This window comes from Mediterraneibacter agrestimuris (genome assembly GCF_943193195.1).
In the GTDB taxonomy this organism is placed as follows: domain Bacteria; phylum Bacillota; class Clostridia; order Lachnospirales; family Lachnospiraceae; genus Schaedlerella; species Schaedlerella agrestimuris.
The window spans coordinates 1-57671 of sequence record NZ_CALPDG010000021.1; the positions used below are offsets into that span (position 1 = coordinate 1).

At 43.3% G+C, this 57671-nt stretch carries 50 protein-coding genes and 3 pseudogenes (1 of these 53 running past the window's edge); 11 read left to right on the forward strand and 42 right to left on the reverse strand.

The features are described 5' to 3' along the window. Nucleotides 1–113 precede the first annotated feature (113 nt). The 15 genes from groL to NFS18_RS11085 all read right to left on the reverse strand — a co-directional run bounded on the left by groL (nucleotide 114) and on the right by NFS18_RS11085 (nucleotide 16380). On the reverse strand, nucleotides 114–1736 hold the full coding sequence (groL, locus tag NFS18_RS11015) for a chaperonin GroEL (protein ID WP_251390087.1): 1623 nt from the start codon (nucleotides 1734–1736) through the stop codon (nucleotides 114–116). Between the two features lie 63 nt (nucleotides 1737–1799). Beyond that, nucleotides 1800–2087: a co-chaperone GroES gene (gene groES, locus NFS18_RS11020; protein ID WP_251390088.1), complete on the reverse strand. Its 288-nt coding sequence runs from the start codon at nucleotides 2085–2087 to the stop codon at nucleotides 1800–1802. Between the two features lie 183 nt (nucleotides 2088–2270). Continuing rightward, on the reverse strand, nucleotides 2271–2591 hold the full coding sequence (locus tag NFS18_RS11025) for a hypothetical protein (RefSeq protein WP_251390089.1): 321 nt from the start codon (nucleotides 2589–2591) through the stop codon (nucleotides 2271–2273). Nucleotides 2592–2627: 36 nt separating this feature from the next. Continuing rightward, nucleotides 2628–3407, reverse strand: a complete 780-nt coding sequence (gene codY / locus NFS18_RS11030) for a GTP-sensing pleiotropic transcriptional regulator CodY (protein ID WP_251390090.1) — start codon at nucleotides 3405–3407, stop codon at nucleotides 2628–2630. 160 nt (nucleotides 3408–3567) lie between these two features. Next, a complete protein-coding gene (gene topA, locus NFS18_RS11035) occupies nucleotides 3568–5631 on the reverse strand; it encodes a type I DNA topoisomerase (RefSeq protein ID WP_251390091.1) in 2064 nt (687 codons plus the stop codon). A 36-nt stretch (nucleotides 5632–5667) separates the two neighbouring features. Beyond that, the gene (gene dprA, locus NFS18_RS11040) at nucleotides 5668–6774 is read right to left on the reverse strand and encodes a DNA-processing protein DprA (RefSeq protein ID WP_251390092.1); all 1107 of its coding nucleotides are present in this window, start codon (nucleotides 6772–6774) and stop codon (nucleotides 5668–5670) included. 9 nt (nucleotides 6775–6783) lie between these two features. After that, nucleotides 6784–8337 carry a YifB family Mg chelatase-like AAA ATPase gene (locus NFS18_RS11045; protein WP_251390093.1) on the reverse strand — a complete coding sequence of 518 codons (1554 nt, stop codon included), beginning with the start codon at nucleotides 8335–8337 and terminating at the stop codon, nucleotides 6784–6786. Nucleotides 8338–8669: 332 nt separating this feature from the next. Then, a complete protein-coding gene (locus NFS18_RS11050) occupies nucleotides 8670–9788 on the reverse strand; it encodes a sulfate/molybdate ABC transporter ATP-binding protein (RefSeq protein ID WP_251390094.1) in 1119 nt (372 codons plus the stop codon). Between the two features lie 64 nt (nucleotides 9789–9852). Next, nucleotides 9853–10557 (reverse strand): molybdate ABC transporter permease subunit, encoded by a 705-nt coding sequence (modB, locus tag NFS18_RS11055; RefSeq protein WP_251390095.1) that lies wholly within the window; start codon nucleotides 10555–10557, stop codon nucleotides 9853–9855. 123 nt (nucleotides 10558–10680) lie between these two features. After that, nucleotides 10681–11565 carry a molybdate ABC transporter substrate-binding protein gene (gene modA, locus NFS18_RS11060; protein WP_251390096.1) on the reverse strand — a complete coding sequence of 295 codons (885 nt, stop codon included), beginning with the start codon at nucleotides 11563–11565 and terminating at the stop codon, nucleotides 10681–10683. A gap of 66 nt (nucleotides 11566–11631) precedes the next feature. Beyond that, entirely contained in the window at nucleotides 11632–12162 is a 531-nt protein-coding gene (locus NFS18_RS11065) for a MogA/MoaB family molybdenum cofactor biosynthesis protein (RefSeq protein WP_331477659.1), read from the reverse strand. A gap of 2 nt (nucleotides 12163–12164) precedes the next feature. Continuing rightward, complete coding sequence (gene moaA, locus NFS18_RS11070) at nucleotides 12165–13202, reverse strand: GTP 3',8-cyclase MoaA (protein WP_251390097.1); 1038 nt, start codon at nucleotides 13200–13202, stop codon at nucleotides 12165–12167. Between the two features lie 34 nt (nucleotides 13203–13236). After that, nucleotides 13237–14256, reverse strand: coding sequence for a molybdopterin-binding protein (locus NFS18_RS11075; RefSeq protein ID WP_251390098.1), 1020 nt, complete (start codon nucleotides 14254–14256; stop codon nucleotides 13237–13239). 99 nt (nucleotides 14257–14355) lie between these two features. Further along, complete coding sequence (locus NFS18_RS11080; protein WP_251390099.1) at nucleotides 14356–15336, reverse strand: NTP transferase domain-containing protein; 981 nt, start codon at nucleotides 15334–15336, stop codon at nucleotides 14356–14358. A gap of 33 nt (nucleotides 15337–15369) precedes the next feature. Beyond that, nucleotides 15370–16380, reverse strand: coding sequence for an XdhC family protein (locus tag NFS18_RS11085; RefSeq protein WP_251390100.1), 1011 nt, complete (start codon nucleotides 16378–16380; stop codon nucleotides 15370–15372). Between the two features lie 254 nt (nucleotides 16381–16634). On the opposite strand from NFS18_RS11085, the pseudogene NFS18_RS11090 reads away from it, so the two are divergent. Continuing rightward, a pseudogene (locus tag NFS18_RS11090) lies at nucleotides 16635–16922 on the forward strand (sigma-70 family RNA polymerase sigma factor); the annotation flags it as partial. A 163-nt stretch (nucleotides 16923–17085) separates the two neighbouring features. After that, on the forward strand, nucleotides 17086–17397 hold the full coding sequence (locus NFS18_RS11095; protein WP_251390101.1) for a helix-turn-helix domain-containing protein: 312 nt from the start codon (nucleotides 17086–17088) through the stop codon (nucleotides 17395–17397). On the opposite strand, the gene NFS18_RS11100 is transcribed toward NFS18_RS11095, so the two are convergent. After that, nucleotides 17394–17618, reverse strand: a complete 225-nt coding sequence (locus tag NFS18_RS11100) for a hypothetical protein (protein WP_251390102.1) — start codon at nucleotides 17616–17618, stop codon at nucleotides 17394–17396. The genes NFS18_RS11095 and NFS18_RS11100 overlap by 4 nt on opposite strands. 297 nt (nucleotides 17619–17915) lie before the next feature. Here NFS18_RS11100 and NFS18_RS11105 point away from each other — a divergent pair, with 297 nt between their 5' ends. From NFS18_RS11105 to NFS18_RS11120, 4 genes and pseudogenes are all read left to right on the forward strand, one after another. After that, nucleotides 17916–18131, forward strand: a complete 216-nt coding sequence (locus NFS18_RS11105) for a hypothetical protein (RefSeq protein WP_251390103.1) — start codon at nucleotides 17916–17918, stop codon at nucleotides 18129–18131. Nucleotides 18132–18382: 251 nt separating this feature from the next. Further along, nucleotides 18383–19678, forward strand: coding sequence for an ATP-binding protein (locus tag NFS18_RS11110; RefSeq protein ID WP_251390161.1), 1296 nt, complete (start codon nucleotides 18383–18385; stop codon nucleotides 19676–19678). A 375-nt stretch (nucleotides 19679–20053) separates the two neighbouring features. Next, nucleotides 20054–21763 (forward strand): recombinase family protein, encoded by a 1710-nt coding sequence (locus NFS18_RS11115; protein ID WP_251390104.1) that lies wholly within the window; start codon nucleotides 20054–20056, stop codon nucleotides 21761–21763. Further along, nucleotides 21753–22112, forward strand: a pseudogene (locus tag NFS18_RS11120) (sigma-70 family RNA polymerase sigma factor); the annotation flags it as partial. The gene NFS18_RS11115 and the pseudogene NFS18_RS11120, both read left to right, overlap by 11 nt. Here NFS18_RS11120 and NFS18_RS11125 read toward each other — a convergent pair. From NFS18_RS11125 to mtaB, 10 genes are all read right to left on the reverse strand, one after another. Further along, nucleotides 22109–23425 (reverse strand): Na+/H+ antiporter NhaC family protein, encoded by a 1317-nt coding sequence (locus NFS18_RS11125; protein WP_251390105.1) that lies wholly within the window; start codon nucleotides 23423–23425, stop codon nucleotides 22109–22111. The pseudogene NFS18_RS11120 and the gene NFS18_RS11125 overlap by 4 nt on opposite strands. Before the next feature lie 178 nt (nucleotides 23426–23603). Further along, nucleotides 23604–23963 carry a PqqD family protein gene (locus NFS18_RS11130; protein ID WP_251390106.1) on the reverse strand — a complete coding sequence of 120 codons (360 nt, stop codon included), beginning with the start codon at nucleotides 23961–23963 and terminating at the stop codon, nucleotides 23604–23606. A 2-nt stretch (nucleotides 23964–23965) separates the two neighbouring features. Continuing rightward, nucleotides 23966–25882: an OPT family oligopeptide transporter gene (locus NFS18_RS11135; protein ID WP_251390107.1), complete on the reverse strand. Its 1917-nt coding sequence runs from the start codon at nucleotides 25880–25882 to the stop codon at nucleotides 23966–23968. Between the two features lie 91 nt (nucleotides 25883–25973). Beyond that, a complete protein-coding gene (locus NFS18_RS11140; RefSeq protein WP_251390108.1) occupies nucleotides 25974–27203 on the reverse strand; it encodes a peptidase U32 family protein in 1230 nt (409 codons plus the stop codon). A 60-nt stretch (nucleotides 27204–27263) separates the two neighbouring features. Then, nucleotides 27264–27905, reverse strand: a complete 642-nt coding sequence (locus NFS18_RS11145; protein WP_251390109.1) for an O-methyltransferase — start codon at nucleotides 27903–27905, stop codon at nucleotides 27264–27266. A gap of 19 nt (nucleotides 27906–27924) precedes the next feature. After that, nucleotides 27925–29595: a ribonuclease J gene (locus tag NFS18_RS11150; RefSeq protein WP_251390110.1), complete on the reverse strand. Its 1671-nt coding sequence runs from the start codon at nucleotides 29593–29595 to the stop codon at nucleotides 27925–27927. A 101-nt stretch (nucleotides 29596–29696) separates the two neighbouring features. Further along, nucleotides 29697–29957: a DUF1292 domain-containing protein gene (locus NFS18_RS11155; RefSeq protein ID WP_251390112.1), complete on the reverse strand. Its 261-nt coding sequence runs from the start codon at nucleotides 29955–29957 to the stop codon at nucleotides 29697–29699. Nucleotides 29958–29982: 25 nt separating this feature from the next. After that, nucleotides 29983–30399: a Holliday junction resolvase RuvX gene (gene ruvX, locus NFS18_RS11160; RefSeq protein WP_251390114.1), complete on the reverse strand. Its 417-nt coding sequence runs from the start codon at nucleotides 30397–30399 to the stop codon at nucleotides 29983–29985. Between the two features lie 19 nt (nucleotides 30400–30418). Next, on the reverse strand, nucleotides 30419–30682 hold the full coding sequence (locus NFS18_RS11165; RefSeq protein WP_251390116.1) for an IreB family regulatory phosphoprotein: 264 nt from the start codon (nucleotides 30680–30682) through the stop codon (nucleotides 30419–30421). Nucleotides 30683–30842: 160 nt separating this feature from the next. After that, nucleotides 30843–32207 carry a tRNA (N(6)-L-threonylcarbamoyladenosine(37)-C(2))-methylthiotransferase MtaB gene (gene mtaB / locus NFS18_RS11170; protein WP_251390118.1) on the reverse strand — a complete coding sequence of 455 codons (1365 nt, stop codon included), beginning with the start codon at nucleotides 32205–32207 and terminating at the stop codon, nucleotides 30843–30845. 115 nt (nucleotides 32208–32322) lie between these two features. Here mtaB and NFS18_RS11175 point away from each other — a divergent pair, with 115 nt between their 5' ends. Continuing rightward, nucleotides 32323–32556, forward strand: coding sequence for an HPr family phosphocarrier protein (locus NFS18_RS11175; protein WP_251390120.1), 234 nt, complete (start codon nucleotides 32323–32325; stop codon nucleotides 32554–32556). Between the two features lie 92 nt (nucleotides 32557–32648). Here NFS18_RS11175 and thiI read toward each other — a convergent pair whose 3' ends face one another. The 5 genes and pseudogenes from thiI to moaC all read right to left on the reverse strand — a co-directional run. Further along, nucleotides 32649–33830: a tRNA uracil 4-sulfurtransferase ThiI gene (gene thiI, locus NFS18_RS11180; protein WP_251390122.1), complete on the reverse strand. Its 1182-nt coding sequence runs from the start codon at nucleotides 33828–33830 to the stop codon at nucleotides 32649–32651. Nucleotides 33831–33880: 50 nt separating this feature from the next. Then, on the reverse strand, nucleotides 33881–35038 hold the full coding sequence (locus NFS18_RS11185; protein WP_251390124.1) for a cysteine desulfurase family protein: 1158 nt from the start codon (nucleotides 35036–35038) through the stop codon (nucleotides 33881–33883). Between the two features lie 88 nt (nucleotides 35039–35126). Further along, on the reverse strand, nucleotides 35127–35933 hold the full coding sequence (locus NFS18_RS11190) for a 16S rRNA (uracil(1498)-N(3))-methyltransferase (RefSeq protein WP_251390126.1): 807 nt from the start codon (nucleotides 35931–35933) through the stop codon (nucleotides 35127–35129). Between the two features lie 14 nt (nucleotides 35934–35947). Next, nucleotides 35948–36913: a 50S ribosomal protein L11 methyltransferase gene (gene prmA / locus NFS18_RS11195; RefSeq protein ID WP_251390128.1), complete on the reverse strand. Its 966-nt coding sequence runs from the start codon at nucleotides 36911–36913 to the stop codon at nucleotides 35948–35950. A 243-nt stretch (nucleotides 36914–37156) separates the two neighbouring features. Next, nucleotides 37157–37633, reverse strand: a pseudogene (gene moaC, locus NFS18_RS11200) (cyclic pyranopterin monophosphate synthase MoaC); the annotation flags it as partial. A 265-nt stretch (nucleotides 37634–37898) separates the two neighbouring features. Here moaC and NFS18_RS11205 point away from each other — a divergent pair. Next, nucleotides 37899–39314 carry an S-layer homology domain-containing protein gene (locus NFS18_RS11205; RefSeq protein ID WP_251390130.1) on the forward strand — a complete coding sequence of 472 codons (1416 nt, stop codon included), beginning with the start codon at nucleotides 37899–37901 and terminating at the stop codon, nucleotides 39312–39314. Here the strand turns inward: NFS18_RS11205 and NFS18_RS11210 are convergent. From NFS18_RS11210 to NFS18_RS11230, 5 genes are all read right to left on the reverse strand, one after another. Beyond that, on the reverse strand, nucleotides 39304–40608 hold the full coding sequence (locus tag NFS18_RS11210; protein ID WP_251390132.1) for an alanine/glycine:cation symporter family protein: 1305 nt from the start codon (nucleotides 40606–40608) through the stop codon (nucleotides 39304–39306). The genes NFS18_RS11205 and NFS18_RS11210 overlap by 11 nt on opposite strands. Before the next feature lie 223 nt (nucleotides 40609–40831). Continuing rightward, nucleotides 40832–42682, reverse strand: a complete 1851-nt coding sequence (locus tag NFS18_RS11215; protein ID WP_251390134.1) for an ABC transporter ATP-binding protein — start codon at nucleotides 42680–42682, stop codon at nucleotides 40832–40834. Beyond that, complete coding sequence (locus tag NFS18_RS11220; RefSeq protein ID WP_251390136.1) at nucleotides 42675–45104, reverse strand: ABC transporter ATP-binding protein; 2430 nt, start codon at nucleotides 45102–45104, stop codon at nucleotides 42675–42677. The genes NFS18_RS11215 and NFS18_RS11220 overlap by 8 nt, the downstream gene beginning before the upstream one ends. A 38-nt stretch (nucleotides 45105–45142) precedes the next feature. Beyond that, entirely contained in the window at nucleotides 45143–45649 is a 507-nt protein-coding gene (locus NFS18_RS11225; protein WP_251390138.1) for a MarR family winged helix-turn-helix transcriptional regulator, read from the reverse strand. Between the two features lie 213 nt (nucleotides 45650–45862). Beyond that, complete coding sequence (locus tag NFS18_RS11230) at nucleotides 45863–47032, reverse strand: DUF4317 domain-containing protein (protein ID WP_251390140.1); 1170 nt, start codon at nucleotides 47030–47032, stop codon at nucleotides 45863–45865. Between the two features lie 207 nt (nucleotides 47033–47239). Here NFS18_RS11230 and NFS18_RS11235 point away from each other — a divergent pair, with 207 nt between their 5' ends. Continuing rightward, complete coding sequence (locus tag NFS18_RS11235) at nucleotides 47240–48550, forward strand: MATE family efflux transporter (RefSeq protein WP_251390142.1); 1311 nt, start codon at nucleotides 47240–47242, stop codon at nucleotides 48548–48550. Nucleotides 48551–48559: 9 nt separating this feature from the next. Here NFS18_RS11235 and NFS18_RS11240 read toward each other — a convergent pair whose 3' ends face one another. Further along, the gene (locus NFS18_RS11240; protein ID WP_408631556.1) at nucleotides 48560–50050 is read right to left on the reverse strand and encodes an FAD-dependent oxidoreductase; all 1491 of its coding nucleotides are present in this window, start codon (nucleotides 50048–50050) and stop codon (nucleotides 48560–48562) included. 265 nt (nucleotides 50051–50315) lie between these two features. Between NFS18_RS11240 and rd the strand changes: the two genes are divergently transcribed. Then, complete coding sequence (gene rd / locus NFS18_RS11245; protein WP_251390144.1) at nucleotides 50316–50477, forward strand: rubredoxin; 162 nt, start codon at nucleotides 50316–50318, stop codon at nucleotides 50475–50477. A gap of 105 nt (nucleotides 50478–50582) precedes the next feature. On the opposite strand, the gene pflA is transcribed toward rd, so the two are convergent. Both pflA and pflB read right to left on the reverse strand, forming a co-directional pair. Further along, entirely contained in the window at nucleotides 50583–51326 is a 744-nt protein-coding gene (gene pflA / locus NFS18_RS11250; protein ID WP_251390146.1) for a pyruvate formate-lyase-activating protein, read from the reverse strand. 3 nt (nucleotides 51327–51329) lie between these two features. Continuing rightward, the gene (gene pflB, locus NFS18_RS11255) at nucleotides 51330–53582 is read right to left on the reverse strand and encodes a formate C-acetyltransferase (RefSeq protein WP_251390148.1); all 2253 of its coding nucleotides are present in this window, start codon (nucleotides 53580–53582) and stop codon (nucleotides 51330–51332) included. A 262-nt stretch (nucleotides 53583–53844) separates the two neighbouring features. Between pflB and NFS18_RS11260 the strand changes: the two genes are divergently transcribed. Further along, nucleotides 53845–54333: a GNAT family N-acetyltransferase gene (locus tag NFS18_RS11260; protein ID WP_251390150.1), complete on the forward strand. Its 489-nt coding sequence runs from the start codon at nucleotides 53845–53847 to the stop codon at nucleotides 54331–54333. A 190-nt stretch (nucleotides 54334–54523) separates the two neighbouring features. On the opposite strand, the gene NFS18_RS11265 is transcribed toward NFS18_RS11260, so the two are convergent. The 3 genes in view from NFS18_RS11265 to NFS18_RS11275 are tightly spaced (each overlapping or abutting the next) and all read right to left on the reverse strand, a layout consistent with a single transcriptional unit that may run on beyond the window. Beyond that, entirely contained in the window at nucleotides 54524–56806 is a 2283-nt protein-coding gene (locus NFS18_RS11265) for a xanthine dehydrogenase family protein molybdopterin-binding subunit (RefSeq protein WP_251390152.1), read from the reverse strand. Continuing rightward, nucleotides 56803–57291 carry a (2Fe-2S)-binding protein gene (locus NFS18_RS11270; RefSeq protein WP_251390154.1) on the reverse strand — a complete coding sequence of 163 codons (489 nt, stop codon included), beginning with the start codon at nucleotides 57289–57291 and terminating at the stop codon, nucleotides 56803–56805. Before NFS18_RS11270 ends, NFS18_RS11265 begins: the two co-directional genes overlap by 4 nt. Next, a protein-coding gene (locus NFS18_RS11275; RefSeq protein WP_251390156.1) for an FAD binding domain-containing protein crosses the window boundary here: on the reverse strand, nucleotides 57292–57671 show its 3' end. Its footprint extends 424 nt past the window's final position; only the last 380 of its 804 coding nucleotides appear in the window; its start codon lies off the right edge, out of view — the gene reads right to left on this strand; its stop codon occupies nucleotides 57292–57294.

Here is a 57671-nt window from a genome sequence, read left to right on the forward strand (position 1 = left end):
GACAAAAGAAAAAATAGATTTTATCGAAAAGTGGTGCTGGAGTTCTTCTCCAGCACCAACTTTGTCTACAGTCTGAAGGCTGTACTTTTCGTACAGCCTCATAAAAGACATTTTTACATCATGCCCATTCCTGCTCCGCCTGCAGGCATTGCCGGTGTATCTTCTTTAATTGTTGCTACAACAGACTCTGTTGTCAAAAGTGTAGATGCTACACTTGTTGCATTCTGAAGCGCACTTCTTGTTACCTTTGCCGGATCCAGAATACCTTCTTTTACCATATCCACATATTCTTCTTTGTATGCATCAAATCCATATCCATTCTCAGACTCTCTGACTTTGTTAATAATAACTGCACCTTCTAATCCAGCATTTGTTACAATGTGGTACAGGGGAGCTTCCAGTGCCTTCAAAATGATATTTGCTCCTGTCTTCTCGTCACCTTCCAGTGTCTCTGCCAATTTTGCAACCTCTTTGGATGCATGGATATATGCAGAACCACCTCCGGAGATGATTCCCTCTTCTACAGCAGCTCTTGTTGCATTCAGCGCATCTTCCATACGAAGTTTTGCTTCTTTCATCTCTGTCTCGGTAGCTGCGCCAACGCGGATAACTGCTACACCGCCAGCCAGTTTTGCAAGTCTCTCCTGTAATTTCTCTTTATCAAATTCAGATGTTGTCTCTTCAATTCCTTTTTTGATCTGCGCAACTCTGTCTGAAATTGCTTTTTTCTCTCCATAACCGTCTACGATAACAGTATTCTCTTTCTGAACTTTCACTGATTTTGCACGTCCGAGCTGATCAAGTGTTGCTTCTTTCAGATCCATGCCAAGTTCTTCTGAAATCACCTGTCCGCCTGTCAGAATTGCAATATCCTGTAGCATTTCTTTCCTTCTGTCACCATATCCCGGAGCTTTTACAGCTACAACGTTGAATGTTCCGCGCAGTTTGTTGACGATGAGAGTTGTAAGCGCCTCTCCCTCGATATCCTCTGCAATGATCAGAAGTCTGGAACCTGACTGTACGATCTGCTCCAGCAACGGCAAGATATCCTGAATGTTGGAAATCTTTTTATCTGTGATAAGAATAAACGGATCATCCAGCACCGCTTCCATTTTCTCCATGTCTGTCGCCATATATGCGGAAATGTATCCACGGTCAAACTGCATACCCTCTACGAGATCAAGTTCTGTCTGCATTGTCTTGGACTCTTCAATTGTTATAACACCATCATTGGATACCTTTTCCATAGCGTCTGCTACCATCTGTCCGACTGCATCATCACCGGAAGATACTGCTGCAACTCTTGCAATCTGCTCTTTTCCTGTTACTTTGCTGCTCATCTCTGCAATTGCTTCTACAGCCTTGTCAGTTGCTTTCTTCATTCCTTTACGAAGAACAATCGGGTTAGCACCTGCTGCCAGATTCTTTATTCCCTCGTTGACCATTGCCTGTGCAAGTACAGTTGCTGTTGTTGTTCCGTCACCTGCCACATCATTTGTCTTAGCAGCAACTTCACGGATAAGCTGTGCACCCATATTTTCAAATCCGTCTTCCAGTTCAATTTCTTTAGCGATTGTTACGCCGTCATTTGTAATAAGCGGCGCGCCAAAAGACTTATCCAGTACAACATTTCTTCCTTTCGGTCCAAGTGTTACTCTAACGGTGTCTGCAAGCTGATTGACACCTTTCTCCAATGCTGCTCTGGCTTCTGCGCCATATTTAATTTCCTTAGCCATAATCTTTCACTCCTGTCAATTTTTTAATTCAGTTAAAAACCTTTTTACTTATAAAGAAGCTCTCTATGCTTCCACTATAGCAAGTATATCATTCTGTTTTACAATAATATATTCCTGTCCTTCCAGTTCCACTTCTGTACCGGCATACTTGGAATAAATAACCTTATCTCCTGCCTTTACCTGCATAACCACTTCTTTACCATCTATCATTCCACCAGGACCTACTGCAATTACTTCAGCTTCCTGTGGTTTCTCTTTTGCCTGACCAGGAAGAACGATTCCTGATTTTGTTGTCTCTTCTGCCTCTAACTGTTTTAACACAATCTTGTCGCCCAATGGTACTAATTTCATTATAATTCCTCCTTAATATTCTACTTTTTGTTAGCACTCATTTCTTTTGAGTGCTAAGCCATGAATATAAAATAGCACTCTGGCTTTCATTTGTCAACAGAGATTCTCATATTTTTATATTAAGTTTATATAATAAATCCCAGCTGCATATGAGCTGGGATATCTTTGTTTAATTATTTGCAGTCAAAAACCATTTCCGCGGGTTTCCACTGCATTGTAAAATCCGTTCTCAATACGGAATACAAGCATATTGCCGTCTTCCGACTGAAAACGCTCTTTTACAACACCTGTACAATAGAGAAGTTCATTTTTCGTTGCAATATAACACCGATATTTTGCATCCAGTGAAATTGCAGTCAAATCTTTTTCCCTTAATTCCAGATAAATGTAGTCTTCTTCCATATCATACCGGAACACACGGGCTCTGTGTATTGCTTCATCCAGAACCGCGTCCGCTGAAATTGTTTTTACCATACGCAAATCAACCGGATTACCTTCGTACATGTTCTTCTCCTTTTATCTTTAAGTCTTACATCTGTTTTACATTCTCTCTTTTTTAATCTTCTCAAGTTCTGTAAATACATAGTCGTTCAGGACTTTGATATATGTACCTTTCATGCCGGAGGAACGGGACTCAATGACCCCCGCACTCTCAAATTTACGAAGTGCATTAACGATAACAGAACGGGTAATTCCCACACGGTCTGCAATCTTACTTGCTACCAGAATCCCCTCCACACCGTTCAGTTCTTCAAAAATATGAATGATTGCTTCCAGCTCTGAAAAAGAAAGTGTTCCAATTGCAGACTGCACAATGTGCTCTTTTCTTGTTTCTTCTGCATTTTCCTCATTCACGGAACGAAGCATCTCCAGACCTACAACTGCGGTTCCATACTCACTTAAAATGATATCGTCAATGGAATATGTCTCATTCTGTTTGTACAAAAATAATGTGCCCAGACGTTCTCCTGCAATATCGATAGGTGTGATAATTGCCTGATATCCTGCCACAGATACTGATGAAAATCCCAACGTCTCCAGATTAACATTCTCTTTCGTAGACAGTATACTTAACATACGCTCATTGAGCATATCGTCAATATGAGAACCGACAGCCTCCCCGATCAGCTCTCCGATCATCTGTACACTTTCACACTTACTTACTCCGAGAACCTTGCCCTTTCTGCTGACAACAAGTACATTAGAATTCAATATCTCTGTCAGCACAGCACAGATATCATTGAATACTACCTTACTGGAATTGTTATTATGGAGCAGCTTGTTTATTTTCCGGGTTTTATCTAATAGTTGTACGCTCATTCTTCTCCTCCGTTTTTATTAGTACTACAGATTATTCTGTAGTTCACACATATTCGCCTTAAATTGTATACACAAATCACCCTAAAATGCTCGGTAAATTCATGTTATCATACAATTCTCGAAATAGCAACAAAATTAACCCATCCACTTTTAAATTTTATTATATTTTCTTTACATAACCACATTTTTCATCGGCACATGCTACTTTATTTCCCTTTTCTACCATATATCCGCCGCATTCCGGGCATTTTTCCCTGGATGGTCTCTGCCATGACATAAAATCGCATTCCGGATTATTCTCACATCCAAAATATTTTCTGCCCTTCTTTGTCTTACGAATCACGACATTACTTCCACACTTCGGACATGGTACGCCAATTTTCTCCAGATACGGTTTAGTATTACGGCATTCCGGAAATCCCGGACAAGCGAGGAATTTGCCGTGGGGTCCATATTTTATGACCATATTGCGCCCACATTCTTCACAGACAACGTCAGTCACTTCGTCCTCGATCTCTACACTTTCCAGTTCCTTCTCGGCAATCTGCACTGCCTCGTCCAAATCCGGATAGAAATTGCGGATAACTTCTTTCCACGGCACCTTTCCTTCTTCTACCATATCCAAAAGCCCTTCCATGTTGGCAGTAAAGCTTACATCTACGATGCTTGGGAATGACTGCATCATAATATTATTCACAACCTCGCCCAGCTCTGTCATATACAAATTCTTACCTTCTTTTGTAATATATCTTCGGGCAAGAATCGTGGAAATAGTCGGAGCGTAAGTACTTGGACGTCCGATACCTTGCTCTTCCAGAGCTTTTACCAAAGTTGCCTCTGTGTAATGTGCCGGCGGCTGGGTAAAGTGTTGTTTCTCATCAAAACTGTCCTTCGTAAGCACAGACTCTTTAGAGAGCCCGCCAACCAGTACATTACTCACTTCTTTCTCTTCATCCGCCTCAATATATACGGTACGGAATCCTTCAAATACTACCTTGGATGTAGATACAGTAAACAGATATTCTGCCGCTTTGATCTTTACAGAGGTAGTCTCATATTTTGCAGGCTGCATACGGCTTGCAACAAACCGCTTCCAAATCAGCTGATACAAACGGAACTGATCTCTTGTCAGAGAATCTTTTAAAGCCGCCGGAGTTCTTGTCACATCAGACGGACGAATCGCCTCATGGGCATCCTGAATCTTCTTATCAGATTTCTTCTCAGAACTTCCTGCCGCAACATAATCCTTACCATAAGTTTCTCCGATATATTCTCTTGCCGCCGCATCTGCTTCCTCAGAAATACGGGTAGAATCCGTACGCAGATATGTGATAACACCGACAGTCCCATTGCCTTTAATATCCACACCTTCATACAACTGCTGAGCAATACGCATGGTCTTTTGAGTTCCAAAATTCAATACTTTTGCTGCCTCCTGCTGCAATGTACTGGTTGTAAACGGAAGCGGAGCCTTACGCAGACGCTCACTTGTCTTAACATCCTTCACATGATACTCTGCATTTTCAATTGCCTTCAGAATCTGATCCAACTCTTCTCTGGAAGAAATAGTCATCTTCTTTCCATCGGTTCCATAGAACTTGGCAGTCAGCGGACGCTTTTCTCCTTTAACCTTTAATATCACATCCAATGACCAATATTCCTCCGGGATAAATGCATCAATTTCTGTCTCCCTGTCGGCAATAATCCGCAGCGCTACAGACTGGACACGCCCCGCACTTAGCCCTCTCTTAACCTTCGCCCACAAAAGCGGACTGATGCGGTACCCCACCATACGGTCCAGCGCACGGCGCGCCTGCTGTGCATCTACCAGATTCATATCAATCTCGCGCGGCTCTTTCAAAGATGCCTTGATTGCATTCTTTGTAATCTCGTTAAATGTAATACGGCACATTTTCTTATCATCCAGTTTCAATGCCGCAGCCAAATGCCATGAAATTGCTTCTCCCTCACGGTCCGGGTCAGTTGCCAGAAAGACTTTATCTGCTTTCTTTGTCTCTTTTCTCAAATTGGCAAGAATATCTCCTTTACCTCTGATCGTAATATATTTCGGTTCATAATCGTTTTCCGGTCCGATGCCGAGCTGACTTTTCGGCAAATCGCGGACATGTCCGTTAGATGCAGCAACTGTATAATTGCTGCCAAGAAACTTTTTAATTGTCTTCACCTTGGCTGGTGACTCCACGATAACCAGATAATGTGCCATATCACTCTTTCCTCCACCCTGGCGGAATTATTTCCGTCAATATATTCTTATATAATGATTTTTTGTAATCTCTTTAATATAGCCTTTCAGTTCCAGCCCCACTAGAAGCCGCATGATTTCTGTTACTGACAATTTTGTCTCATCAATTAACTCCCCAATGCTTTTGGGATAAAGACCAACTGAACTATACACCATATTTTCTTCTGTTTCAAGCATTTTTTTCGTTTCTGCCTGATTTTCCAAAAAATTAACATTTGATAGTTTCAAATCTGCCAGCAGTGTTTCCGGTGAAACCAAAATCCCCGCTCCTTGACGTATCAACATGTTACATCCTCTGCTCAGTTCACTATTGAGCGGTCCGGGCAGCGCCCACACATCCCTTCCCTGCTCCAGTGCCATATCTGCTGTAATCAGAGAGCCGCTTTTTTCCTTTGCTTCCATAACAAGTACATAATCCGATAATCCACTGATGATCCGATTACGTTTTGGAAAATGAAAAGGCAAAGGCTTCGTTCCCGGCGGCAATTCGGATAAGATTCCGCCCCCATGTTCCAGAATATCCATATACAGCCCAATATGTTCCTGAGGATAACAGACATCCACACCACAGCCCATCACTGCAAATGTTTTACCCCCACCTGTCAGAGCCCCCCTCTGGCTTGCACCGTCAATCCCCCTGGCAAGACCGCTGATAATCTGCGCTCCTGCCTCCGTCAGCGCCTTTGCGAATCTGCCCGCATACAACTCCCCATATGTTGTACAATTCCTTGCCCCCACCATAGCAACACTAATGCCGCCTTCCTTGGGCAGACTACCCTTTCCATATATAACATATGGCATGTCTTCTATTGAAAGAAGTCGTTTAGGATACTTTTCTTCAAAACACAATGCCATCCATATACCTCGTTTCGCCAATCCTTCCCATTCTTTTTCAAATGAAGTCATATTTTGTGCAATACGCAGAACATTTTTGTCTTCTTCTGTCAGGAAATTAATGGATTTTAATTCCGTTTCTTCTATATAATAAACCGCCTGTGCCGATTTCATATATTCTCGGAGCTTCTGCTTTTTTTTATTGCTGATTCCGTGCATTGACGCCAGCCAATATTCGTATGGCCAATCCATATCATTGTTTTTTCTCATCTGTGTTCCTCATCTTCCCCAATATTTTTTATCCAGTGTCCGATAGCCTATCGCCTCCGCAAGATGCGCCGCGCCAATACGTTCTTTTCCTTCTAAATCAGCTATTGTACGTGCCACTTTCAATATCTTATGATATGAACGTGCAGTCAGTGACAGCCTGTCAAACGCCTGTTGCATCATCCTTTCCTCTTCCGTCTCCAGAGTACAGTATTCCTCCATCTCACTTACATTCATCATAGCATTGAACCGTGTCTCTTCTCCTTGATACCGTTTATTCTGTATTTCCCGCGCTTTGCAGACTCTTCCCCTGATTTCTGCCGAACCTTCCTCCGGGTTTCTAATTGTCCCGTTTAGCTTCAAAGCCTCATATTCTACTTTCGGAGCCTCCACACAAATATCTATTCTATCCAAAAAAGGCTGACTTAACTTGCCCAGATAATTCTGTATCTGCCCCGGCGTACAAGTACATCTCTGACTGGGATATGCCCCGCAGGGACAAGGATTCATTGCAGCTACTAACATAAAGTTCGCCGGAAACAAGCAGGAGCCTTGCGCCCGTGTAATCCAGATTTCCCGTTCTTCCAATGGCTGACGCAGCACCTCCAATACAGTTTTCTGAAATTCCGGCAATTCATCCAAAAACAGTACGCCGCCATGTGCCAGACTGATTTCTCCCGGTGTTGGAATGACTCCGCCGCCCACCAATGCAGTTTTTGTCACTGTATGGTGGATACTTCTAAAAGGTCTTTTCTCTATAAGCGGCGCTTCTTCATCTACCTTTCCTAAAATACTATAAATTTTTGTAATTTCCATACTTTCTTCCAGCGTCATGGACGGAAATATAGTCGATATCCGTTTTGCCGCCATAGATTTACCACTTCCTGGCGGTCCCACCAGCAAAAGATTATGTCCTCCTGCCACGGCAATTTCCGCCGCCCGCTTTACTGCATGCTGTCCTCGGATATCTCTATAATCCAGTTCTTCCGTACATGTTTTATTGGACTTTCTATGTATTGCTTTTTGTTTTCTTGATATTTTTTTTATTTCTTTTATACCGCATAAATGTTCATATGCAGATTTTAAACTTTCTACTCCGATAATATTGATTCCTTCTACAAGAGCACCTTCCCTTACATTATCCTTTGGAATCATACAACTCATTATTCCCATCTCTCTCGCCGCCAGTACAATCGGCAGAATCCCCGGAACACGCTGTACCTTACCATCCAGACTTAGTTCTCCTACAATCAGCATAGAGGACAGCTTCTCCTGCGAAATCTTACCAAGAGAAGTAAGTATGGAAACCGCTATTGGCAGATCAAATGCTGCTCCTCTCTTTTTCATTGTCGCCGGAGCCAAATTAATAATAACTTTTTTTGCGGGAAAATCCATCTCCGAATTACGGATTGCTGTTCTGACCCGTTCTCCTGCTTCTCTCACTTCCGACGAAAGATATCCCACCATGTGAAATGCCGGAAGTCCATTACCTACGTCTGCCTCTACATTAACCAATTCTACCTTCAATCCGAAAATAGCAGCAGACTGTACACTGCTAAACCCCATGTACACACATCCTTTCTGTTTGTTTTCCCATTATCTTAAGTTCAATTTACAAATCTGATTTTCAATGTGACGACTGCCACAGACCTTTTAGAATATACAGAATTCTCAGAAAACTGGATTTGTGATGTGAGTATATCACGCGGCTATCGTATTTGCAAGCGGTTTTTATATAACAACCTTGACGGAAAGATTCATACTAGAATATAATGAATTCAGACGTGATATGTCTGCAATGCTTCAGACCAGCCGCAATTCTGTAAGAGAAGCACTTCGTGGCTTAAGTACTCCTATCCTTAAGCCACGTTCTTATTTTTGATTCTTATACTAAACTGTTACTCCAGAAACATACAACGCTCTTCCACCATCTGCAAGTAATCTGGCAGGCCCTTTTCTGCCAGCAAAGGCTGCTGTTCCCGCTGAATAAACCAGCTTATTACATTTTCTACTGTGGAACTGTCCTTTTCTATCCCGGAATGTTTCACTTGTATCTGCATATTCGCACTATTCACGTCTGACTGCTTCTCTGTCTGCAGATAATATTGCACCTCAAAGGGCAGCTCTGCCTTGCTTAGTACCTGTACTTTCAAACAATTTTCTCGGCGTTCCCCCCATATTGGAACGAAATCATGCGCCCGGTATCCAAAACTTGTACAATTCTCTGGAAGCTCCTGCTGTAGATTCAATATAATCCCCCATTCAGTCAACTCAGCCGTATGTGCATCGATCCGCCGCACATCTGAGAAATTCTTACATCCAGTTAATTTTGCCGCCTCTTTGTACCGCGGTCTGGCAAATAACGCTTTTGTGTCCCCGTTTACAACTACCGCGCCCTTGTCCAGAATCACTAACTCATCGCAGAAGCGATATAATTCGTCCCGGTTATGAGAAACCATAATAACGATTCCCAGATAATCTTGCAGCATTTCTTCTAACTCCAACTGCAAACGGTCTTTGAGAAATCCATCCAATGCGGAAAACGGTTCGTCTAACAGAATCACATCCGGCTCATACGCCATGATCCTTGCCAGTGCAACACGCTGCTGCTGTCCTCCTGAAAGCTGCCCGGGCAATTGTTTCTCCAGACCATCCAGCCGGAATTTCTGTACCATCTCCTGTACTCGTTTCTGATTCTCTGCTTTGCTTCCCTTCAGCCCTGCGGCAATATTCTTCTCCACAGTCATATGCGGAAACAACGCATAGTTCTGAAACAAATAACCGACTCTTCTCTGCTGAGGCTTTAGATTCACTTTCTTTCCACTGTCAAAAAGGAACTTTCCATCAACACAGATCTGCCCTTCATCCGGTGTCTCGATTCCGGCAATACTTTTTAACGTCATACTCTTTCCACAACCGGATGCCCCTAATATCCCGATTCTTGACACTTCACTTTTCCATTGTATTTCCAATTGAAAATTTCCCAGATTTTTTCGGATATCAATTGATATGCCCATGCTTCAATCTCCTATAATGACTGTTCACATAACAGTTAAACTTTTCGGCAAAACTGCCGTACTCCTACCACTGCTTCGTATTTTTCATCTGCTTTCCCAGTATCAGATTCATAAAAAATACCACACAGAGTGCAATCAATATTACAATTACCACCCACACACCGGCAGTCACATAATCACCGTCCTGAATGACCATCGCTATCTTTTGGGATATGGTGCCTGTCTTGCCCGGTATATTTCCTGCCAGCATAGATGTAGCTCCGTACTCTCCCAATGCCCTTGCAAATGTCAGAATTGTTCCTGCCGCAATTCCCGGTCCTGCTGTTGGAAGTATAATCTTCCAAAAAATCTTCGTTTCAGACATTCCAAGTGTCCGTGCGGCATAAACCAGATTGACATCAATCTGCTCGAATGCAGCACGAGCATTACGGTACATCAACGGAAATGAAATCACTGTCGCTGCAATAATGCACCCCAGCCAGGTCTGAACCACCTTAATATCAAACTGCTCATAAAGCAAGATACCAAGAGGACGCCTTCTGCTAAATAGCAAAAGCAGAAAAAAACCTGCAGCCGTAGGCGGCAGTACCATCGGGAGGGTTAAGATTCCATCTAATATTGCTTTTTTTACGGGCGAAGCCTTTACAACTTTCCGTGCTGCATAAATTCCCATGAAAAAGGAAATAAACGTAGCCACTACTCCTGTTTTCAGTGAAATCAACAACGGACTCCAGTCCAAGTCCTTCCATACATCCATTACTGCTTCCATCTGTACCCTCCTTACTCAAAATATTCCCACAGAGTAACTACTCAGCTTTCGGCTTCATAGTCACTAAAAAACGTCCACCGGACTGTTTTATCGCATTTATGTTTTCTTACAGTAACCTTTTATCTACTCTACATCAGTATCAAAATAATAAGAATTAAATACTTCTTCTGCTTCATCAGACAGAATAAATGCAAGAAAATCCTCTGCTGCCTTTGTTTGTGCCTCATCTGCCTCTTCATTGACAACTCTTGCAATCGGATAGATAACATTTCCTGTCAAATGATACGGTACAGTTTCCAAAATTTCCAGCTCATCTTCATATCCATACGTATCAGAATAATATGTTGTCCCTACTTCACAAGAACCCTCCACAACCGCAGAAAGCACCTTACTTACATTGTCCTGTTCACTGATTTCTACACCACCAAGCGCATCAGCAATCTCTGTTGTTGCAATCTTGGACACGTCCTCCGTTTCCGAAAGAATCCCAAGACTCACCAAAGCCTGACGGGTATATTTTCCAACCGGAACACTGCCTCCCGCGAGAGCGAGGCTCTCTGCATCTCCCAGATTCTCAAGACCTGTAACCTTTGTTCCGCTGTCTTTTAACGTTATAACAACAACCTGATTGTTTACTACATTTTCTCTTGTACCATCTACCATCAGCCCGTCAGACTCTAATGTATCCATCTGTTTCTGCGCCGCTGAAAAAAAGAGGTCACACTCATACCCCTCTTGAATCTGTGTCAGCAATGTGCCCGAGCTGTCTGCATTATACACAAGTTTAACTTCCGGATGTTTCTCATTGTACATCTCTGCCAATTCTGTCATCACAGGATTCAGACTGGCCGCAATAAACACCTGAATCTCTGTTTCTTCCACTCCTATCGTTTCTTCTGCTGCATTCTCTGTCTGCTTGCGTTCCCCCTTCTCTGTACCACCCGCACAACCGAATAAGCCCAATGCCATTACACCTGTTAACAAAACTGCTGCAACTCTCTTCTTCATAATTCTACTCCTTTTCTCAGTCTATCGATTATTATTTGAATAACATTCGCTTTCAAAAAATAAATTCTATCTGCCGCATTCCCCGGCAGTACCGACCAAAATCCCCAGTCCGTGTCCCAGTGAAGGCAGAACATACTCCAAGCTTTCTTTTACCGCCTTGGGGCTTCCCGGCAGATTCACGATCAGCGTCTTTTTCCGAATACCTGATGTAGCACGGCTCAGCATCGCACGATTCGTAATGCTGAGTGAATACCACCGGATTGCCTCGGCTATTCCTGTTGCCATCCGGTCACACACTGCAGCCGTTGCCTCCGGGGTCACATCTCTCTCTGAAAATCCGGTTCCCCCGGTTGTAAATATAACGTCTACCTTCAATTCGTCTGCCAGCCTGCACAGATTATCCTCCAATTGTTTCTGCTCATCTGGCAAAAGCAAGGTTTCCTTTACTTCGTACCCCTCTTTCTCTAGAATCTGGCAAATAAACGGTCCGCTTTTATCCTCACGTTCTCCCGTAAATCCTTTATCACTCAGCGTAATAACTGCAGCGGTAAAAGAAGTCTCTCCCTTCCCTGCATGTTTTTCATCTATATGTCCCATACTCACCCTCCTATCTGCACCATTCGCTTATCTTCCGTGATGTTCTGCAATTGTTCAAAACAGTGCTGTTTCGGCTTCTGTGTAATTGCTTTCCTCAGAATTTCCCGAATCTCTTTTAAATCATTTTCGCATATCTGCCCATTGTCTGATAAAACGCAAGATTCATCTGCCGCATTTCTTGTTATTTCTGTACAGCCGCCTCTCAATGCCTCACGCAGATCATAAGATTCTCCATAACACAGACATGGCTTTAATTCTCCTTGTGATGTCAGGCGGATCCGATTACAATTTCCGCAGAATTTCCCGTGAATTGCACTGATAAAGCCAATGCTTCCCTGAAATCCCGGAATTTTATAGTATTGTGCGGGCCCGTTTCCATGCACTCTCCCGTCTGGCTCAATCTGAGGATATTTTTCCCGCAGCGTTTGCAAAATATCCTCATTATAAACGGGACACAGACCTTTCCCATATCCGATCGGCATCATTTCTATAAACCGTACATCCACAGGTCTGTACTTTGCCAGTTCTGCCAGTGCTTCCCATTCTGATTCATTTACTTCTTTTTGTAATACTACATTGATCTTTACCTTCAATCCCACTGTCAGCGCTGTCTCTACTCCCTGCAGCACCCTGCTCAGTTCATCCCGTCCGGTAATCCACTGATACCGTGCTGCGTCCATACTGTCCAGACTGATATTTATACCATCTAGACCTGCTTCAGCAAGTTCATCCGCATATTCTCCAAGAAGTACACCATTGGTTGTCAATGTCACCTGGTCAATCCCCGGAATAGCTTTCAATCTCTTTACCAAATCAACACAGCCCTTCCTCACAAGCGGCTCTCCCCCGGTAATCTTAAACTTTTGGACTCCTTCCAGCGCCGCTGCCCGGCAAATCCGCTCAATTTCTTCATAGGTCAATATCTCGCCCATGGATACCAGCTCCACACCATCCGGCATACAATATCTGCACCGAAGATTACAACGGTCTGTAATCGAAATCCGCATATAGTCAATGGTTCTTCCATACTGGTCCTTCATCACTTTTCACTCCGTATACAAATATATTTTTTCTTTATTTACCAAAACCGCAATTCGGGAAGGTACAGATTGGGCAAGACAGACATAAGCCACCCTCTCCCAGACAATCCAAATCTTCCTTTTTCAAAATCTCGTCTGCCATCAGACGGGGCAATACCAGATCAAAGACCGTCCGCTTTGCATACATCACACATCCCGGAAGCCCCACAATCGGAATATTTACCTGATAATATGCAAGCATAAACATAGCTCCCGGCAGAACCGGCGCGCCATAAGTCACAATCTCTGCTCCTGTATTGCGAATAGCAAGCGGAGTTCTGTCATCCGGATCTACACTCATTCCACCGCTGCACAAAATTATATCTGCCCCTAACTCCAAAAGCTCTCTAATATACTCGGTCACACGCTCTGGATTGTCATCACTGACACGGTGTCCGATCAATTCAGTATCGTATTCTGCCAGTTTTGCCTCCAAAACCGGAGTAAATTTATCCTCAATTCTTCCATGATAAACTTCATTTCCCGTTGTCACAATGCCGACCTTCTTGTGACTGAATTTTTTCAGTACAAAGATAGAACCTTCTCCACAGACTTCCTTTGCATGTTCCATTTTCTCTTTCTCAATTACAAGCGGAACCACACGCATTCCCGCCAGCTTATCCCCTGCCTTCACCGGAAAATTACCATGACGGCTGGCAATCATCATCTCACCGAGACTGTTAATCTTATTCAATTTCTCCGAATCTACCTTCAGTAGTCCGTCACACTCGGCGATCAATTCAATTTTTCCTTCCTTGATATCGCTGGGACGCATATTTTCATTTTTACACATACTGTAGAGAATCTCTGCCGCGTCATTTTCATGAAGCATACGTTCATCATTTTCCCAGATATAAATATGATCCTTTCCCACACTCAATAATACCGGAATGTCTTCCTCCCTGATAATGTGTCCTTTGCGAAACACCGCATCTTTTGTCACTCCCGGAATGATCTGTGTAATATCATGACACAAAATCTGTCCCACTGCTTCTTCGGTTTTCATAAATTTCATAACGTTCCTCCTTGTACTTCCATCATGCTTCCAGACAAATGCTTTCGTTTATTTTTTAAAAACCATTCGCTTCCCAAAAACAAAGCGGACATTTCAGAATTACTTTCCGCCTCTTTCTATACTTTTTCCACACTCTCCAAAAATTCTCTTATACTCTTCTTCTGCAAACTTCTCCACGGACTTTTCCAATTCTTCGTATTTGCGGATTAATTCCAGACCTTCTTTTGTCACTTCTGCCATACCGCCAAATTTTCCGCCCGGCTGACGTCTGACAAGCTCCAGTCCCGATTCTATCTCTGCCGTATGGATCATGTTCCATGCCTTACTGTAAGAGATTCCTGTTTTCTCACTTGCCTCACGCACAGCTCCCAGACGGTGTATCTGTCTCAGCAGTGTCACCATTCCCGGTCCGAAATAAGGCTTTGTATGTACCAATCTCACCTTAACCTGCGCCCGGTCCAGATTCTTATGGTGTACCTCTGCCACTGCTTGCTTTATCGTCCCGTTTTGAATAGGTGAAGCGATTCCTTCATCTTTTAATTCCACATATTCAGGTTTCTGAGACAGTCCCTTAATTGCGCCCCGCAGACCTTCTGTTCCATTATAATTCATAATATCAGAAAATACTTTTTTTGCAAGTACCACCGGATGTCCACCGCGATAATCATAAGATGGGATTACGACAGACGCATTAATCTTTAAAAGTCTCTCCACTGTATCTGCCGAAAAAAAGGGAACATCTACTGGACAGATAAGAACTCTGTCACACCGATCTTGCAGGTAGTTCAGCCCCAGTCGGACTGAATCCAGCATTTCAGACTGTTCATATCCTTCATTTTGCAGAAATGTAACACCAAAACCCCTGAGAGTCTTTTTCAATTCTTCGCATTCCACTCCGGTAATCAAAACAATATCTTTTACGTTTGCACGCTGAAAATTCACAACAATATGCTCGGCAAGACTCATGCCCCGCACCTTCATAAGCGCATGAGCCGCGCCTCCGCGTTCTCCCGTTCCCGCTGCCGTGATAATAGCACCGATCGTTGCCTTCGACCATGTTGTGCCTGCTTTTTGCACCATACTGACATCCACCGCCTTTTCATCACCTGTAGCTTACTTTCCCCCTGCGCGCACCTGAATCATCTGTGCCGCAATGCTCACTGCAATCTCCGCCGGAGTCTCTGCCTGAATCTCCAAACCAATCGGTGTTGTAATCCGCCCCAAATCCGCATCTGTCATTCCAAGCTGCTTCAATATCTGAAATACCGCCGCCTTCTTTTTCCTGCTTCCGATCACACCAATATATCGTGCCGGTGTTTTTAAAACCTGTTCCTGTACTATTGTATCATTTTTATGCCCGCGTGTCATCACACAAACATAGTCCTCTTCTGTAATCTGAACAAAATCTGCGATTCTCTGCATATTGATCTTCAGCACCCGTTCTGCCTGCGGAAATAATTCCGGCTTACAAAAAGCTTCTCTGTCCTCTAAGATAATACAAGAAAAATCAATTGCCGCCAGCGCCGGAACAAGAGCCTGCGCCACATGTCCTCCTCCAAAAATGTATACTCTGCCTTGCTGTATCAGCCGCTCATAATAATACATATGACCGTCCACTTCCACCATGCCAAATGCCGACATCATATTGTCGATAACCGCTTCGGGAACTGCCATTCCCATCGTACCATGCTTTCTTCCGTAGAAAGCAAATCCGCCGCTTCCTTTTGTAATATCCAGAATCAGCCAGGCTGTTTCCTCCTGATCTCCCAGCATTTTACAGAACGAAATGCTTTCCTTCATGAGATGTTCCTGCGGATTCAGATAAATAAAAGCCACATCTACCTCACCGCCGCAGACCATGCCTAAGTCCTGTACCTCATTTTCTGTAAGATAATAATGAGCACAACAGGAATGTCTCTCCTTTAACAACTTGATCGCCTGCTGCTCCGCCTCATATTCTATTGCTCCGCCGCCAATCGTGCCAAAGATCCTTCCTTCTTCACCCACAACCATGTGTGCGCCCGCACCACGCGGCGCACTTCCGGTACGTCCATAAATCGTCAGAAGCACGACTTCACGCTCTTCTTCCATATATAATTGCAAAGCATCAATCAAACTGTTCATAGCTTCGCCTTCTTTCTCTCAGCCTTATTTTCACCATTGTACCACAGTCTTTTTTCATTTAACAGCCCTTTTTCAAAAATCTGTCAGTTTTTTACCTCTATTCTAATTATTTTTTAGATATAATGATGAATTTTCACTGTTGAAAGACATCAGATGAAAATAGATTTTTTATACCAATATTAAATCCTATATGGAAAAGCACAAAAATGATATTTCATACATAAACTATATCAAATGTGCTAAGAGGTGCCATCTTGAAATCATTTCCAACTCCTCTCACTCCTTCGGAAGAAAAATACTATATCCAACGATATACAGAAGGCGACCTTCAGGCAAAGCATATCTTAATTGAGCGCAATCTCCGTCTTGTTGCACATATTGTTAAGAAATACCAGTATCTAGAGGAAGATCCGGAGGATTTGATCTCTATCGGAACCATTGGTCTGATCAAGGCAGTTGTTACCTTCAATGCTGAAAAAGGAAACCGGCTTGCCGCCTATGCTTCCAAATGTATTGATAATGCTATCCTCTCGCAGATGCGTTTATGGTGGGGAACCAATCCCCCCAAAGCAGAAAAGCACCAAAGTGGCGTATTCTGGCACAAGTTTCCGAGAACATCTACATCCTTTGTTCCACTTCGGACGGCTATGTGAGGTATGCACCTATGTATATCCATAGTTTCCGACTGATAGCCCCCGCAAGCTCTTGGAAGCGCAATTATTCAATCAGCAGTATCAGAATTATGAAGACATACCGAATGTGCAGGACAGGCTCCGTTGGTGCCGTCATCGCATGGAGCTGATGCAGAAAGAAGCTGCAGATTTGATTGGAATAACCAGAGGACATTACATAGACTTTGATTTCAATCGCTTCTTATATAAAGGACAAGGAAAAATGATACGAGAATATCGTGAGAGTCTTGGCTTGAAAAAGAAACAGTTTGCCCGGTTGATAAAACTTGATCCGGGAACACTCAGGTATTGGGAGAATGACGAAAAGCAGGTGTTCAAACTTTAAGGAGTTTGTTCACCTGCTTTCTCTATGGATGCAGATTTTATAACTGCATCCAATAACTGTACCTTCTGATCAGAAGGACAATTCAGTTTTTTAATATGCTGATTGACCAAGCTTGCGTGGACACCTGCAACACGCTCTGCCAATTCACGCTGACCTTCTATGGTTTTTGGATAATGGACAATTACATTGATTGGAGCACTCTTTCTTGCGATACCACGCACCTCCCTCGTTATTTCAGTCTATGAGAGAGAAGTTGTCCGCTATACCCACAATATAACGCCTGTTTTGGCGCAAATCATCCAAACGGTTCACAGTCATACTTTGGCTGTAGAAATGTCAGCTCGTTTGTTGGAAACCGGAATTATGTAGCCAATACTCCTGTTGAACAAACTAAAAGAAGAAAAAGTAGGTCTGGATGCCACCGATACGATTGGCATTACTAAGGATGGAAAAAGGCTTTGTGCAGGCAATGGAAGGTCATGTAATTGCTTTACACCCGATGGTGCAGGAAGTGGCTGTTGAAAAAATCAAACCGTCCGTTATTTCTTGCCGTACTTTGCTTGACAGCTTACAGCAGATTTGTCTGCCCCATTCCAGTAGAGATGTACAACAAATACATTCTGGGTGGACATGGTCATGCCGTAGCATTTATTCATAAAGCAGCATATATCAAAGGGTGGAGAGTTGAGGATCAAAAGCAATTTTTCCATTTGAGAGGAACGCCTCAAGAATAATATCAAACAGTACTATTATGGCAGTCATGCACTTCGGTGTGTGGCTGCTTCTTTTGCAAGAATACGATTAAAATACGGGATAATAATCGCTACTAAAGCATATAATATGATTACGGAATAGAAAAATGCAATAAGTCACAAAAATCTATTCTAAAGAGCATCTGATATATTGATTTTTGAAGTCTATCTGGATATAATAGAATAGAAAAGTGCAACAAGTTGCAAAAATCTTTCGCAAGGAGGTTTTGATGATGGAGATTCGCAGAGATTTCTATTTGGATAAATTGATAAAAAGGAAAAACAACGGACTTATTAAAGTTATTACTGGTATTCGCAGATGTGGTAAGTCTTATTTGCTGAATAACCTGTTTTATCAACACTTACTGGAAAGCGGAGTTGATGCTGACCATATTATCCGTTTTGCATTTGATTCAGCAGATGATCTTTATCTCATTGGAGAAAGCCTGATTAAGATTGAAAAGGAAAAGCGTGGAGTTGACCCTGAAAAGTTCATGGCATATATCCGTTCCAAAGTTGTAGGCGAAGGAATGTATTATCTGCTTCTTGATGAAATTCAGATGTTGGATTGTTTTGAAGCTGTTCTGAACGGTTATCTGCGCAAAGATAATATGGATGTATTTGTGACTGGAAGTAATGCAAAATTACTGTCCAAAGACATTGCCACCGAGTTCGCCGGTCGTGGCGACGAGGTTCATATGTATCCCCTGAGCTTTGCCGAGTTTATGACCATTTACAATGGTGATAAGTACATGGGCTTATCGGAATATATGCTGTATGGCGGTATCCCTCTGGTTGTTCTTCGTGAGGGAGCAAACGAGAAGGCAGTTGTATTACAGAATCTGTTCAATGAGATTTATCTTCGAGATATTACCAAGCGTAACCGAGTGAAGAACATCGGAGAACTGGAAGATCTACTGAATATTCTTTCCTCTGCCATTGGTTCGCTGACCAATCCGGAAAAATTGAAGAATACTTTCAAGACGGTAAAGAAATCCAGAATCACTTCCGCTACCATTAAGAAATATCTGGATTATTTTGAGGATTCATTCTTGATTGAATCAGCACAAAGATATGACATTAAAGGAAAGGCATATATTGAAACTCCAAAGAAATATTACTTTTCCGATCTTGGACTTCGCAATGCCAGAATCAATTTCCGTCAGTTTGAACAGACCCATTCTATGGAAAATGTAATTTATAATGAACTTCGTATGCGTGGCTACAGCGTGGATGTAGGTGTAATACCGATTGCAGAACGAGCTCAGGAAGGTAAGGTTATCCGTAAACAACTTGAAGTTGATTTTGTATGCAATCTTGGTTCGTCCAGATACTATATCCAGTCTGCATACTCGCTGCCAGATGAAGCGAAGCGTACTCAGGAAATTAGACCGTTTAGAAAGATTGATGATTCTTTCAAGAAAATCGTTGTTACCAAAGATATTGTACAGCCCTATTATGATGACTATGGTATCTTAACTGTAAACATTTATGACTTCCTTCTTGATCCGCAGATTCTTGAAAAATAAGTATTAACTATTGTGACAGTTATGTGCTTTGGCGTATGGTTTCCGTTTGCAGTAAACCTTAAAAGGATCATAAAGTTAATGGAAGGAAAATAATCAGGTTTAGCCTCTAAATTCAATCAAATAGAATCCATAATTCAGAAAATCCACCAGAACTCAATCTGAGACTGGTGGATTTCTTATTCCCTTAAAAACAAAGAATGTTATTGCAAGCCCCCCACCCATGCCATCTGGTCACGAGCCTTTAATGCTTCGTTTACACCCTGCCGTTCCTTCATTTGCAAGGTCATAGTAATACCTCCAATCTGTTTACTTTATCGCTACGCTATGTTATAATACCGCAAGACACATAACATATCAAGATAAGGAGGATATGAAATGCGGAAAAATGAAGACATCATAGCTATCTATTCCCGTAAGTCTAAATTTACCGGAAAAGGTGAAAGTATCGGTAATCAGGTAGAACTATGTAAAGAATATATTCGTGTGCATTTTGGCGATGCAGCTGTAGATAAAGTGGTCGTGTTTGAAGATGAGGGCTTTTCCGGTGGTAATCTGAATCGTCCGGACTTCAAGAAAATGATGGATGCTGCCAAGAAACGAAAGTTTAAGGCTATCATCGTTTATCGTCTTGACCGTATCAGCCGTAATATTAGCGACTTTGCCAGTCTGATCGAGGAACTGGCTCGTCTGGATATTTCTTTTGTTTCTATTAAAGAGCAGTTCGATACAAGCACTCCTATGGGACGAGCTATGATGTATATCGCATCTGTTTTTTCTCAGTTGGAACGTGAAACCATTGCAGAGCGTATCCGTGACAATATGCACGAACTGGCAAAGACAGGTCGCTGGCTTGGTGGTACAACGCCTACCGGCTATGCTTCTGAAGCAGTCAAGAGTGTAACGATTGATGGAAAATCAAAGAAAGCCTGCAAGCTGAAACTGATTCCGGAAGAAGCGGATATTGTCAGAATGATTTATGACTTATATATAGAAACGGACTCTCTGACATTGACCGAAGCAGCTTTGATTAAACAAGGTATCAAAACGAAGAACAATAATTACTTTACTCGATTTTCCATCAAAGCTATTTTACAGAATCCGGTTTATATGATTGCGGATGAAGATGCTTATAATTTCTTCATTCAGAACGACACAGACTTGTTCTCAGAGAAAGATGCTTTTGACAACAAGCATGGTATTATGGCTTACAACCGTACCGATCAGGAAAAAGGCAGAGCCACAAAGTACCTTCCTGCAAGCGAATGGATTGTATCTGTTGGCAAGCATCCGGGTCTGATTCCGGGCAAGGTATGGGTACAGATTCAAGAATCTCTTGAACGCAATAAATCCAAATCTTTCAGAAAGCCACGCAGCAACGAAGCACTTTTGACCGGTCTGTTGTTCTGTAGTTGCGGTGAGCGTATGTATCCAAAAATGAGCAAACGCAAAACTGCAGATAACAAGGTTATTTACACCTATGTCTGCAAGATGAAAGAACGCAGTCAGAGATCTGTATGCAACAGCAAGAATGCCAACGGCAATACATTGGATATGGCTGTAGTCGAGCAGATTAAAATGCTTGCAGAGGACAAAGATATTTTCATCGCACAGTTGGAACAGAGCCGCAGATTCTATACTGGCAATCGTATGGACTATGAACAGCGATTGAATGATATGCGAAAGGAAAAGGCAGATGCAGAGAAGAAAATCAATTCTCTGGTAGACTCCCTTGTAGATATGGGAGACAGCCTTGCTAAGGCTCACGTGACCAAACGAATTGAACAGTTGAATGGAGAATACCAGTCTCTTGAACAGCGTATTCAGGAACTGGAAGGTCTGACTTCACAGCACACTCTTAGTGATGTTGAATTTGATTTGCTTCGTCAGTTGCTGACGATCTTCAAGGATGACATTGATGAAATGACTGTTGAACAGAAACGTGCTGCCATTCGCACCATCGTGCGTAAGGTGGTTTGGGATGGCGTCAATGCTCATGTCATTCTGTTTGGTGTCAGGGATGATGAAATCGAGTATCCGGAAATTGCTGCTGCAGCAAAAACGCATTGGGGTGAGGATAGTAAATGAAATTCTCATGTACCTGCGCGCCAAGAAAAAGACAAACAAAGAAATCTCCCTTTATGAACCTATCGGAACAGACCGGGAAGGTAATGAAATCAAACTGTACGATATCATTGAGGCAGAAGAAGATGATGTTCCCGAACGAATCCAGCTCCGGGAAAATATCCAAAAACTATATGAAAAAGTAGAAAATGAACTTTCCCAACGGGAAAAGCTCGTTCTGAAAATGAGATATGGTCTTTATAACGGAGAAGAATATACACAACGGGAGATAGCCCGGCAACTGGGTATCTCCCGCTCCTATGTTTCCCGGATTGAAAAAAGCGCTATCGAGAAACTTCGTATTTTCTTTTAATTATTTTCTGTCTTATGCGGCGCAAAAGAAATGAAAATCAGTGAACTCACCAGCAGAAGTCCCGGATAAAACAGATTTGGCATAATCTGAAAAGCTGATACTTCATATCCAAGCTCAGAAGCTGCAGAAATCGCAACCAACATCTGCGCACCATAAGGAATGACTCCCTGGAACACACAGGAAAATGTATCCAGTAGGGAGGCCGCCTTTCTCGGACTGATTTCGTACTCCTTTGCCATCTCTTTCGCAATCGGATTTGCCATAACAATTGCAACTGTATTATTGGCTGTTGCAATATCCATTGCACCAACCAGAAGACCCATTCCAAGCTGTCCGCCGCGTCTTCCTTTGAATACCCGACGGATGGCAGATAATAATGCCTCAAATCCGCCATACTCCCGTATCAGAGCGCACATTGCCGCTACAAGAATTGCAACCATTGATGTCTCAAACATACCTGCTGCACCGGAGCCCATATTTGCCAGAAGATCTGTCGGCGCTGTCTGTCCTGTCCCCAGCATAATGGCGGCACCAGATACAATTCCTATCATAAGTACAACAAATACGTTAATTCCTGCAATTCCCCCAATTAGAACAAGCACATACGGAATAATCTGGATCAGATTGTAAGATTCTGTTACACCTCCATTCAACTCTGTATTGAAAGACAGCACAAGAATCAACACCAGCGTTGCCAACGCTGCCGGAAGCGCAATCCCGAAATTCTCACGGAACTTGTCTTTCATAGCACAGCCCTGTCCGTTACATGCTGCAATTGTTGTATCAGAAATAAATGACAAATTGTCGCCAAACATTGCTCCGCCCATAACAGAACCGATACAAAGCGATGTATTGAAGCCGGATGCTGTAGAAACAGCAACTGCAATCGGAGTCAGCAGTGTAATAGTTCCAACAGATGTTCCCATTGCCGTAGATACGAAACAGGCTACTACAAAGAGAACCGCTACTGCAAACCGCGTCGGAATCAATCCCAGCATAAAGTATGCCACACTTTCCGCACTGCTTCTTCCTACTACGCCGACAAACGTTCCTGCTGTCAGGAAAATCAAGAGCATGGTAATGATGTTCTTATCCGCAAGTCCCTTCGCCATCACCTCCAGCTTGTCATCAAACTTCACACTCCGATTCTGCAGACAGGCAACCAGAATTGCTGCCAGAAATGCAATAATAATCGGAATGTTATAAAATCCCATCGGTATTTTGAGAACATATTCAAAAAGAATTCCCAGTCCCAGATAAAGCACCAGAAATACCCCGATAGGCAGCAATGCAATTGGATTACTTTTCTTCATTTGTAAATTCCCCTTTTCCTTTAGATTCTAACTTGCATATATCTTATTGAATTGAGATCAGTTCAATAAGCTTACCATACAATATACAGTATTTCACGAGTTTAGACAAGACTTATCATAAAAAGAGCTGCTGCTTTCACAACAACTCCTTTTATATATGACACCTTATCCTATTAGTTCAGCGTAGATCTCGCCACTTCAAGAAATGATAACTGTCTAATACCTGAAAGAACTTCGCCAGTCTCGGATAGAGCGGCTCCGCTTTTTCTCCATAACGCTGTTTCACCATTTTACCAAGCTCAATAATATTTTTTTCTCCATCCAGAAGAGGCCAGACAAAGCTGCCTGTCTCATCCAGATGAACATGTGTGACTTTTGGCTTGTGAAAAAACTTCTGTGCAATTCGGTTAAACACACCTCTGTTCGCGATATCCAGTGTCACAATTCCTTTATCATCCGTACTCCACGGAATTCCTTCCGGGCGCATTGGAATCCTTTCCAGATAATTTTCCGAAATGACATTATCTTTTTTCTTCATGACTATTTACTTTCTTTTTTAGGTTTTCTCCAAAGTGAAAACTTCAATACTGTCAAAATAACCAGAGCGAAAACTACAAGGCTGCCTACGTTGGCAACACCTTCTGAAAGGTTCAGCATACCAGAAAGATCAATCATCTTATCAATTCCGCCGATTGCGAATAATGCAAGAAGTATACCTACAAGACCTTCTCCTGCAATCATACCAGAACAGTAGAGAATACCATCATTGATGATTCTTTCTTTCTCTTTTTTCTCTTTATTCATCTTATCAAATACCAGACGAACAAGTCCTCCTACCATGATACAAGCGTTAAGCTGTACCGGAAGGTATACACCAATTGCGAATGGAAGTACCGGGATTCCCAGAACTTCTATAACAATTGCAAGGAATACTCCTGTAAATACAAGTGCCCACGGAAGATTGCCATCCATAACGCCCTCAATGATCATCTTCATAAGCATAGCCTGCGGAGCGCCAAGCTCTGCTGAACCATATCCCCATGCTGCATCCAGCAGGTACAGTACACCGCCGATAGCAAATGCTGAAGAAACAACACCAAAAACTTCTCCAATCTGTTGTTTCTTCGGTGTAGCGCCAAGCAGATAACCGGTCTTCAAATCCTGTGAAGTATCTCCTGAAATAGCTGCTACGATACAGATAATAGATCCAATTGCAATTGCGCCCTGCATACCGTGTGCTCCAACGTCTCCTGTTATTTTCAGGATAATTGTAGCGAACAGCAGTGTTGCAATTGCCATACCAGATACCGGATTGTTAGAACTTCCTACAAGACCTACCATTCTGGAAGATACTGTAGCAAAGAAGAATCCAAAGATTACAACAATGATCGCTCCAACAATTGTTACCGGGATAGCCGGTACAAGCCATACAAGCAACGTCAGTACAAGAATGCTGACAAGGATAAACTTCATATTCATATCCTGATCTGTACGGGCATTACTTGTGCTTCCTACACCGCCCTTCATACTCTTCATTGCATCGCGGAATGTGCGTACAATCAGCGGAAGAGACTTAATAAGGCTGATAATACCACCGGCAGCAAGAGCACCGGCACCAATATAACGGATGTAGCTTCCCCATATAGCACTTGCTCCGCCTTCTGCAAACATCTGTCCAATCGGAGCTGTTCCCGGATACAAAACTGCGTCTGCTCCAAACAGTACTACCAACGGAATCAGTACGAGCCAGCTGATACATCCGCCGGCAAACATATAAGAAGAAATTCTAGGTCCGCAGATATAACCAACACTCATTACTGCCGGATAAATCTGAGTTCCGATCTCTCCTGCAAATCCCTTTACACGGAAAGAAACTTCACTCGGAACCAGTTTTAATCCATCAATGATGAATTTAAATCCTGCTGCGATTCCAAGACCCGCAAATACTGTAGATGCATTCGCGCCGCCTTCCTCACCTGCAAGAAGAACTTCTGCACATGCTGTTCCTTCCGGATATGGCAGTGTTCCATGCTCTTTTACAATCAAAGCATTACGAAGCGGTACCATAAATGCCACTCCGAGAAGACCTCCGAGCAGAGCGATAACTGTAATCTCTACGATACTCGGCTTGTCCATCTTTCCTTCTGCTGCCCACAAAAAAAGCGCCGGCAAAGTAAAGATTGCTCCTGCTGCAAGAGACTCTCCGGCAGAACCGATCGTCTGTACTAGATTACTCTCCAAAATAGAGTTTTTACGCATGATCACACGGATTACACCCATAGAAATAACTGCTGCCGGAATGGAAGCAGATACTGTCATACCAACACGTAATCCAAGATATGCGTTTGCTGCGCCAAATACCACCGCAAGGATCACACCCATAACAATAGACGTTACTGTTAACTCAGGTGTTACTCTTTCAGCCGGAATATATGGCTTAAATTCTTTGTCATTCATATCCTCTCTCCTTTTCATTAGTCACAACGCTATTATTATAGCGAAAAACCCTTAAGTATGCAATAGATGTCGGTAATTTAGTGTGAAAAGCCTATTTTATTTCTGCTCTTCTCAGAACATCGTATTTCTCTGCCTTACTATCCAAGTCCAGATATAGCACCTGCTTAGAATGCGGTGCACTCTCTTGCTCTTCTTTGTCTTCATTGACAATTCTCTTCACCATGACTTCAACATTGCGCCCGTCCGGCTTCATAATCTCGATAGTTTCACCCACGGAGAACTTATTTCGCTGCTCAATTCTAACCAGTCCTTCTTTCTCTTCCCCCACAATTCCAAGATAGGTGTATTCCTTCACATATGTGTTGCTGTCATAAATCTGTGTATTCTCATCTGGCTTTCCAAAGAAAAATCCTGTCGTGAACTGACGGTAAGTACAGTTAGAAATCTGGTCAAGATACCATGGCATATTTTTCTGATACAGCTTCGGATCCTGTCTGTAATCATCCAGCGCTTTACGGTAAGTACGCGCTACAGTTGCCACATACAGCGCAGTCTTCATGCGCCCCTCGATTTTCAGGCTGTCGATTCCCGCATCGATCAGCTCCGGAATGTGCTCAATCATACACAGATCTTTGGAATTAAAAATGTATGTCCCCCTTTCATTTTCATAAACGGGCATATATTCACCTGGTCTTGTCTCCTCCACCACTGCATATTTCCACCGGCACGGATGGGTACATGCTCCCCGGTTAGCGTCACGACCGGTAAAATAATTGCTTAGCAGGCATCTTCCAGAATAGGAGATACACATGGCGCCATGAATAAATGTCTCAATCTCCAGATCTTTTGGTATATGAGCACGCAATTCTTTTAATTCCTCTATGGAAAGTTCTCTCGCAGACACGACACGGCCCGCCCCCTGCTTATACCAGAAATTGTAAGTTCCATAATTCGTATTATTCGCCTGTGTGCTAATGTGCCGTTCTATCTCTGGACACACCTCTTTTGCAATTTCAAACACGCCTGGATCTGCGATAATAAGTGCGTCCGGCTTAATTTTTTTTAATTCCTCAAAATACTTCCGCACACCTTCTAAATCTTCATTGTGCGCCAGAATATTGGCGGTTACATAGACTTTGACGTCATGCTCATGAGCAAATGCAATTCCTTCTTCCATATCCTCTATGGAAAAATTTTTCGCCTTTGCACGAAGCCCAAAAGCCTCTCCACCGATATATACTGCGTCTGCGCCAAAGATAACCGCCGTCTTTAACACTTCCAGACTGCTTGCCGGAACTAATAATTCTGGATGTCTTGCCATAATATTTCCTTTCCATGCAGACACATCCCACACTGTCTGCTTTATCTTTTTATTCTGTCATTATCGTTTCACACTCAATGCGACGCCATCTCCTAATGGAATAATCGAAGTAATCAATTTTTCATGATGCTTTAATTCGTACAAATACTCCCGCATTCTCGCATGAATTGTTCTATCTCTTCGTTCTACCCCGAACCTGGACTCCATAATTGTTCCGTCCTGCATCACATTATCTGATACAAGAAGTCCGCCGCTCTTTAACAACCGCAGCACATCCGGCAGAAAATGAATATACTGTCCCTTTGCCGCATCCATGAAAATAAAATCATACTCCCGATACAGGGTTTTCAGCACATCCTGTGCATCCCCCTCAAGCAGTGTGATCATGGACTCCTTTCCTGCGCGTTTAAAGTTCTCCCTCGCAATAGGTATCCGCTTTTTATAATTTTCAATCGTTGTAATGGTCCCGCCATCCGGTAAATATTCGCTCATCAATAACGCAGAGAAACCTACGGCAGTTCCAACCTCCAGAACGCACATAGGTTTTTGTACACTCAAAAGCACCTTGAGAAAGCTCTGCATTTCTTTTCGTATGATCGGCACGTTTGTATCCAGAGCCTCTCTCTCGATTGCTTCCAATATTTCACTGTTCTCTGTTTCCATGGAATTGATGAACGTTACAATACGTTCGTCTACTATCATTTTCCCACTTCCATATATCTTATATATCTACATCCATAATGATCGGAATGATCATCGGTCTCCTCTTTGTCTTCTTCCAGATAAAATCATTCATAGTATCACGAATACTCAGCTTAATCTTATTCCAGTCCGCATAACGGCCGGACAGACATTTCTCCAGACTTTCGGAGACAGCCTGCCTCGCCTCTTCCATCAGTCCTTCTGATTCACGCACATAAACAAATCCGCGGGATACAATATCCGGTCCTGCAAGCAAACGGCTGGTTCCCTTTTCTAACGTCAGGACTACGATAATGATACCGTCCTCTGCCAGATGCTGTCTGTCGCGGAGTACAATATTTCCTACATCTCCTACGCCCAGACCATCTACCAGAATAGCTCCGGTGTGCACCTTATCAACAACCTTTGCAGACTCGTTATCCAGTGCGATTACATCTCCTGACTGCAAAATAAAAATGTTCTCCTTCGGAATACCCAGATTCTTGGCAATTTCAGAATTTGCTTTCAAATGACGATATTCTCCATGAACAGGAATTGCATACTTGGGTTTTACAAGAGAATAAATCAGCTTCAATTCTTCCTGACAGGCATGTCCTGATACATGAGCATCCTGAAAGATCACATTAGCGCCCTTTGCAGATAGTTCATTAATCACTCTGGATACAGACTTTTCATTCCCTGGAATCGGATTAGAACTAAAGATAATCGTATCATTCGGCTGAATCGTCACCTTCCGGTGTACATCTGCCGCCATACGCGACAGAGCCGCCATAGATTCTCCCTGACTTCCCGTTGTGATCAATACCATCTTTTCGGGCGGATAGTTCCGCATCTCATCAATCTCGATCAGTGTATTCTCCGGCACATTCAGATACCCCAGTTCAGAAGCAGTAGAAATAATATTTACCATGCTTCGTCCTTCAACAACAACTTTTCTTCCATACTTATAAGCAGAATTAATAATCTGCTGCACACGGTCTACGTTGGATGCAAAGGTTGCGATGATAATTCGGGTGTTCTGATGTTCCGCAAAAATATGATCAAACGTAATCCCTACTGTCCTCTCAGACTGGGTAAATCCCTTTCGTTCTGCATTGGTGCTGTCTGACATCAGCGCCAGCACACCCTTCTTACCAAGTTCTGCAAATCTCTGCAGATCAATAGCATCACCAAATACCGGTGTATAATCCACCTTAAAATCTCCTGTATGCACGACAGTTCCTGCCGGAGAGTAGATTGCCAGTGCGGAAGCATCCTGAATACTGTGGTTCGTCTTAATAAATTCAATACGGAACTTTCCCAGATTGATAGATTGCCCGTGACGTACCACCTTTCTTCTCGTACTGCGGAGCAGATTATGTTCCTTTAACTTATTTTCGATAATTCCCATTGTCAGTTTTGTCGTATAAATCGGCAGATTCAACTCTTTCAAAATGTAAGGCAATGCGCCGATATGATCCTCATGACCATGCGTAATTACAAAACCTTTTACTTTGTCAACATTGTCCTTTAAATAAGTCACATCCGGGATAACCAGATCAATTCCCAGCATGTCATCTTCCGGAAAGGCCAGACCGCAATCCACGACAATAATACTGTCTTCGTATTCAAAGGCAGTAATATTCATTCCAATCTGCTCTAATCCTCCCAATGGGATGATTCGCAGTTTTCCATTATAATCTTTTCTCAAAAATTCACACCTCCATCATGTTTTTATGTATTCTTTTTCTCTCTTTTAGGTTATATCTCTTCTGCTGTTCCCTACAGCAGTTATTTACCATGTCATATTTATTACATCTCTATATCAATGTCTTCCAGTAATTCCTCAAACACCTTGGACACTGCTTTAAGCTCTGTATCATCCTCAACGATCTCATATACACTGTCGCTGTCTTCCTTCGCACTTGTATCCTTCAAAATCAAACATTCTGCGTCATCTTCCTCTGAATCCGTAACCAGTATGTATGCAGAACCGTTAATTACTGTCTGCTCCAGTACATAAAATTCTGCTGTTTCGTTTGTATCCTCAAATGTAAACTGAATTTTCTCCATACTTATATTCCCCTTTTATGTCTATTCAGATTGAATCCAGATACCCCTGTAAAATAAATACCGCGGCTATCTTATCTATATACTTTTTCCGGTCTTCCCGGCGCACACCGCTTTCCATTAATGTACGTTCTGCTGCAATTGTGGTCAGACGCTCATCCCACATCACAACTTCCAGTCCGGTGCGGCGCTCAAGTATCTCTTTAAACTCCAGCGACTTCTCCGCACGTTCACCAATATCATTATTCATATGTTTCGGAAAACCAAGCACAATCCTTCCCACCTTGTATTCCCGGATCAGTTCTTCAATCCGGGCACAGGTACGGCGCAATTTGTTTTCTTCTTTACGTGTAATCGTCTCAATCCCCTGCGCAGTCACACCCAATGCATCACTGACCGCAACCCCCACAGTCTTGGTTCCGTAGTCTAATCCCATAATTCTCATACTAGTCACTCTCTTATCATTATTCCCAAGAGTTATACTGGATATACGACTTCAGAAGTTCTTCCACCAGTTCGTCCCGCTCCACCTTCATAATCAGGCTTCTTGCTCCATTATAACTGGTTACATATGTCGGATCCCCTGACATAATATATCCGACAATCTGATTCACCGGGTTGTATCCTTTTTCCTTCAGAGCCTTAAATACAATTTCCAGAATGTCCTTTGCAGAAATCTGCGGTCCTGGCTCTACCTGAAAAAACTGTGTATTACTTAAATCACTCATCTTTTATCCTCCAATCTATTTACTCTGTCTAGTCCTAAATAAATTCCTTTTCACAGAAAAATCTGTAAAAGTAACCCAAAATCCCTATCTATCATTCTAATATAAACCTGTACAAAATTCAATGCTGAATTTGTAAACAAATAGTATTTCTGTTACTATGCTAAACTATTGCCGCAAATGAGATTCCATCTATTTTACGACTGCCGACTACACACTTTACAAGTTTATTTTCCAGATTTTCCGCTGATTTGACTGCAACCTTAATATATTCTTTTGTATGGCCAATCCAGTATTCCTCTCCGGCAAAACAAATCTTTTCTTCTGCCAGAACCGTCACCTTCCGTCCCTGAAAAGCTTCTTCATAAGCACGTTGCTTCGCATGTCCCATTGCAATCATCACGGCACTTCTCTCTGTCTTTTTCCTCTCGGGTATCTGATTGTCCATCACAGCCGCCTTCGTGCCCTCTCTTCTGGAATATTTAAAAATATGTGTTTCATAAAAATTCACTTTATCCACAAATGCTCTGGATTCCTCAAATTCTTCTTCTGTCTCTCCCGGAAATCCGACAATTACATCTGTTGTCAGTGCCGGATTATCAAAATATTTGCGGAGCAGTACACATTTTTCATAATATTCATCTGAAGAATATCTGCGGTTCATGCGGCGGAGAGTTGCATCACACCCACTCTGCAAGGACAAATGAAAATGAGGGCACATTTTCGGCAAACCTGCAATTATTCTGGCAAACTCGTCCGTAATAATACGTGGTTCCAGTGAACCAAGACGAATCCGCTCAATACCCTCCACTTCATGAACTGCCAAAATCAGTTTCAGCAGGTCTGTTCCTTCCATATCAATTCCATAAGAACTCAGATGGATTCCTGTCAGTACCACTTCTTTATATCCATGAGCCGCCAAATCACTTACTTCTTCAATGACATTTTTCATACTCCGGCTGCGCACTCTCCCTCTTGCATAAGGAATAATACAATACGTGCAGAACTGATTACAGCCGTCCTGCACCTTGATGTAAGCACGGGTATGTTCTCCTGTCTTTGACAAATGCAGTTCTTCATACTCCTTCGTATGATTGATATCAATGACTGTTTTTATCTGTTCCTCCTGCTCCTTTGCAAATGTTCCTTCTGCTGCCAGAGATTCCTTTTGCTCTGTACTTTTATTTCCCCTGCCGTACTGCTCCAATATCCCGATCAAATCTTTCTTCTTGTTGTTACCGATTACGATATCAATACAAGAGTCCGCTTCCTCCTGCTGTGCCTGTACATAGCATCCCGCTGCAACCACAATGGCATTCGGATTCATTTTCCGGGCACGGTGCAGCATCTGCCGGGATTTCCGGTCAGCAATATTCGTTACGGTACACGTGTTAATAATATAAATATCCGCCCCTTCTTTAAAAGGAACAATCTCATACCCAGCCTGCTCTAGCATTTCCTGCATAGCTTCTGTTTCATATGCATTTACTTTGCACCCAAGATTGTGCAGCGCTACTTTTTTGCTCATAGATATTCTCCCTATTTTTTCCTGTCTCTTCCTTGACTTTTGCAATTGTTTCCCGTAGAATATTCATAGGGCATTTGCCCGACTAACTTAAACTTAAGCAAGGAGGACTATTGTAATGAAAACTGTACAGATTTCTTTAAATTCTATCGACAAGGTAAAATCATTTGTAAATGAAATTACAAAATATGATAATGATTTTGATTTAGTATCCGGCAGATACGTAATTGACGCCAAATCCATCATGGGGATTTTCAGCTTAGATCTCTCTAAGCCAATCGACCTCAACATCCATGCCGATGCCGACTTAGAAACTATTCTGTCTGCTCTTGATTCCTACATTATCAAATAATTAATTACATAGAGGCTGTCTCAATGAGGCAGCCTCTGTGATTTTTAATTTACAATCCACGCGCGAAGACTGCATTTACACGCAGTCTGTTTTTATTTGACTTTAATCACTTCTACCGTGTCAATTGCTTCCCGTACCAGTTCATCAATCTTCTCCGCCAAATTCAGCTCAGACTTCTCAATCCGCTCCAGATTCGGTTTTGTCACCGGATGCTTTGCAACAAAGATTGTACAGCAATCCTCAAAAGGCTGGATTGATGTCTCATAAGTATCAATCTGCTCAGAAATCGCTACAATATCACGCTTATCAAATCCAATCAGCGGACGGTATACCGGAAGTGTACAGACCGCATTAGTAGCAGCAAGACTCTGCATTGTCTGACTTGCCACCTGTCCAATGCTTTCTCCTGTAATCAGTCCGAGACAGCCGTCCTTTTTTGCAAAATATTCCGCAATTTTCATCATATAGCGGCGCATGATGATCGTCAGCTCTTCATGAGGACATTTCTCATAAATATAAAGCTGAATATCTGTAAAATTGACAACGTGAAGCTTGATCGGTCCTGCATATTTGGATACCTGTTTAGCCAGATCCACAACCTTTTCTTTTGCCCTTTCACTCGTATACGGCGGTGCATGGAAATAAGTTGCCTCCAGTTCCACACCACGTTTTGCTATCATATAACCTGCAACCGGACTGTCGATTCCGCCGGATAACAGAAGCATGGCACTTCCGTTTGTTCCTACCGGCATGCCGCCTGGTCCTGGAATTATCTCGGAATACAGGTAAATCTCTTCTCTTATTTCTACATTCAGACGAATATCCGGGTTGTGTACATCTACCTTCATCTCCGGATAAGTTTCCAGAATCACTTCTCCCAAATCACAATTGATCTCCATTGAAGTCTTTGGATAAGACTTCTTGCTTCTTCTTGCCTCTACCTTAAAAGTCTGGTTCTTATCCGGATACACTTTCTCCACATAAGCAATAACATCCTGTTTCAGATTCTCAAAACCTTTGTCTTCCAAACGGACCACAGGGCAGATGCCAACAATACCAAATACTCTCTTCAGACTTTCGATGGTTTCTTCATAATCATATTCTCCGCTGCAGTCCACATACACTCTTCCATAAGACTTGTGTACATAGAATTCTCCGTCTACATCTTTCAGGGCAAATCTCATCTGACGCACAAGAGCGTCTTCAAACAGATATCGATTCTTCCCCTTAATTCCAATCTCACCGTATTTAATCAAAAATGAATGAAATTTCATATGGTTGTATTCTCCTTCTCATCTGAGGTTCTGCTGTTTCCCCACTGTAACTAATGCCGGGTATATTTCCGAAGCATCGGAACACAATTATATAGTGTTTCCAGCGTATAGTCAATTTCTTCTTTGGTTGTAAATTCTGACATGCTAATCCGGATGGTCGCATCCAGATACTCACTCGCTGCACCGATTCCTTTGAGTACGCCGCTGATCGCTGGATGATTGGATGCACAGGCGGAACCGGAAGATACATAGATTCCTTTGTCTTCCAATGTATGAAGCAGTACTTCACTCCGTACGCCTGCAATTCCTACACTGATAATATGCGGTGCGCTGTTCTCATCTGTCATGCCGTGAACTGTTGTATTCTCCAGCTTTTCCAGACCTTTCAGAAAATGTGCTTTTAGTTCTCTCATCAGAGCAACCTTCATGTCCAAATCCTGATAAATCATTTTGGATGCCAGTCCCAAACCCGCAATTCCTGGTACGTTTTCCGTACCGGAACGAATATTTTTCTGCTGTCCTCCTCCGTAAGCAATCGGCGTGATCTTCACTTTATCACTGATATAAAGAAAACCTGTTCCTTTCGGTCCGTGAATCTTATGACCACTGGCAGACAGCATATCAATTCCAAGGCGCTTCGGATAAATATGATATTTCCCAAATCCCTGCACCGCATCCGAATGAAAAAGGATCTTCGGATTATACTGTTTTACTATTTTTGCGGTCTCTTCAATGGGCTGTACACTTCCAACCTCATTGTTGACATACATCGCAGATACCAAAATAGTCTCTTCACAGAGTGCTTCTTTCAAAGCATCCAGCTTCATCCTTCCGCTGGCATCTACCGGAAGATAAGTGATACGAAAACCTTCTTCCTCTTCCAAGTGACGCATCGTATTGAGAATCGCCGGATGTTCGATCGATGTCGTAATCAGATGGTTACCCGCACGCCGATTAGCTCTTGCAGCTCCGATCAGTGCAAGATTATCACTCTCCGTCCCGCCGGATGTAAAGAAAATTTCTTTTGCATTAACTTTTAATATCCTTGCGATATTTTCTTTGGAATCCTTGATATAACGTTCTGCCTCAACACCCTTTTTATGCATGGATGAGGGATTGCCATAATCCTTACACATCACTTTATAAACCAGTTCCCCAACCTCGGGATAGCACCGGGTGGTTGCTGAATTATCCAAATAAATCTCCATGATATCCTTCCTTTTATCACTACTTATTTACAGTATATGAATCTAAAATCTTACGCGTGTGTAACTATTCAGCCTTTCGGCTTCATAGTCACAGAATCTGCTCTATTTTAAATTCACCTTTATGAACTGTCGCTAAACCCTGATCTTCTGTTTCCTGAACACATTCCAGATGATACATCAAAACCGACAGCACGGCAAGCCCCGCCGTTTCTGTTCTTAAAATCCGTTTTCCCAGAGAAATCGACAAGGTTCCCTTTTCCTGTGCCAGGTCCACTTCTGCCTCTTCAAATCCACCCTCAGGACCAATAAAGATTCCAACAGACTGTCCCGGTAAAATTGCTTCCATCGCCTGTCTTGTCATTTCCATACCAATTGCTTTTTCATAAGGAATCAGACGTACATCCAATTCCTGCGCATATTCCAGAGCTTCCTCGTAAGTCATAACATCATGGACTTCCGGTACCATTGAGCGCCCGGATTGTTTTGCCGCGCCTTCCGCAATAGCATTCCACCGCTGCACTTTTTTTGCAGCCCTTTTCTCATCCAACTTCACAACCACCCGTTTTGTAACAACCGGAATAATCTCATAAGCCCCCAATTCTACAGCTTTCTGGATGATCATTTCCATCTTATCACTTTTCGGAAGTCCCTGAAAGAGATAGATTTTTGATGGCAGCTCAACTGCGTCTGCCTCCACATCTTCAATGCACAGACTCACACCTGCATCGGTAAATTCCTCCAACACGCACAAATATCGAAGTCCGTTTCCATCACTGATTTCAGCCCTTTCGCCCGGCTTCATTCGCAAGACATTCTTCATGTGGTTCACGTCTGACCCAGTAATCATCACTTTTCCATCTGCTATCTGAGACGGCTCTGCAAAAAAATGATGCATTGTTTATTTCCTTTCTAAGCGTTCTTTTTTGCTGTAACAGATACCCATTCGCCCTGATAAGTCACTTCCAAGACTTCCAGTCCAGCCTTCTTTACTGCTTCTACAACCATAGCTTCTTTATCATCAATAATTCCGCTTGTAATATAGACAGCCCCCGGCTTCATCTGATTGACAATAACCGGTGTCAGTTCCACAAGTACCGGAGCAAGAATATTTGCCACTACAATATCATATTTTTCATAACCGACCTTCTCCTGTACTGCTTTATCATCAATGATATTTCCAATCATAACTTCATACTTGTCTTTCGCGATTTCATTCACTCCCATGTTCTCATGGGTAGCGTCGATCGCACAGGGATCCAGATCTGTACCGACAGAATATGCTGCGCCAAACTTCAATGCCAGCATTCCTAAGATACCGCTTCCGCAGCCCACATCCAGAATCCTTGTATCCTGTGTAACAAACTTCCGAATCTGGCGGATACAGAGCTGGGTTGTCTCATGCATACCTGTACCAAATGCTGTACCCGGATCAATATGAATAACCATCTTATCGTTATCCTCCGGTTTTATATCTTCCCACGACGGAATAATCAAAATATCATCTACATAAAACTGATGGAAATACTGCTTCCAGTTGTTCACCCAGTCAATATCCTCCGTCTGAGATTCTTCAATGGTACACTCACCCAAATCCATGAATTCTGACATTTCTTCCAGTTCTCGCCTCACATTGGCAAGCAGAACATTCATCTCCTCCTTGTCCATCTCAGAATCCAGATAGAAACTTAAATATGCTACACCATCATCATCCTCAACTTCCGGAAGAATATCCACAAACATCTGCTCCTTATCCGCTGCAGTAAGCGGTACTTTGTCCTCAATCTGCACCCCTTCTACACCAAGGTCTGCAAGTATACTGCTAACAACATCTTCTGCTTCAGTTGTTGTTTTCAGCCGAAACCGATTCCATTTCATAGTCACTATTTCCTTTCTTATATATACTCATCTACATCTTTTATCACAGGTATTTGTTTACAAAATATCCAGATCATCCAGCGTTCCCTTCCTGCTCTCCCGCCCAGAAGACGGCTTTTGTCTCACTTGATTTCCCAGCTGATAATCCAGTTCCCTGGCTTCTCCTGTTTCTCCTGTTCTTCCAAAAGTTTCCCTCGCATATCCGCCCGCCGTGCAGCCACCGTTTTTGCAGCAAGTTCTCCCCGGTCGTTCATTGTGAACTTCTCCGCTCTTTCCTCCTGTCTTACGACAGAGATAAATTTCCCCGATCTCCATTGCCTTGTCCAAAGCTTTGCACATGTCGTAAATGGTAAGAAGTGCCACACTCACACCTGTCAGCGCCTCCATCTCCACTCCGGTTTTGCCAGTCACTTTCACAGTACAATAGCAATAAACCGCACTCTCTTCCGGCACCATCTCAAAGTTCACCCGGCACTTTGTAATCGGTAAAATGTGACACATAGGAATCAATTCTGATGTCCGTTTTGCCCCCATAATTCCGGCAGTTGTCGCTACTCCGAGCACATCCCCCTTGCCGATCGTTCCTGCTGAAATGGCGTCAAATACCTGACGGCTGACTGTAATTTTTCCGGCAGCCGTTGCCTCACGTACAGTATCCGCCTTGTCAGTCACATCCACCATCACCGCTTTTCCGTTTTCATCAAAATGCGTCAGTTCCATGATACATTTCCCTCGCTTCTTCACTATTATTCTTATAGATTCTATTTCTCCATTACACGTTCTTACCGACTTTGCAGTAAATGTAAAGTCCCATGCTGAACTGTTACATAATATACTATGTCTTTTTTATTATAGAGGGAAATGTATTATTTTACAATAATGGCTTTCTATTTGATAATGCATTCTCAATTAATTTATGATAAAATGATTACATAATATATAATATCACCGTATATAAACATCACAAGAACAGGATGGAAACAAAATGAATAAATACAGAAAAATTTTATCTTTATTTATATTAACTTTCGTTCTATCAACAATGTCTGCCCGGATTAATGTAACTGCGGCAGCTCCCACTGCTGCCGGTCTGCCCGGAAGCACTTTCGATGATGTAACCGAGGACGCATGGTATACCTCTTACATTGGATATGTTTTAAACAAAGGGATCATGACAGGAACGGGAGATAACCAGTTTGCTCCCGGTGAAACTATTTGCCGTGCACAGTTTGCAACTATCCTGTACCGTATGTCCGGCAGCCAGCCTATAGAATACAGTTCCAGATTCCCAGATGTTTCAGACAACAATTTTTATACAACTCCTGTTCTCTGGGCAGCACAGGAGGATGTAAAAATCATTACAGGATATGAGAATGGAACCTTTGGTCCAAATGACGCAATTACACGGGAGCAGCTTGCAGCTATGCTTTTCCGTTATGCGAATTATTTAAATCTGGATACTACAGCTACTGCTGATCTCAACAGCTATCCTGATGCTTCCTCGGTCACAGACTTTGCAAAGGAAGCTATGTCTTGGGCAGTGGGTGTTGGAATCATTACCGGAGATAACGGAATGCTGAATCCTCAGGGAAATTCTGCCCGTGCAGTATGTGCCGCAATGATTCAGCGTTTCTGTGAAAATCTTTTTCCAGAAGAACTTCCCAACGTAGAAATGAGTGCTTCCTGTGAGAATATTTTCCTCACTCCAAACGAGCTGGAAGACGGCACTTTCTGGGTTAAGCTCTCCGGCGTTGCCACAACCCACGGGGTTCAGAAAATCTCTGTCGCTATATGGTGTGATGAGGATCAGAATGATATCGGATATTATTATGCCGATTACCAGCCGGATGGTTCCTATGGTTTCTCTGCGAATGTAGGAAACCACCGTTTCCATTTCGGCATCTATCACGCAGCAGCCTATGTACTTATGGATAACGGTGTCCGTTTATATGCCGGCAGCAGTTCCGGTCAGATCAACGGAACACATGCCGTTTCCATGCGCCAGACTGTCCAAGGCTATTCCAGCGATACAGATTATCTCCTCGTAGTAGATACAACCGCTTGCAAAACCGGCGTATTCTTCAAAAACGGAAACACATGGGATTATATGTACTATTGGCTCTGTGCCCCCGGAGCGCCGGACACACCTACCATAACAGGAGTCTTTACCGTCACCCCGCTCAAAATGAATGGTTTTTATTCTTTCGGCTCTCAGCAATATTATGCTACACAGTTTTACGGAGACTATCTGTTCCATAGCACAACTTATAATTCAGACGGATCCGTACAAGATGACCGTGTAGGGATGCAATTGTCTCATGGCTGTGTCCGTCTGGAAACCAATAATGCGAAGTGGATCTATGACAACATTCCTGCCGGAACAACCGTTGTCATTTACTAATCACACACTTCCTCAGCATCCACAGACAGATCAGATTCGGAATCGTCATCAGGGAATTGAATAAATCCGACATTCCCCACACTGCCTGTAATGGAAGAACTGTTCCTCCAAATACAAAGCATATGTACAGCACTTTATATAGAGAACGTCCCCGTCCTTTACCAAGATACTGCACCGCACATTCTCCATAATAGCTCCAGCCGATGATTGTTGCAAAAGCAAACAGCACCAGTGACACCGACAGCATTTCACTTCCCCAAAACGGCAGATTGGAAAATGCCAAAAAGCAGAGTCGGTCTTCTGCCGCACTCTGGTATAATTCCGGTTCTTTTAACATACAGCTCACAATTGCTATACCGGTAACTGCGCACATAACAACCGTATCCCAGAATACCCCTGTCATTGATACAAGGCTCTGGCGGTACGGTGATTCTGTACGAGCCGCAGCCGCTGAAATCGGAATGGAACCCAGTCCTGCTTCGCTTGTAAATAGCCCTCGTGAAATTCCGATACGCAGTCCGGTCATCACTGCCGTTCCGACAACGCCGCCCACAACAGACCTTGAAGAAAACGCAGAACTCACAATGACTCTCACCGTCTCAAAGAAAACATCCCGGTTCATCCAAATCAGGAAAAAGCATCCTCCCAGGAAAAAAACACTCATAAAAGGAACAAGACAAGTACACACCTTTGTAATCTGTTCTGCCCCACCCAGAATCACAACCCCGGACAGAAATGCAAGACATATGCCAATAAAGCCGGGGGAAATCTGCAAATGTTCTTCTATCGCCGATGCAATGGAATGAGATTGCACACTGCTGCCCATTCCGAAGGACACCAGTACTGCCGCTAAAGCAAAGAGCACCGCTGCACTTTTCTGATGCAAGACATGTTCCATCACATACATCGGACCACCCACATAGGTACCATCTGCATTCCGGATCCGAAACTTCACAGCCAAAAAACATTCTGCATAACAGGTTGCGATTCCGAATACTCCCGTCACCCAGCACCAAAATATCGCTCCCGGACCGCCAATGGCAATTGCCGTAGAAATCCCAATGATATTCCCTGTTCCGATGGTTGCCGCAAGCGCCGTTGCCAGTGCAGAAAAGGGTGAAATATTTCCCTCACCCTGTCCTTTCTTTGAAAAGCTCATATAAATCCCCTGGGGAATCTTTTTCTGAATAAACCGCAGGCGGATCGTAAAATATAAGTGGGTTGCAAAAAGTGCAAGCAGCATCGGAAGTCCCCACAAAGCCTCCTGAATTGCACGGATACATGAAATCAGCATATGTAACTCACAGAAATATGTCATTATTTAATATATATGAATAGCCTTTTTATTTCATGTATCACTTTCCTTTAAAGGTTGCTACTTTTCCTCTGATCCTTTTACGCTGTGCTTTCAATCGCCACATACTCCGTATGCGTCGATTGACGGCTCGCGCCGTATATAAATCTTCAAAAAGAGTCTCAGAAAAATGCATGCACTTTTCTGAGACTCTTTTTTCGATTTATGCACAGCTTGTAGCTTTTTCAAACTGTGAATTATACAGTTCTGCGTAGAATCCATTTTTTGCGATGAGTTCATCGTGACTGCCTTGCTCGATAATGTCTCCGTCTTTCATTACTAAGATAATGTCCGCATCCCGGATTGTGGATAAGCGGTGAGCGATAACGAAACTGGTTCGTCCTTTCATCAGTGTATCCATTGCTTTTTGTATCTGAATCTCGGTTCTGGTATCAACGGAGCTTGTTGCTTCGTCGAGGATCAAGATTTTCGGATCTGCAAGGATCGCTCTGGCAATTGTCAGGAGCTGCTTTTGTCCCTGAGATACGTTACTTGCTTCTTCGTTCAGTTCCATATCGTAGCCTCCCGGCAGTGTCTGCACAAAACGGTGTACTCTGGCTGCTTTTGCTGCTTCAATAACTTCTTCGTCTGTCGCGTCTAGTTTACCGTACTTGATATTGTCTCTGATGCTTCCGTGGAAGAGCCATGTGTCCTGCAGCACCATACCAAACATCTGACGCAGCTCGCTTCGATTGAAGTCTTTGACATTGTGTCCGTCTATCAGAATCGCTCCGTCATTGACATCATAGAAACGCATTAATAATTTGATCATTGTTGTCTTTCCCGCTCCGGTCGGACCAACAATTGCTATTTTCTGTCCTTCTTTTATCTTGGCTGAGAAATCATTAACAATTATTTTGTCTTCATTATATCCGAAATGTACATGATCAAATTCTACATTTCCCTGAAGTCCTTCTACCGATACCGGATTTAGAACCGTTACATCTTCTTCCTTCTCATCTAAGAACTCAAACACACGCTCAGACGCTGCAGCCGTGGACTGGAGCATATTTGCCACCTGCGCCACCTGTTGGATCGGCTGTGTAAAATTTCTTACATACTGGATAAAGGACTGGATATCGCCGACCTCGATCGTCTTTCTGATTGCAAGAAATCCACCCAGAATTGCTACCCCTACATATCCCAGATTACCGACAAACTGCATAACCGGCATCATCATACCTGAAAAGAACTGAGATTTCCATGCAGAATCGTACAGCTGGTCATTCGTCTCCTCGAAGGTTTTAATCATATCTTCTTCTTTATTAAATGCTTTGACAATATTATGACCGCCATAGACCTCTTCCACCTGTCCGTTGACATTTCCCAGATATTCCTGCTGTCCTCGGAAATATTTCTGCGAGTGTTTCATGACAACTGAAATCAGCGTAATAGAAATCGGCAGAATCAAAAGAGCTACCAGTGTCATCAGTGGGCTGATGGACAGCATCATTATAAGCACGCCGATGATCGTTGTCACAGAAGTAATCAGCTGTGTTGCGCTCTGATTCAGGCTGTGCCCCAGCGTATCCACATCATTGGTCACTCTGGAAAGCACCTCACCGTATGTCTTTGTATCAAAATAGCTCATCGGCATCCGATTGATCTTTTCAGAAATCTCTTTTCTCAGACGATATGTCGTTTTCTGGGACACCCCTGTCATAATAAGTCCCTGTATAAAGGAAAGTACTGCGCTGACAACATACAGCCCCAATGTAAACAAAAGAATCTGACCAATCTTTCCAAAGTCCATTCCCGATCCGCCGGATACTTTGCTGACTAGACCGTTAAATATCTCTGTCGTCGCCTTACCGAGTATTTTAGGTCCTACGATATTAAAAACAGTTCCTCCGACAGCGAAGATAGCAACGAATATCATCTGAATCTTAAATGCACCCATATACCGGATCAATTTACCCATGGTTCCTTTAAAATCTTTAGCCTTCTCTCCGGCGCCCATTCCGTGTCCGTGACCGCCCATCGGTCCCCGCCTTGGCGTATGTTTTTCACTCATTGCCATCTGCCTCCTTTCTGTTTTCATTTCCCATTTGTTCTGCTTCCTTAAGCCCTGCATCTAATTCCGCTTCAGACAACTGGGATTCCGCGATCTGACGATATACCTCACAGTTCGTAAGCAGTTCATGATGGGTTCCGATTCCGGCAACCTCACCATCATCCAATACGATAATCTGCTCTGCGTGAAGAATCGTACTGATCCTTTGTGCCACGATCAGCACGGTACTGTCAGCAGTCTGCTTTTTCAGTGCGCTCCGAAGCGCCACATCTGTCTTGTAATCCAACGCGGAAAAGCTGTCATCAAAGATAAAGATATCAGGGTGTTTTGCTATCGCACGGGCAATAGACAAACGCTGTTTTTGTCCTCCGGATACATTGGTTCCTCCCTGCGCAATTGAACTTTCATATTTTTTCTTCTTTGTTTCAATAAATTCTGCTGCCTGCGCAATCTCCGCCGCCTCTTTCATTTCTTCCTCTGATCCATCTGCATTTCCAAACATAATATTGGAAGCAATATTTCCAGAGAACAGTACTCCTTTCTGCGGTACATATCCCAACTTATCACGCAGTTCATGCTGGACAACATGACGGATATCAATTCCGTCCAGAGTAATGGCTCCATCTGTCACATCATAAAATCTCGGAATCAGATTGACCAGCGTAGATTTTCCGCTTCCGGTACTTCCAATGATCGCTGTTGTCTCACCCGGTTTTGCTTCAAATGTAATATCATGCAGCACATCTTCGTCTGCTCCCGGATAACGGAAAGACACATGCTCAAATCTCAGCACTCCGGCTGCATTTTCTGGAAGTACTTTCGGCTGCTTCGGATCGTGGATCAATGTTTCGCTTGTCAGCACCTCATCCACACGCTCCGCAGCCACAGCCGCTCTCGGAAGCATAATAGAAATCATACAAATCATCAGGAAACTCATAATAATCTGCATCGTATACTGTATAAACGCCATCATGTCCCCGACCTGCATCTGACCATCATTGATACCATTTGCGCCGACCCAGATAATCAATACAGAAATACCATTCATAATCACCATCATAACCGGCATCATAAATGTCATGGCACGGTTAACAAACAGATTCGTTCGTGTCAGATCACGGTTTGCTATATCGAACCGCTCTTCCTCATGTTTCTCTGTACTGAAAGCACGGATTACCTGCAATCCTGTCAATATCTCTCTTGTAACAAGATTCAGCCTGTCAACCAGCTGCTGCATGATCTTGAATTTCGGCATTGCCACAACAAACAAAGTCAGTACCACAAGACCGATCAGCACAACCGCCAGTCCAATGATCCATGACATAGAGACATTTGTGTGGAATACTTTATAAATACCGCCGATTGCCATAATCGGGGCATATAAAACGATACGAAGCAGCATTACCATCAGCATCTGTATCTGCTGGATATCATTGGTACTGCGGGTAATCAGTGACGCCGTAGAGAAATGGTCAAACTCATTGTTAGAGAATCCGACTACCTTACGGAATACATTGCTTCGCAAATCCCGTCCGGCAGACGCCGCCACTCTGGATGCAAAGAATCCAACCAGCACACTTGCCATCATCCCCAGAAATGCAAGTGCGATCATTTTTCCGCCCGTATTCAAAATGTATTGAATCTGAATGGAATCAACATCCATATTCAAATTCTCATAGACCGTCTTTACATAACTGATAGCAGCCTGCTCCACGATCATATCCGGCATCTCGCTCATCTGCCTGCGAATCTCATCTACAAGCATCTGTACTTGTTCTTCCGGCATTATTTGCAGAATCTGGAACATATCCATCTCTTCTATGTTCATTTGCGGCTGTGCTTCCTGTGCATCACCATCTTGAAGCTGCTGCATCTGCGCCAGTTGTTCAGGCGTCATTTCTTCTTGAAGCTGCTGTATTTGCGCCAGTTGTTCAGGCGTCATACTTTCTGGAGACTGCTGCATCGCTGCCTCCGCCTGTGCTTTCTGCGCCTCCGCAAATTGTTCCTTCATCTGCTCTTCTATCTTCTGAGTTTCTTCACTGCCTGATGAAAATCCCTGTGTCAGAAGCATTGGAAGTCCCAGAATATCAGACAGCTCTTCCAGCAGCATCTCGTCCTCTTCCGCGCCTTCTTTTAAAACAAAAGCTGTCTTATCATATGTGTTTTCATCCAGCACATATGCATTGGTCACCGTCTGTCTGTCGCCTTCATCGGTCACAAACAGCAGTACCCTGTTCATGTCTTCTTCCGCAATTGCCCGGGGAACCGTTTCATCAATTCCCCCCTGCTGGATTCCCACATTGACAATGTCAGATGTGTAAGACGGAAGTGACAGATCGCAGTATGCCTGAACAAACAGTACGGCAAAAATCAGCAGTACAGTCTTCCAGTACATACCCAGATACTTAAATAATTTTCTCATAATGTCTTTCCTTTCTGTCTTTTATTATTTATGTTTATCTAAAATTTGATGTGTGCTTTGAAAAAGTCCGGTTCTTTTCCCGCTGCAAGATTCTCCCTGACCTGAAGGAGCAGACGCTTAAATAACATCTTTTCTTCCATATTCAGTCCCTTAAATATATGTTTCTCCATCTGCTCTGTCACTTCTTTGATATACCGCAGATATTCTCTGCTCTTATCTGTCAGGATCAACCGGAGAATACGCTGGTCTGCCGTATCCGGCTTCCGCACAATATACCCCATCTTCTCCATTTTCTGGATAGACGTTGTAATGGATGACGGCGTCAGATCCAACTTTGCTGCAAGCTCCCGCTGAGACAGTTCCCCTTCCATGCTTAACACAACAAGGATTCCCGCCTGCCAAGGTTTCAGATCACAGGTTTCAAACGCCTGCTTCGCATAACATTCACTTAAATGTGCGATCTGACTTAGTATCCCCATCATAGGCATATCTTCAAACTTCAATTCCATGTCTTTCTCTTCCCTTTCGTCTTTCTTTTCTCTCATCCATCCTCATTTAATTAGTTAGACATCTAACGGTTATTTTATTCATATCCACTTAAAAAGTCAATATCCCATCTTAAAATTCACCTTTTTTTCATAATTATTACCAATTTTTAATTAGATATCTAATCAAATAAAGAATGTGTAAAATCGGCTGCTTAACAATACAAACGACTCTACACATTTATTATAAATACTTTCTATTTTTATGTCTCTCTACTCTTCCTCTTCCCGATTCAAGACCGTAATGCTTCCCGGTCTTTTCATCGTTCGGACATTGATCCCATTCACCTCAATATGGTCGTCTACTGCGATCACAAGGCACTGACGACCGTCAATCTCTCTTGTTTCAATTAAATCTGCACGATCCGGGTTCACCTTGATAACGATGTCCGGTGTCTCGATATTGAACTTCTTAGTTTCTGTTATATTCGCCGCTATCAGAGAAGCCTTCTCTCCTGCCGCCGCTTCAAAAACCTGTTCAAAGGATTCCATCTTCTCCGCTGATACTCCGCTGTTTTCAAATACCTTCTTCATATCTGTCTTATCCAGCATCAGCGGCTCCGGCTCTTCTTTGTGTTCTTCGATCAAATCGTTCAATGTCTCATGGATATTACGAACAGTCTCATAATCGCCATCTTCTCCAAGAGTATCCTCGATGATCATCTGAAATGTTTCCTTCTGTGTGTCCGCAGACATCGGCATATTCGCCCCAAGAAGCTGGTCGATCAGCTCCGGCTGCAGATCTCCTGATTTCTTCGTATAATACAAAGCGCCGTGGATATCCATATTGCGGTCTGTAAATGCCGGGAACAAAAATCCCTTATCCGGCATATCTACAAGCCAGTCACGCACTCTGTCCTTAATCCGGTTATCATCCGAATAATAGCATAATCCCGCTTTTGACAGAGATACCGGGCAGATGCTGCACAACAGATATTCATAAACTGTATCAGATGCATCATACATCTCCAGATCATCAGATGCTTTGCCCGGAACATCGTACATTGCGTGAATCAGTATTATATAGTAATTTTCGTCATATATGTAGTTCTCAATTACCTTGTTGTAGAACTCTTCCAGAAGCATATCATCTTCCAGCTTACTGTTGCGCAGCTTTAATAAAAATTCCTGCGTGCCGCCCGGCATTTCCTGCTCCAGCGGAAACTCCATATTCAGCAGATTACGTCCCAGACTTCCCGACAACGTCTTCTTAAAAATGTCGAAATATTTAAATGCTTCTTCCTCCGGCAGCGAAAGAAATGCATCCCTGAACTGCATTTTCTTATTCTTCTCATGATCCACATAGCAGCCGCAGATTCTTGTAATTGCACAGTTAGCCGGTGAAAACTGTTTCCTGATTTCCAGTACTTCCTTCTTATTCATTTATCTTCCCTCTTTCATTCTTTTTTCATCCATGTGTGTTTCTGTTGTAAAATAATATAACACATTCTTATCTATTTTACATCGGATTATACGGATAAAAAAGAATTGATTTCTTTTATTTTCTATGCTAAAATTTCTCGGTCACTGTTTAACCTACGGTGTTCACAGTAACATTTCTCGAATGTCTATATATGAAAGGATATTTCCATGAACAATATAAAAAGTACATTTTTCAAATATGTATCTGCCAACATCCTCGGAATGATCGGTCTGTCCTGCTACATCCTGGCAGATACCTTTTTCATCGCCCGCGGCATCGGCGCTGATGGACTGACCGCACTGAATCTTGCAATCCCCATTTATAGTTTTATGAACGGTTTGGGACTGATGACTGGTATGGGCGGTGCAACCCGTTATTCTATTTCTAAGGGAACCTCAGACACAACCGTCAGAAAACAAATTTTTACACATGCATTTTGTTTTGCGCTTTTTTTATCTTCCATCTTCTTATTTCTGGGAGCAACTACAGCAGAGCCGCTTTCCCGGCTGATGGGAGCGGATGCCGATACGCTTGGACTGACAACTGATTATTTACGGATTCTGATGGTTTTCGCACCCTTTTTCATGTGCAATAACCTGTTGATCTGCTTTGTCAGGAACGACGGGGCGCCGCAGCTCTCTATGCTGGCAATGTTGACCGGAAGCTTTGCTAATATTGTCATGGACTACGTTCTTATATTTCCATTTGGTATGGGAATGACAGGCGCCGCATTGGCAACCGCTGCTTCTCCTGTTATAAGTATGTTTGTACTCTCCGCTCACTTTATCCGTAAGCAGAATCAGTTCCGTCTCTGCCGTATCCGCCCGTCTCTGCGGCGGATCACAGACATCTGCGCCCTTGGTTCTTCCTCCCTGATCGTAGAAATTTCCTCTGGCGTAGTCATGCTGATCTTCAACCTGCTGATTCTGGGGATCAGTGGCAACATCGGCGTGGCAGCATACGGAGTCATTGCCAATATCGCACTTGTTCTTACCTCCATGTACACAGGTATTTCACAAGGTGTACAGCCAGTTATCAGCCAGTGCTTCGGCAGACATGAATACGGAAATATCCGCAAAGTTCTCCGTTACGCATTTACTACCTCAACGGTACTTGCAGCCCTATCCTACCTGATTACCTTTATCTGGGCTGGACCGATCGTCTCTGCCTTTAACAAAGATAACGATCCAGTGCTGAATGCAATCGCAGTAAATGGAATGCACATTTATTTTACAGCATTCGTTTTCATAGGAATCAACATTATCACCGCTACCTTTTTAAGCTCCACAGATAACCCGGGGGATGCTTTTTTCGTCTCTGTTTTCCGCGGATTCCTGCTGGTTATTCCGATGGCATTTTTGTTATCATTTTTGTTTGGGATCAACGGAATCTGGATTACCCTTCCATTCACCGAACTGCTTGTAGCTCTTCCGGCAGTGTACTTTATCCGAAAAACTTTAAAGAAGATGCCTTTATAACAGTAACATTTACTTATCTCTATGCAGTTCACATCCAACAGACGCCGTCTGCGCCGGTCCATCTAAAAGCCTGCCCTTGTAATCATATCGGGAACCATGACAGGGGCAGTCCCAGCTCTTCTCACTCTGATTCCATGCAAGCTGACATCCGAGATGAGGACATTTCACAGAAACAAGAAAAATCTCCCCGTCCTCTGCTTTGTATACCCCGGCTTTTTGCCCCTGATATTCGATAACGCCTCCTGTTCCCAGCCGAATGTCTTCCAGTTTCTCCTTCGGAAATGTCAATTTCTCTTTTGTAAGATTAATAACCGCATACTTTCCTTCTTCCAGAAATGTTTTCGCAGACGCCAGTATATTGACTCTCTGCGGAGAGAATACATCAGCATAATCATTCTTCCGTCCACACATCAAATCGGTCAGTACCATAGCAGCAGCCATAGAGGACGTCATTCCCCACTTTTGAAATCCAGTTGCCGCGAACCACCCTTCTGTCCGCCGTCCAAATTGTCCTATATAAGGGATTCCATCCAACGGCATACAGTCTTGAGCTGACCATTGATATGCAGCCTTTGCATGTGGGAAGTATTTCTCTACTTTGTGATGCAGATAATCATAAGGATTCCCCTGCTCCCCATCTCCGGTGCGGTGACCGCCGCCCCCGAACAATAACACATTTCCTGACTGCCTGAAAGACAGTGCATCTGCATCCACTCCCAGATACATCCCTGAAAGAGGAATTACATTTGTCAGACCCAGCACGTAGCTCCGTTCCTGATGCATCCGGAGAAAATAGTATCCTGGCCGAAGCACAAAAGGATAATGTCCTGCAAAAACAATCTGCTCTGCCCGTACATTTCCCCGGTCTGTTACAAGTAAATGCGGCTCTGCCCGAAGTACCTTTGTCTGTTCATACACCTTCACCTGTTCCGCCATCTTCTGTAAAAACTTCAATGGATGGAAGCTTGCCTGTCCTTTTAATTTCAATGCAGCTTCTACAGGAAAAGGCAGCTCTGTCCTGTATGTCAATTCCACAGGCAGTCCGAGACTTTCCGCCGCCCTGTACTCCTGCCGGAGCAGTCTGGCGTCCTTTACCGTATACAAATATGCCTCCCTCTCGGCCCACTCACATTCAATTCCATACTTTTGGATCAATATCCGGTATCTCTCGATCGCTTCCTGATTGGCATCTGCGTATTGCTGTGCCTGTTCTTTCCCAACATTTGCCAGTAATTTATTATAAATCAATCCATGCTGTGATGTTACTTTGGCAGTCGTGTTCCCTGTCTGTCCGCTCCCGATCCGTTCTGCTTCCAGTACGATGCATTTTCTGCCCGCCTGCTCCAGAAAGTGGGCTGTCAATATTCCCGCCAGACCGCCGCCGATAACCGCAACATCGGTTTTTATATCTCCGTTTAATGCTGCATATTCAGGAAATACAGTTGTATCCCTCCAAAGTGATGTTTGTTTAATGCTCTCCACGTTTATTTCTCCTTCCATATACTGACCCACGGCCGTACAGCAAAGTACACAATTCAAATATAACAGCAGTTTACAATGTACTATTCTATAGCATGCTCTAAAATTGTTAAAATTATCAGTATTCTTTATAGGACTTACTTTCATATTTCTCGTAATTTTGTTGCAACTATATAAATTTATATCAGTTTTTTTGTGCATTTTCACTGTTGCGAGAGTAAACATACATCTTATATAATAAAGTCGTTCATCTATGAACACACTATTCTTAAAGGAGGATATTGACATGAAAAAATATGTATGTGAGCCATGCGGCTATGTGTATGATCCCGAAGTCGGCGATCCAGATAACGGTATTGAACCGGGAACAGCTTTTGAAGACTTGCCGGAAGACTGGGTATGCCCGCTGTGCGGAATGGGTAAGGATGAATTCGCTGAGGAAGCGTAATTCCACAGTTTAGCTCTGAGATAAAAAAATCGGTCAGGATATCTGTTAGCAAATATATCCTGACCGGTCTTTTATTTACACTATATTATGATGTAAAGTGTTGAATCAGATAGCATGCAATATTTGTTTTGCATGTTCTACACGTTCTTTTGTAGGTGGCTCTATTCCCCTAAGCGGATAATCATATCCCAATTCTTTCCATTTATATTCCCCGAGCGTATGATAAGGAAGAACTTCCACTCTCTCTACGTTTCCAAGTCCTTCAATAAATTCATGAAGCTTTTCAAGCGCTGTATCTTCATCGCTTCGTTCTGGAACAAGTACGTGGCGAATCCATACTGGCTTGTGAAGCTCATCCAGATATTTTGCCATATCCAGAATATTCTCATTTGTCCATCCTGTCAGCACTTTATGCTTTTCGTCATCAATATGCTTAATGTCCAGCATCACAAGGTCTGTATACTTCATCAGCTCCTGTATCTTCTCAAAGAAAGGCTCTTCTCTTGTAAACGGATTACCGCTCGTATCCAGTGTTGTATGGATTCCCTGTTCTTTTGCCTTACGGAATAATTCCATCAGAAAATCAATCTGCAAAAGTGGTTCGCCTCCGCTTACTGTTATTCCGCCCTGCTCCCCCCAGTAAGTTTGGTAACGCAGAGCTGTCTTAACCAGTTCATCCGCCGTATATGGCGTTCCCTTTGGCATATCCCACGTATCCGGGTTATGACAGAACTGGCAGCGCATGGCACAGCCTGTCAGGAAAATCACATAACGCACTCCGGGTCCGTCTACAGACCCGAAGCTTTCCAAAGAATGTACATATCCTTTTAATTCTTTTTTTTCTTCCATCAATTACATTGCCTCATGGCAGGTTCTTGCAATAACATCCATCTGCTGTTCACGTGTCAGGTCAATGAACTTAACAGCATATCCGGATACACGGATCGTGAAGTTAGCGTACTCCGGTTTCTCCGGATGCTCCATTGCATCGATCAGTTTGTCTGTACCGAATACATTGACATTCAAATGGTGCGCTCCCTGATGGAAATATCCATCCATCACACGTGCAAGGTTAGCCTTACGCTCATCGTCATTGTGTCCCAGTGCACCCGGGCTGATTGTCTGTGTATTGGAAATACCATCCAGAGCCAACTCGTACGGTAATTTTGCTACGGAATTCAGTGAAGCAAGAAGACCGTTCATCTCTGCGCCGTAAGACGGATTTGCTCCCGGCGAAAGCGGCTCGCCTGCTTTTCTTCCATCTGGCAGAGAACCTGTTGCCTTACCGTATACCACATTAGATGTAATTGTCAGGATAGATGTTGTCGGCTCGGAGTCTCTGTATGTGTGACATTTGCTCAATTTGTGCATAAATGTCTTCAACAGCCAGATTGCAATATCATCTGCACGGTCATCATCATTACCGTATCTTGGGAAATCTCCTTCAACCTCAAAGTCTGTTGCGATTCCATCCTCATCACGTATTACCTTTACCTTAGCATACTTAATTGCGCTCAGGGAATCAATAACGTGTGAGAATCCTGCAATACCTGTTGCAAATGTACGTCTTACATCTGTATCGATCAGAGCCATCTCTGCTGCTTCATAGTAATATTTATCATGCATATAGTGAATCATATTCAATGTATCTACATACAGCTTGGACAGCCATTCCATCATTGCATCATAACGTTCCATCACTTCATTGAAATCCAGATATTCAGAAGTAATCGGTCTGTAAGCAGGTCCTACCTGTACCTTTGTCTTTTCATCAATGCCGCCATTGATCGCATACAACAGACATTTTGCAAGATTTGCACGAGCTCCAAAGAACTGAATCTCCTTACCAGTCTGAGTTGCAGATACACAGCAGCAGATGCTATAGTCATCGCCCCATACCGGACGCATAACATCATCATTCTCATACTGTACAGAGCTTGTCTTAACAGAAATGAGAGATGTATATTTCTTAAAGTTCTCCGGAAGTCTCTCGGAATACAAAACAGTCAGGTTCGGCTCCGGCGCCGGTCCCATGTTCTCCAATGTATGAAGGAAACGGTAATCATTCTTTGTAACCATAGAACGTCCATCCTGACCCAGACCGCCCATCTCCAGAGTTGCCCATACCGGATCTCCTGAGAACAACTCATTATAAGAAGGAATACGCGCAAACTTCACCATACGGAATTTCATAACAATATGGTCAATTAACTCCTGAGCCTCCTTCTCTGTCAGAATACCGTTTTTCATATCTCTTTCAATGTAAATATCAAGAAATGTAGAGATACGTCCAACGCTCATGGCTGCACCATTCTGTGTCTTAATTGCAGCAAGGTATCCGAAATACAGCCACTGTACTGCTTCTCTTGCATCCTTAGCCGGCTGAGAAATGTCATATCCGTATACCTTTGCCATTTCTTTCATTTCACCCAGTGCACGGATCTGGTCTGCAATCTCTTCACGAAGACGGAAATCTGTTCCCTTCATGCCATGTCTTGCATAGCGCTCGAAATCGTACTGCTTCTTCTCAATCAGAAAATCAATACCATACAAAGCGATACGTCGGTAATCACCTACGATACGCCCGCGCCCATATGTATCCGGAAGTCCTGTGATGATCTTATTATGACGTGCTGTCTTCATCTCTGGTGTATAGATATCAAATACACCTTGATTATGTGTCTTATGATATTTTGTGAAAATCTCTTTCAGATTTTCACTTGGCTCATAACCGTAAGTTGTACAAGCCTTCACAGCCATATTGATACCGCCGTACGGCATAAATGCTCTCTTCAGCGGTTTATCTGTCTGAAGACCGACAACCTTCTCCAAATCCTTCATGCTCTCATCAATATATCCCGGACCGTATGCTGTCAGACCGGAAACAACTTCTGTTTCCATATCCAGCACACCGCCCTTTGCACGCTCCTCTTTCTGCAATTCCTGAAGTCTGCCCCAAAGCTTATCTGTTGCTTCTGTTGGCTCCTCCAGAAATGACTCATCTCCGTCATACGGAGTGTAGTTTTCCTGAATAAAGTCGCGGACGTCTACAGAGTTTCTCCAGTTTTTTCCGGCAAATCCTGCCCACTGTTCAAACTGTGCCATTTTACAGTAACCTCCTCTGGTCTAATTCTATTGTTTCTTTTTTACGGGCTTAAGTATATCATCTGGTTAAAAAAATCACAATATATAATTTTCTATTTTGGTTCTTGTACCTCTTTTTATACAATTCTTTTGTTTTTTATAATATTTACTTATAAATCTACTTTTCTTTTTGTGATATATAGTATAATCCTTGCCGACCCAATACAAAATGTGGTATGATTCAGCTATGTTTTATAAGAATTCTTACAAAGGAGCTTTACTTATGAATATCAGAAAAACTACCCTCGATGACTTGGATGTGATATTGAAACTATACGAGAATGCCCGCAGCTTTATGGCACGTAACGGCAATCCAACTCAGTGGAGTACAAACTATCCTCCGGTTACTATGCTGGAACAGGATATCATAGATGGACACAGTTATGTATGCGTGGAAGACGGACGCATCATCGCAACCTTCTATTTCCGTGCCGGTAAGGATGATACTTATGCCCGGATTTATGAGGGAGAATGGCTGAACGACAGACCTTATGGGGCAGTACACCGCATTACTTCTGACGGCAGTGTCAAAGGAACTGCATCCTTCTGTATCAATTGGGCGCTTTCCCAGTGCGGCAACCTCAAAATTGACACCCACCGGGATAATAAGGTAATGCAGCATTTACTGGAAAAGAACGGATTTACTTACTGTGGGATTATTTATATTGACGATGGGACAGACCGTCTTGCCTACCAGAAAAGTCACTCTTAATCTTCAACATCCAAATATAAACAATCAGTGTCTTCATTTTGTTGCACAAAACATTACAATGAACCTTCTAAAACAAGAAAGTGTGTACAGCAAACGCTGACACACTTTCTTAGGTCTCATTTTCACTTGGCAAAAGTCATTCATCTGTTTCTTTGCACTTTAGCTGTAAATGCTTAATTTTTTCTGACTCTTACTTTGATTTTTCCTGTATTCCCCAGAAGACTTTCTCAGCCGTAATCGGCAGTTCACGTATTCTCACACCGACCGCATTGCTGACTGCATTTGCAATCGCCGGAGATGGTGTGTTGATTACGATTTCTCCGATGGACTTCGCTCCAAACGGTCCTGTCGGCTCGTAACTGCTCTCGAAATCAACACGGATATTTCCCACATCCAGACGTGTCGGAATCTTATACTGCATAAAGGAATTGCTGTAATTCTTACCCTTCTCGTTATATACCACATCCTCGTAGAGCGCCATACCGATTCCCTGGGCAATGCCGCCTTCTGCCTGTACTCTCGCCAGATTCGGATTCACCAGAGTTCCGCAGTCAACAACTGCCACATAGTCCATAAGTTCTACTTCACCGGTCTCTTTATCCACTTCCACCTCTGCCATACCAACCATGAACGGCGGTGGGGAAATCGGTGAGGAAAATGCCTCGCTGGCACTTAATGCATCCTCATTATTACACATCACATTGTTTCCGATTTCTGCACGGCTAATAGACTCGCCTGTTTTCAGATTCGTCACTTTTTCACCGTCAAACTCTACATCCTCTGCATCACAGCCAAGGTATTTTGCTCCCTTGGCGCTGATCTTCTCACGCAATATCTCACAGGTCTTTACCACTGCCATGCCTGTTACATATGTGGTACTAGATGCATAAGACCCACAATCATACGGGGAAACATCCGTATCCACACCATGTACTACGATTTCATCCATACTACAGTCCAGACATTCTGCTGCAATCTGACTTAAAATTGTATCGCATCCCGTTCCCATATCCGTTGCGCCAACCATTAATGTATAGAAACCGTCATCATTGACTTTGATCGACACAGATGCGGTATCCAATGCTGAAATTCCAGAACCCTGCATCGTCATTGCCACACCGATTCCACGAACCTTTCCATTTCCGCAATCCTTTGCCGGATATTTCTCTTCCCAGCCAATCATTTCTTTCGCTTTCGCCAGACAGCGATCCAACGCACAGCTATTATTTATTTCATTATAATAAGCTGGCATGATCTGTCCTTCCTTGAGCAGATTCATCTCCCGCAGCTTCACCGGATCCATACCCATCTTTTCAGCAAGCTCTGTCACCGCAGATTCTACCGCAAAACACCCCTGTGTAGCTCCATAGCCACGATATGCGCCCGCTGACATGGTATTTGTATAAACAACGTCATATACAAAACGAAATGCCTCCGCTTTGCCATACAGTGGAATCGATTTGTGACCGGACAACCCAACTGTTGTTGGTCCGTGTTCTCCAAAAGCGCCTGTGTTGGATAATGTATAGACGTCAATCGCCTTGATGATACCTTCCTTATTTGCACCTATGCGCACATGCACTTCCATTTCATGACGCGGGGAAGATGCAATCATGGACTCTTCTCTTGTAAATATCATTTTTGCCGGCTTTCCCGTCATCCATGTAACAAATGCGGGATACATTTCCATCACGGCTGTCTGTTTTGCCCCAAAACCGCCCCCGATCCGCGGCTTGATCACACGCACCTTAGACTTCGGAATATCCAGTGCAGTTGCCAGAATTCTTCTCACATGGAACGGAACCTGTGTGGAAGAAACAATATTCAGCCTCCCATATGTATCTTTATAGGAATATGCACGGAAGGTTTCCATCATTGCCTGCTGGTTGGCTTTGGTATGGTACACCTCGTCTACTATATAATCGCAGGATGCCAGAACCGCCTCCACATCTCCTTCCTCGCACTCTTCATGCGCACAGAGATTTCTCTGATTGTCAGCGCCTACCGGAAACAGACTCTTCCAATTATCTTCCGGATGTATCAAAATCGTGTTGTCCTTTGCCTGATGAAAATCCAAAACAGGTTCCAATACTTCGTATTTCACCTTTATCAGCTTTAGTGCTTTCTTTACCGCTTCTTCATTTTCCCCCGCTACGATCGCAACCGGATCTCCTACAAAACGCACTCTCTTGTCCAATATCAGACGGTCATAGGGACTCGGTTCAGGGTAAGTTTGTCCTGCCAGCGTAAACCGCTTATCCGGACAGTCCTTATATGTAAAAATCGCCTCAATCCCCGGTACAGCTTTCGCCCGGTTCAGATTGATATCCTCAATCAGCGCATGTGCGTGAGGACTTCTCAGCACTTTTACTACCAGACAGCCAGACGGCGCCAGATCATTGACATATACTCCCTTTCCAGTCACAAGCGCTTTATAATCCACTTTCGGTACTCCCCGATTGATATACCTCATGCCTGTACCTCCTCTCCCGCTGCCTGAAACTGCATCCGCTTTGCTTTCATATATTTCTGGATCGCACGAAGCTGTCCCATATATCCGGTGCAGCGGCAGAGATTGCCCGCCAGATATTCTTTCATCTCGCCAATCGTCGGATTATCCAGTTCACGAACCATTGCTAATACACTCATGATAAATCCCGGTGAGCAGAAACCGCACTGTTCTGCTCCTTCCTCCGCCAGAAATCTGCCAAATTCTGCCGCCTCTTCCTGTAAACCCTCCAATGTGGTCACTTCCTGACCATCTACACCTGCCGCCAGTACAGAACATGACAGCCGTGTCTTGTTGTTGATCCACACCGTACACAGTCCACAGTTCGTTGTCTCACAGCCGCACTTAACACTGACACAGCCAAGTTTACGCAGAACATCCAGCAAAATACTGTCGCCGGCTACTTCTGCTGCCACTTGCTTTCCATTTAACCGAAACTGTATTTCCATCTATCGTCCCTCCGTAATGATTGATTCCATGGCGCGCATAACCAGTACTTGCGCCAGATGCTTCCGATATCTTGAACTGGCACGCATATTGGAGCCATACCGGAAGCCGTCCGCAACTTCCTTTGCATACGCTTCAAGCTGTTCTTTCGTTGTTTCCGCCGAAATGCGCCACTCCTTCTCGATGAGAGCCGCATGCATTGGTCTTGCCCCAATTGAAAAATACCAGCATTCTTTTCCATGTACCTCTCCGGTCACTACCGCACAGGTCAGCACAGGAAAATCCGTCTTTGTCCGGCGGACAGAGAGATAGCGCACTTTTCTCGGATTCTTTCTTATAATAATGGACAGAAGAATGTCCTTGTCCTTCTTTCTTTCAATAA

Coding starts and splice junctions, on each gene's coding strand:
- pflB (WP_251390148.1), bottom strand. CDS start 53,582: ATGGCACAGTTTGAACAGTGGGCAGGATTTGCCGGAAAAAACTGGAGA.
- NFS18_RS11075 (WP_251390098.1), bottom strand. CDS start 14,256: ATGAAATTTATGAAAACCGAAGAAGCAGTGGGACAGATTTTGTGTCAT.
- NFS18_RS11175 (WP_251390120.1), top strand. CDS start 32,323: ATGAAAACTGTACAGATTTCTTTAAATTCTATCGACAAGGTAAAATCA.
- NFS18_RS11045 (WP_251390093.1), bottom strand. CDS start 8,337: ATGGGGTTTAGCAGTGTACAGTCTGCTGCTATTTTCGGATTGAAGGTA.
- NFS18_RS11205 (WP_251390130.1), top strand. CDS start 37,899: ATGAATAAATACAGAAAAATTTTATCTTTATTTATATTAACTTTCGTT.
- groES (WP_251390088.1), bottom strand. CDS start 2,087: ATGAAATTAGTACCATTGGGCGACAAGATTGTGTTAAAACAGTTAGAG.
- NFS18_RS11215 (WP_251390134.1), bottom strand. CDS start 42,682: ATGAGTGAAAAACATACGCCAAGGCGGGGACCGATGGGCGGTCACGGA.
- NFS18_RS11230 (WP_251390140.1), bottom strand. CDS start 47,032: ATGAATAAGAAGGAAGTACTGGAAATCAGGAAACAGTTTTCACCGGCT.
- rd (WP_251390144.1), top strand. CDS start 50,316: ATGAAAAAATATGTATGTGAGCCATGCGGCTATGTGTATGATCCCGAA.
- NFS18_RS11220 (WP_251390136.1), bottom strand. CDS start 45,104: ATGAGAAAATTATTTAAGTATCTGGGTATGTACTGGAAGACTGTACTG.
- mtaB (WP_251390118.1), bottom strand. CDS start 32,207: ATGAGCAAAAAAGTAGCGCTGCACAATCTTGGGTGCAAAGTAAATGCA.
- NFS18_RS11025 (WP_251390089.1), bottom strand. CDS start 2,591: ATGTACGAAGGTAATCCGGTTGATTTGCGTATGGTAAAAACAATTTCA.
- groL (WP_251390087.1), bottom strand. CDS start 1,736: ATGGCTAAGGAAATTAAATATGGCGCAGAAGCCAGAGCAGCATTGGAG.
- codY (WP_251390090.1), bottom strand. CDS start 3,407: ATGAGCGTACAACTATTAGATAAAACCCGGAAAATAAACAAGCTGCTC.
- NFS18_RS11080 (WP_251390099.1), bottom strand. CDS start 15,336: ATGGTGCAAAAAGCAGGCACAACATGGTCGAAGGCAACGATCGGTGCT.
- NFS18_RS11085 (WP_251390100.1), bottom strand. CDS start 16,380: ATGAACAGTTTGATTGATGCTTTGCAATTATATATGGAAGAAGAGCGT.
- NFS18_RS11115 (WP_251390104.1), top strand. CDS start 20,054: ATGCGGAAAAATGAAGACATCATAGCTATCTATTCCCGTAAGTCTAAA.
- ruvX (WP_251390114.1), bottom strand. CDS start 30,399: ATGAGAATTATGGGATTAGACTACGGAACCAAGACTGTGGGGGTTGCG.
- NFS18_RS11155 (WP_251390112.1), bottom strand. CDS start 29,957: ATGGAGAAAATTCAGTTTACATTTGAGGATACAAACGAAACAGCAGAA.
- NFS18_RS11125 (WP_251390105.1), bottom strand. CDS start 23,425: ATGAAGAAAAGTAATCCAATTGCATTGCTGCCTATCGGGGTATTTCTG.
- modB (WP_251390095.1), bottom strand. CDS start 10,557: ATGGAAGCAGTAATGGATGTATGGAAGGACTTGGACTGGAGTCCGTTG.
- NFS18_RS11240 (WP_408631556.1), bottom strand. CDS start 50,050: ATGGAAGGAGAAATAAACGTGGAGAGCATTAAACAAACATCACTTTGG.
- pflA (WP_251390146.1), bottom strand. CDS start 51,326: ATGGAAGAAAAAAAAGAATTAAAAGGATATGTACATTCTTTGGAAAGC.
- NFS18_RS11140 (WP_251390108.1), bottom strand. CDS start 27,203: ATGGCAAGACATCCAGAATTATTAGTTCCGGCAAGCAGTCTGGAAGTG.
- NFS18_RS11145 (WP_251390109.1), bottom strand. CDS start 27,905: ATGATAGTAGACGAACGTATTGTAACGTTCATCAATTCCATGGAAACA.
- NFS18_RS11235 (WP_251390142.1), top strand. CDS start 47,240: ATGAACAATATAAAAAGTACATTTTTCAAATATGTATCTGCCAACATC.
- NFS18_RS11210 (WP_251390132.1), bottom strand. CDS start 40,608: ATGCTGATTTCATGTATCCGTGCAATTCAGGAGGCTTTGTGGGGACTT.
- prmA (WP_251390128.1), bottom strand. CDS start 36,913: ATGAAATGGAATCGGTTTCGGCTGAAAACAACAACTGAAGCAGAAGAT.
- NFS18_RS11270 (WP_251390154.1), bottom strand. CDS start 57,291: ATGGAAATACAGTTTCGGTTAAATGGAAAGCAAGTGGCAGCAGAAGTA.
- NFS18_RS11110 (WP_251390161.1), top strand. CDS start 18,383: ATGGAGATTCGCAGAGATTTCTATTTGGATAAATTGATAAAAAGGAAA.
- modA (WP_251390096.1), bottom strand. CDS start 11,565: ATGAAGAAGAGAGTTGCAGCAGTTTTGTTAACAGGTGTAATGGCATTG.
- moaA (WP_251390097.1), bottom strand. CDS start 13,202: ATGAAGGACCAGTATGGAAGAACCATTGACTATATGCGGATTTCGATT.
- NFS18_RS11135 (WP_251390107.1), bottom strand. CDS start 25,882: ATGAATGACAAAGAATTTAAGCCATATATTCCGGCTGAAAGAGTAACA.
- thiI (WP_251390122.1), bottom strand. CDS start 33,830: ATGAAATTTCATTCATTTTTGATTAAATACGGTGAGATTGGAATTAAG.
- dprA (WP_251390092.1), bottom strand. CDS start 6,774: ATGAGAAAAAACAATGATATGGATTGGCCATACGAATATTGGCTGGCG.
- NFS18_RS11050 (WP_251390094.1), bottom strand. CDS start 9,788: ATGGGCATATCAATTGATATCCGAAAAAATCTGGGAAATTTTCAATTG.
- NFS18_RS11130 (WP_251390106.1), bottom strand. CDS start 23,963: ATGAAGAAAAAAGATAATGTCATTTCGGAAAATTATCTGGAAAGGATT.
- NFS18_RS11065 (WP_331477659.1), bottom strand. CDS start 12,162: ATGGGACATATAGATGAAAAACATGCAGGGAAGGGAGAGACTTCTTTT.
- NFS18_RS11225 (WP_251390138.1), bottom strand. CDS start 45,649: ATGAGAGAAAAGAAAGACGAAAGGGAAGAGAAAGACATGGAATTGAAG.
- topA (WP_251390091.1), bottom strand. CDS start 5,631: ATGGCACATTATCTGGTTATCGTGGAGTCACCAGCCAAGGTGAAGACA.
- NFS18_RS11190 (WP_251390126.1), bottom strand. CDS start 35,933: ATGCATCATTTTTTTGCAGAGCCGTCTCAGATAGCAGATGGAAAAGTG.
- NFS18_RS11165 (WP_251390116.1), bottom strand. CDS start 30,682: ATGAGTGATTTAAGTAATACACAGTTTTTTCAGGTAGAGCCAGGACCG.
- NFS18_RS11260 (WP_251390150.1), top strand. CDS start 53,845: ATGAATATCAGAAAAACTACCCTCGATGACTTGGATGTGATATTGAAA.
- NFS18_RS11265 (WP_251390152.1), bottom strand. CDS start 56,806: ATGAGGTATATCAATCGGGGAGTACCGAAAGTGGATTATAAAGCGCTT.
- NFS18_RS11185 (WP_251390124.1), bottom strand. CDS start 35,038: ATGGAGATTTATTTGGATAATTCAGCAACCACCCGGTGCTATCCCGAG.